General features: G+C 56.2%; 69 protein-coding genes (2 of these 69 cut by a window edge). 7 read left to right on the top strand and 62 right to left on the bottom strand.

From position 1 onward, the window contains the following. From proS to LARV_RS15335, 4 genes are all read left to right on the top strand, one after another. Window positions 1-1,160 carry the 3' portion of a proline--tRNA ligase gene (proS, locus tag LARV_RS15320; protein WP_075074452.1) on the top strand. 277 nt of this gene lie to the left of the window's left edge, so the window shows 1,160 of its 1,437 coding nt (coding positions 278-1,437); its start codon lies beyond the left edge, outside the window; the stop codon is at window positions 1,158-1,160. A 46-nt stretch (window positions 1,161-1,206) separates the two neighbouring features. Then, entirely contained in the window at window positions 1,207-2,028 is an 822-nt protein-coding gene (locus tag LARV_RS15325; RefSeq protein ID WP_075074453.1) for a DNA alkylation repair protein, read from the top strand. 140 nt (window positions 2,029-2,168) lie between these two features. Continuing rightward, window positions 2,169-2,441, top strand: a complete 273-nt coding sequence (gene rpsO / locus LARV_RS15330) for a 30S ribosomal protein S15 (protein ID WP_075074454.1) — start codon at window positions 2,169-2,171, stop codon at window positions 2,439-2,441. A 179-nt stretch (window positions 2,442-2,620) separates the two neighbouring features. Then, window positions 2,621-4,882, top strand: a complete 2,262-nt coding sequence (locus LARV_RS15335) for a polyribonucleotide nucleotidyltransferase (RefSeq protein WP_075074455.1) — start codon at window positions 2,621-2,623, stop codon at window positions 4,880-4,882. Between the two features lie 74 nt (window positions 4,883-4,956). On the opposite strand, the gene LARV_RS15340 is transcribed toward LARV_RS15335, so the two are convergent. The 19 genes from LARV_RS15340 to LARV_RS15430 all read right to left on the bottom strand — a co-directional run bounded on the left by LARV_RS15340 (window position 4,957) and on the right by LARV_RS15430 (window position 23,742). After that, window positions 4,957-6,552 carry a UDP-N-acetylmuramoyl-L-alanyl-D-glutamate--2,6-diaminopimelate ligase gene (locus LARV_RS15340; RefSeq protein WP_083522620.1) on the bottom strand — a complete coding sequence of 532 codons (1,596 nt, stop codon included), beginning with the start codon at window positions 6,550-6,552 and terminating at the stop codon, window positions 4,957-4,959. Window positions 6,553-6,627: 75 nt separating this feature from the next. Beyond that, window positions 6,628-7,365: a F0F1 ATP synthase subunit B gene (atpF, locus tag LARV_RS15345; RefSeq protein ID WP_075074456.1), complete on the bottom strand. Its 738-nt coding sequence runs from the start codon at window positions 7,363-7,365 to the stop codon at window positions 6,628-6,630. A gap of 32 nt (window positions 7,366-7,397) precedes the next feature. Beyond that, window positions 7,398-7,637 carry an ATP synthase F0 subunit C gene (gene atpE / locus LARV_RS15350; RefSeq protein ID WP_075074457.1) on the bottom strand — a complete coding sequence of 80 codons (240 nt, stop codon included), beginning with the start codon at window positions 7,635-7,637 and terminating at the stop codon, window positions 7,398-7,400. A gap of 54 nt (window positions 7,638-7,691) precedes the next feature. Further along, window positions 7,692-8,678, bottom strand: coding sequence for a F0F1 ATP synthase subunit A (locus tag LARV_RS15355; protein WP_152031819.1), 987 nt, complete (start codon window positions 8,676-8,678; stop codon window positions 7,692-7,694). Beyond that, window positions 8,662-8,970, bottom strand: coding sequence for an AtpZ/AtpI family protein (locus LARV_RS15360; RefSeq protein WP_075074459.1), 309 nt, complete (start codon window positions 8,968-8,970; stop codon window positions 8,662-8,664). The genes LARV_RS15355 and LARV_RS15360 overlap by 17 nt, the downstream gene beginning before the upstream one ends. A 36-nt stretch (window positions 8,971-9,006) precedes the next feature. Continuing rightward, window positions 9,007-10,458, bottom strand: coding sequence for an NADH-quinone oxidoreductase subunit N (locus LARV_RS15365; RefSeq protein WP_075074460.1), 1,452 nt, complete (start codon window positions 10,456-10,458; stop codon window positions 9,007-9,009). Window position 10,459: 1 nt separating this feature from the next. After that, on the bottom strand, window positions 10,460-11,929 hold the full coding sequence (locus LARV_RS15370) for a complex I subunit 4 family protein (protein WP_075074461.1): 1,470 nt from the start codon (window positions 11,927-11,929) through the stop codon (window positions 10,460-10,462). 10 nt (window positions 11,930-11,939) lie between these two features. Next, window positions 11,940-13,451 (bottom strand): complex I subunit 4 family protein, encoded by a 1,512-nt coding sequence (locus LARV_RS15375; RefSeq protein ID WP_075074462.1) that lies wholly within the window; start codon window positions 13,449-13,451, stop codon window positions 11,940-11,942. Window positions 13,452-13,478: 27 nt separating this feature from the next. Further along, window positions 13,479-15,662 (bottom strand): NADH-quinone oxidoreductase subunit L, encoded by a 2,184-nt coding sequence (gene nuoL, locus LARV_RS15380; RefSeq protein ID WP_075074463.1) that lies wholly within the window; start codon window positions 15,660-15,662, stop codon window positions 13,479-13,481. A 19-nt stretch (window positions 15,663-15,681) separates the two neighbouring features. After that, complete coding sequence (nuoK, locus tag LARV_RS15385; protein WP_075074464.1) at window positions 15,682-16,002, bottom strand: NADH-quinone oxidoreductase subunit NuoK; 321 nt, start codon at window positions 16,000-16,002, stop codon at window positions 15,682-15,684. Continuing rightward, a complete protein-coding gene (locus LARV_RS15390; RefSeq protein ID WP_075074465.1) occupies window positions 15,999-16,523 on the bottom strand; it encodes an NADH-quinone oxidoreductase subunit J family protein in 525 nt (174 codons plus the stop codon). Before LARV_RS15390 ends, nuoK begins: the two co-directional genes overlap by 4 nt. A gap of 2 nt (window positions 16,524-16,525) precedes the next feature. Next, window positions 16,526-17,755: an NADH-quinone oxidoreductase subunit NuoH gene (nuoH, locus tag LARV_RS15395; protein WP_075074466.1), complete on the bottom strand. Its 1,230-nt coding sequence runs from the start codon at window positions 17,753-17,755 to the stop codon at window positions 16,526-16,528. Between the two features lie 22 nt (window positions 17,756-17,777). Further along, window positions 17,778-18,134 carry an NADH-quinone oxidoreductase subunit A gene (locus LARV_RS15400; RefSeq protein WP_075074467.1) on the bottom strand — a complete coding sequence of 119 codons (357 nt, stop codon included), beginning with the start codon at window positions 18,132-18,134 and terminating at the stop codon, window positions 17,778-17,780. 156 nt (window positions 18,135-18,290) lie between these two features. Continuing rightward, entirely contained in the window at window positions 18,291-18,959 is a 669-nt protein-coding gene (locus tag LARV_RS15405) for a hypothetical protein (RefSeq protein ID WP_152031820.1), read from the bottom strand. A gap of 83 nt (window positions 18,960-19,042) precedes the next feature. Then, complete coding sequence (locus LARV_RS15410; protein WP_075074469.1) at window positions 19,043-19,837, bottom strand: ABC transporter permease subunit; 795 nt, start codon at window positions 19,835-19,837, stop codon at window positions 19,043-19,045. A gap of 11 nt (window positions 19,838-19,848) precedes the next feature. Then, window positions 19,849-20,658 (bottom strand): ABC transporter permease subunit, encoded by an 810-nt coding sequence (locus LARV_RS15415; RefSeq protein WP_075074470.1) that lies wholly within the window; start codon window positions 20,656-20,658, stop codon window positions 19,849-19,851. A 9-nt stretch (window positions 20,659-20,667) separates the two neighbouring features. Beyond that, window positions 20,668-21,540 carry an ABC transporter ATP-binding protein gene (locus LARV_RS15420; RefSeq protein WP_075074471.1) on the bottom strand — a complete coding sequence of 291 codons (873 nt, stop codon included), beginning with the start codon at window positions 21,538-21,540 and terminating at the stop codon, window positions 20,668-20,670. 232 nt (window positions 21,541-21,772) lie between these two features. Then, window positions 21,773-22,402 carry a hypothetical protein gene (locus LARV_RS15425; protein ID WP_075074472.1) on the bottom strand — a complete coding sequence of 210 codons (630 nt, stop codon included), beginning with the start codon at window positions 22,400-22,402 and terminating at the stop codon, window positions 21,773-21,775. Window positions 22,403-22,443: 41 nt separating this feature from the next. Further along, window positions 22,444-23,742: an SHOCT-like domain-containing protein gene (locus tag LARV_RS15430; RefSeq protein ID WP_075074473.1), complete on the bottom strand. Its 1,299-nt coding sequence runs from the start codon at window positions 23,740-23,742 to the stop codon at window positions 22,444-22,446. 255 nt (window positions 23,743-23,997) lie between these two features. On the opposite strand from LARV_RS15430, the gene LARV_RS15435 reads away from it, so the two are divergent. Together LARV_RS15435 and LARV_RS15440 are read left to right on the top strand one after the other, a co-directional pair. After that, window positions 23,998-25,374, top strand: coding sequence for a tryptophanase (locus LARV_RS15435; protein WP_407936372.1), 1,377 nt, complete (start codon window positions 23,998-24,000; stop codon window positions 25,372-25,374). Between the two features lie 11 nt (window positions 25,375-25,385). Next, complete coding sequence (locus LARV_RS15440; RefSeq protein WP_075074475.1) at window positions 25,386-25,823, top strand: hypothetical protein; 438 nt, start codon at window positions 25,386-25,388, stop codon at window positions 25,821-25,823. A gap of 78 nt (window positions 25,824-25,901) precedes the next feature. On the opposite strand, the gene mazG is transcribed toward LARV_RS15440, so the two are convergent. Continuing rightward, a complete protein-coding gene (gene mazG / locus LARV_RS15445; protein ID WP_075074476.1) occupies window positions 25,902-27,017 on the bottom strand; it encodes a nucleoside triphosphate pyrophosphohydrolase in 1,116 nt (371 codons plus the stop codon). A gap of 70 nt (window positions 27,018-27,087) precedes the next feature. Here mazG and LARV_RS15450 point away from each other — a divergent pair, with 70 nt between their 5' ends. Beyond that, window positions 27,088-27,492: a DUF302 domain-containing protein gene (locus LARV_RS15450; RefSeq protein ID WP_075074477.1), complete on the top strand. Its 405-nt coding sequence runs from the start codon at window positions 27,088-27,090 to the stop codon at window positions 27,490-27,492. Window positions 27,493-27,575: 83 nt separating this feature from the next. On the opposite strand, the gene rpsI is transcribed toward LARV_RS15450, so the two are convergent. The 42 genes from rpsI to LARV_RS15660 all read right to left on the bottom strand — a co-directional run. After that, window positions 27,576-27,971, bottom strand: coding sequence for a 30S ribosomal protein S9 (gene rpsI / locus LARV_RS15455; protein ID WP_075074478.1), 396 nt, complete (start codon window positions 27,969-27,971; stop codon window positions 27,576-27,578). 15 nt (window positions 27,972-27,986) lie between these two features. Next, window positions 27,987-28,418 (bottom strand): 50S ribosomal protein L13, encoded by a 432-nt coding sequence (gene rplM, locus LARV_RS15460; protein WP_075074479.1) that lies wholly within the window; start codon window positions 28,416-28,418, stop codon window positions 27,987-27,989. A 23-nt stretch (window positions 28,419-28,441) separates the two neighbouring features. After that, window positions 28,442-29,206: a tRNA pseudouridine(38-40) synthase TruA gene (truA, locus tag LARV_RS15465; protein ID WP_075074480.1), complete on the bottom strand. Its 765-nt coding sequence runs from the start codon at window positions 29,204-29,206 to the stop codon at window positions 28,442-28,444. 30 nt (window positions 29,207-29,236) lie between these two features. Further along, a complete protein-coding gene (rplQ, locus tag LARV_RS15470) occupies window positions 29,237-29,617 on the bottom strand; it encodes a 50S ribosomal protein L17 (protein ID WP_075074481.1) in 381 nt (126 codons plus the stop codon). A 6-nt stretch (window positions 29,618-29,623) separates the two neighbouring features. Beyond that, window positions 29,624-30,571 (bottom strand): DNA-directed RNA polymerase subunit alpha, encoded by a 948-nt coding sequence (locus LARV_RS15475; RefSeq protein ID WP_075074482.1) that lies wholly within the window; start codon window positions 30,569-30,571, stop codon window positions 29,624-29,626. A gap of 74 nt (window positions 30,572-30,645) precedes the next feature. Further along, a complete protein-coding gene (gene rpsD, locus LARV_RS15480) occupies window positions 30,646-31,284 on the bottom strand; it encodes a 30S ribosomal protein S4 (protein ID WP_075074483.1) in 639 nt (212 codons plus the stop codon). 21 nt (window positions 31,285-31,305) lie between these two features. Further along, window positions 31,306-31,710: a 30S ribosomal protein S11 gene (rpsK, locus tag LARV_RS15485; RefSeq protein ID WP_075074484.1), complete on the bottom strand. Its 405-nt coding sequence runs from the start codon at window positions 31,708-31,710 to the stop codon at window positions 31,306-31,308. Between the two features lie 122 nt (window positions 31,711-31,832). Then, window positions 31,833-32,222, bottom strand: coding sequence for a 30S ribosomal protein S13 (gene rpsM, locus LARV_RS15490; protein ID WP_075074485.1), 390 nt, complete (start codon window positions 32,220-32,222; stop codon window positions 31,833-31,835). A gap of 6 nt (window positions 32,223-32,228) precedes the next feature. Further along, window positions 32,229-32,342, bottom strand: coding sequence for a 50S ribosomal protein L36 (gene rpmJ, locus LARV_RS15495; RefSeq protein ID WP_075074486.1), 114 nt, complete (start codon window positions 32,340-32,342; stop codon window positions 32,229-32,231). Between the two features lie 44 nt (window positions 32,343-32,386). Then, on the bottom strand, window positions 32,387-33,199 hold the full coding sequence (gene map, locus LARV_RS15500) for a type I methionyl aminopeptidase (protein WP_075074487.1): 813 nt from the start codon (window positions 33,197-33,199) through the stop codon (window positions 32,387-32,389). Between the two features lie 6 nt (window positions 33,200-33,205). Then, the gene (locus LARV_RS15505; RefSeq protein WP_075074488.1) at window positions 33,206-33,856 is read right to left on the bottom strand and encodes an adenylate kinase; all 651 of its coding nucleotides are present in this window, start codon (window positions 33,854-33,856) and stop codon (window positions 33,206-33,208) included. A gap of 3 nt (window positions 33,857-33,859) precedes the next feature. After that, on the bottom strand, window positions 33,860-35,203 hold the full coding sequence (gene secY, locus LARV_RS15510; RefSeq protein WP_075074489.1) for a preprotein translocase subunit SecY: 1,344 nt from the start codon (window positions 35,201-35,203) through the stop codon (window positions 33,860-33,862). Between the two features lie 28 nt (window positions 35,204-35,231). Continuing rightward, window positions 35,232-35,684, bottom strand: coding sequence for a 50S ribosomal protein L15 (gene rplO / locus LARV_RS15515; RefSeq protein WP_075074490.1), 453 nt, complete (start codon window positions 35,682-35,684; stop codon window positions 35,232-35,234). Further along, the gene (gene rpmD / locus LARV_RS15520; RefSeq protein ID WP_075074491.1) at window positions 35,681-35,878 is read right to left on the bottom strand and encodes a 50S ribosomal protein L30; all 198 of its coding nucleotides are present in this window, start codon (window positions 35,876-35,878) and stop codon (window positions 35,681-35,683) included. Before rpmD ends, rplO begins: the two co-directional genes overlap by 4 nt. 1 nt (window position 35,879) lies before the next feature. After that, window positions 35,880-36,404 carry a 30S ribosomal protein S5 gene (gene rpsE / locus LARV_RS15525; RefSeq protein ID WP_152031821.1) on the bottom strand — a complete coding sequence of 175 codons (525 nt, stop codon included), beginning with the start codon at window positions 36,402-36,404 and terminating at the stop codon, window positions 35,880-35,882. A gap of 23 nt (window positions 36,405-36,427) precedes the next feature. Then, complete coding sequence (rplR, locus tag LARV_RS15530; RefSeq protein WP_075074493.1) at window positions 36,428-36,793, bottom strand: 50S ribosomal protein L18; 366 nt, start codon at window positions 36,791-36,793, stop codon at window positions 36,428-36,430. Window positions 36,794-36,801: 8 nt separating this feature from the next. Further along, window positions 36,802-37,362, bottom strand: coding sequence for a 50S ribosomal protein L6 (rplF, locus tag LARV_RS15535; protein ID WP_075074494.1), 561 nt, complete (start codon window positions 37,360-37,362; stop codon window positions 36,802-36,804). Between the two features lie 27 nt (window positions 37,363-37,389). Next, the gene (gene rpsH / locus LARV_RS15540; RefSeq protein WP_075074495.1) at window positions 37,390-37,800 is read right to left on the bottom strand and encodes a 30S ribosomal protein S8; all 411 of its coding nucleotides are present in this window, start codon (window positions 37,798-37,800) and stop codon (window positions 37,390-37,392) included. Between the two features lie 20 nt (window positions 37,801-37,820). Further along, window positions 37,821-38,003 (bottom strand): type Z 30S ribosomal protein S14, encoded by a 183-nt coding sequence (locus LARV_RS15545; RefSeq protein WP_075074496.1) that lies wholly within the window; start codon window positions 38,001-38,003, stop codon window positions 37,821-37,823. Between the two features lies 1 nt (window position 38,004). Further along, on the bottom strand, window positions 38,005-38,547 hold the full coding sequence (rplE, locus tag LARV_RS15550) for a 50S ribosomal protein L5 (protein WP_075074497.1): 543 nt from the start codon (window positions 38,545-38,547) through the stop codon (window positions 38,005-38,007). 20 nt (window positions 38,548-38,567) lie between these two features. Further along, a complete protein-coding gene (gene rplX, locus LARV_RS15555) occupies window positions 38,568-38,900 on the bottom strand; it encodes a 50S ribosomal protein L24 (protein ID WP_075074498.1) in 333 nt (110 codons plus the stop codon). Window positions 38,901-38,925: 25 nt separating this feature from the next. Then, window positions 38,926-39,297, bottom strand: coding sequence for a 50S ribosomal protein L14 (rplN, locus tag LARV_RS15560; protein WP_075074499.1), 372 nt, complete (start codon window positions 39,295-39,297; stop codon window positions 38,926-38,928). Between the two features lie 2 nt (window positions 39,298-39,299). Continuing rightward, on the bottom strand, window positions 39,300-39,578 hold the full coding sequence (rpsQ, locus tag LARV_RS15565; RefSeq protein ID WP_075074500.1) for a 30S ribosomal protein S17: 279 nt from the start codon (window positions 39,576-39,578) through the stop codon (window positions 39,300-39,302). Next, the gene (rpmC, locus tag LARV_RS15570) at window positions 39,575-39,787 is read right to left on the bottom strand and encodes a 50S ribosomal protein L29 (RefSeq protein ID WP_075074501.1); all 213 of its coding nucleotides are present in this window, start codon (window positions 39,785-39,787) and stop codon (window positions 39,575-39,577) included. Before rpmC ends, rpsQ begins: the two co-directional genes overlap by 4 nt. Continuing rightward, window positions 39,784-40,212, bottom strand: a complete 429-nt coding sequence (gene rplP, locus LARV_RS15575) for a 50S ribosomal protein L16 (protein ID WP_075074502.1) — start codon at window positions 40,210-40,212, stop codon at window positions 39,784-39,786. The genes rpmC and rplP overlap by 4 nt, the downstream gene beginning before the upstream one ends. Before the next feature lie 48 nt (window positions 40,213-40,260). Continuing rightward, window positions 40,261-40,938: a 30S ribosomal protein S3 gene (gene rpsC, locus LARV_RS15580; protein ID WP_075074503.1), complete on the bottom strand. Its 678-nt coding sequence runs from the start codon at window positions 40,936-40,938 to the stop codon at window positions 40,261-40,263. Window positions 40,939-40,989: 51 nt separating this feature from the next. Beyond that, on the bottom strand, window positions 40,990-41,331 hold the full coding sequence (rplV, locus tag LARV_RS15585) for a 50S ribosomal protein L22 (protein ID WP_075074504.1): 342 nt from the start codon (window positions 41,329-41,331) through the stop codon (window positions 40,990-40,992). Window positions 41,332-41,334: 3 nt separating this feature from the next. After that, complete coding sequence (rpsS, locus tag LARV_RS15590; protein WP_075074505.1) at window positions 41,335-41,616, bottom strand: 30S ribosomal protein S19; 282 nt, start codon at window positions 41,614-41,616, stop codon at window positions 41,335-41,337. A gap of 42 nt (window positions 41,617-41,658) precedes the next feature. Then, on the bottom strand, window positions 41,659-42,495 hold the full coding sequence (gene rplB, locus LARV_RS15595) for a 50S ribosomal protein L2 (RefSeq protein WP_075074506.1): 837 nt from the start codon (window positions 42,493-42,495) through the stop codon (window positions 41,659-41,661). Then, entirely contained in the window at window positions 42,495-42,797 is a 303-nt protein-coding gene (gene rplW / locus LARV_RS15600) for a 50S ribosomal protein L23 (RefSeq protein ID WP_075074507.1), read from the bottom strand. The genes rplB and rplW overlap by 1 nt, the downstream gene beginning before the upstream one ends. 13 nt (window positions 42,798-42,810) lie before the next feature. Continuing rightward, a complete protein-coding gene (rplD, locus tag LARV_RS15605) occupies window positions 42,811-43,437 on the bottom strand; it encodes a 50S ribosomal protein L4 (protein WP_075074508.1) in 627 nt (208 codons plus the stop codon). A gap of 31 nt (window positions 43,438-43,468) precedes the next feature. Beyond that, window positions 43,469-44,104: a 50S ribosomal protein L3 gene (gene rplC / locus LARV_RS15610; RefSeq protein WP_075074509.1), complete on the bottom strand. Its 636-nt coding sequence runs from the start codon at window positions 44,102-44,104 to the stop codon at window positions 43,469-43,471. Window positions 44,105-44,425: 321 nt separating this feature from the next. Further along, on the bottom strand, window positions 44,426-44,734 hold the full coding sequence (rpsJ, locus tag LARV_RS15615) for a 30S ribosomal protein S10 (RefSeq protein ID WP_075074510.1): 309 nt from the start codon (window positions 44,732-44,734) through the stop codon (window positions 44,426-44,428). 10 nt (window positions 44,735-44,744) lie between these two features. After that, window positions 44,745-45,947, bottom strand: a complete 1,203-nt coding sequence (tuf, locus tag LARV_RS15620) for an elongation factor Tu (protein ID WP_075072481.1) — start codon at window positions 45,945-45,947, stop codon at window positions 44,745-44,747. Window positions 45,948-45,992: 45 nt separating this feature from the next. Then, window positions 45,993-48,065, bottom strand: coding sequence for an elongation factor G (gene fusA, locus LARV_RS15625; RefSeq protein WP_075074511.1), 2,073 nt, complete (start codon window positions 48,063-48,065; stop codon window positions 45,993-45,995). Between the two features lie 30 nt (window positions 48,066-48,095). Continuing rightward, entirely contained in the window at window positions 48,096-48,563 is a 468-nt protein-coding gene (gene rpsG / locus LARV_RS15630) for a 30S ribosomal protein S7 (RefSeq protein WP_075074512.1), read from the bottom strand. 34 nt (window positions 48,564-48,597) lie between these two features. Beyond that, a complete protein-coding gene (gene rpsL, locus LARV_RS15635; protein ID WP_075074513.1) occupies window positions 48,598-49,017 on the bottom strand; it encodes a 30S ribosomal protein S12 in 420 nt (139 codons plus the stop codon). A 172-nt stretch (window positions 49,018-49,189) separates the two neighbouring features. Further along, window positions 49,190-53,107 (bottom strand): DNA-directed RNA polymerase subunit beta, encoded by a 3,918-nt coding sequence (gene rpoB / locus LARV_RS15640; RefSeq protein WP_075074514.1) that lies wholly within the window; start codon window positions 53,105-53,107, stop codon window positions 49,190-49,192. A gap of 124 nt (window positions 53,108-53,231) precedes the next feature. Beyond that, window positions 53,232-53,831 carry a metallophosphoesterase family protein gene (locus LARV_RS15645; protein ID WP_075074515.1) on the bottom strand — a complete coding sequence of 200 codons (600 nt, stop codon included), beginning with the start codon at window positions 53,829-53,831 and terminating at the stop codon, window positions 53,232-53,234. A 2-nt stretch (window positions 53,832-53,833) separates the two neighbouring features. Continuing rightward, the gene (locus LARV_RS15650; RefSeq protein WP_083522622.1) at window positions 53,834-54,490 is read right to left on the bottom strand and encodes an HAD family hydrolase; all 657 of its coding nucleotides are present in this window, start codon (window positions 54,488-54,490) and stop codon (window positions 53,834-53,836) included. A 146-nt stretch (window positions 54,491-54,636) separates the two neighbouring features. Beyond that, window positions 54,637-55,068 carry a hypothetical protein gene (locus tag LARV_RS15655; RefSeq protein WP_075074517.1) on the bottom strand — a complete coding sequence of 144 codons (432 nt, stop codon included), beginning with the start codon at window positions 55,066-55,068 and terminating at the stop codon, window positions 54,637-54,639. Window positions 55,069-55,115: 47 nt separating this feature from the next. Then, window positions 55,116-55,272, bottom strand: partial view of a GNAT family N-acetyltransferase gene (locus LARV_RS15660; protein ID WP_075074518.1) — the 3' end only. Its footprint extends 854 nt past the window's final position; 157 of the gene's 1,011 nt are visible here — the last part of the coding sequence; the start codon falls outside the window, past its right edge; its stop codon occupies window positions 55,116-55,118.

The following is a 55,272-nucleotide window of genomic DNA, read 5'->3' on the forward strand; positions in this document are numbered from 1 at the left end:
TCACCCACGGGGGCGGCCAAAAACTGGAAGAACCGCTGGTCGTCCGTCCCACTTCCGAAACCATCATCGGCTACATGTACTCTCAATGGATCAAATCCTACCGCGACCTGCCGATTTTGATCAACCAGTGGGCCAATGTGGTCCGCTGGGAAATGCGCACCCGCCTTTTCCTGCGCACCCTTGAGTTCTACTGGCAGGAAGGCCACACAGCCCACGCCACCGAAGCCGAAGCGCGCGAGGAAACCCGCCGCATGATGGATCAATATACCAATTTTGCCATCGAGGATGCCGCTGTTCCGGTGATTCCGGGTCGCAAGAGCGAGACCGAAAAGTTCGCCGGGGCCGTCCAATCCATCAGCATGGAAGCCATGATGGGCGACACCAAGGCGCTGCAGGCTGGCACGTCCCACTTCCTGGGCCAGAACTTCGCCAAGGCCTTCGATATCAAATTCCTGGACCAGAATAACGTCCTGCAGTACGCCTGGACGACTTCCTGGGGTTTCTCCACGCGCTTCATCGGCGCCATCATCATGACCCACGGCGACGATCACGGCCTGGTGCTGCCGCCCAAGCTGGCACCCATTCAGGTGGTCATCGTGCCCATTGCCCGCAACGACGCCGATCGCTCGACCGTCATGCCGGTTGTGGAACGGGTCGCCAGTGAATTAGGCGCCAACTTCCGCATCAAGGTCGATGACCGGTCCGAGGTGACGCCTGGTTTTAAATTCAACGATTGGGAACTGCGCGGCGTCCCCCTGCGCCTGGAAATCGGCCCCAAGGATATCGAAAAAGGTGTCGTCACCGCCGCTCGCCGTGATAAGCCCGGCCGGGAGGGAAAATCGACGCTCGCCCTGGACCAACTCACCGCTCAGGTGGCCGAACTGCTGACCGAAATTCACGCTTCGATGTACGACAAGGCGGAAGCCTTCCGGGATGCCCACATCTACGATCCAAAGAATTATGACGAACTGAAGGAAGTGGTTCAAAACGGTTGGGCTTTCTCCTGGTGGTGCGGAAGCAAGGAATGCGAGGCCAGGATCAAGGAAGAAACCAAGGCGACCACGCGCTGCATTCCCTTCAATCAACCGGATGGCGAAGGCCGCTGCATCTATTGCGGCCAGCCGGCCAGCGAGAAAGTCTATTTCGCCCGCGCTTATTGATCTGTGGAAGGCCCTGGCAAAAACCAGGGCCTCATCGATCTGCCCTATGCCAGCCGTTCAACTCATTCGCCTCAAAAAGCAAGCCGCAGAACTGGCGACACTGTTCAGCCAGCCGGCCGATTTTGTCGCCAAGCTGCGCAGCATCTTCGAGCAATACAGCGACCTGACTTTTCATGCCGGCCAGGCCGCGAAACCTGCTTCGTTGCTGCCTTCTTATCATTGTTCGGATTTGATCATCAAGGAAATCGAGCTGAGCCTGGCTCCCCTGTGTGCTTCTCAGCCGCAAGAAGCCCTGGCGATGATCGACCGGTTGTGGGTGGAAGAATATCTCGAACCGCGCCAGTTGGCCTGCCGCCTGATCGGCAGAACCGCGCTCGAGCCATTTCAACCCGTCCTCGAGCGCCTGGAAAGCTGGTCGTTGACCGCGGCGGATACATCGCTGACAAAATTGCTGCTCGATCTCGGCAGCCAGCGCCTGCGCCACGAAGCCCCCGATCGCTGGTTGGATATTCTGCGAAATTGGATGGAATCATCCAACCTGGCGTTGCGCAGCAATGCGCTGACGGCGCTTTTGCCGTTTATCCAGGATCGTGAATACGAAAACTTGCCGGTCGTTTTCAATTTGATCACACCGGCTTTACAGCAAAACGCGGCCAACCTGTCCTCGGAATTACAAAAGGCCCTTACCTCCCTGGCGCGGCGATCTTCCGTCGAGACGGGGTATTTCCTGAGGCAGATTCTGGCCACCAGCAGCGAACCTGCTCTGCAACGTTTGGTGCGGCGCTGCCTGCCGGCTTTTCCTGTGCAAACCCAGGCCCGCCTGAAAACGGCCATGCAAACCCGGCCGCCATCCAACCAGGATGCCTGATGACGCCCCGCGCCGCTGTCACCTACCGTACTTTGCCGAAATCTGTTATAATTCCGCATTACTGACTGGACCTTTCCTGCGGTATTGCTGCGGGAGAGGAGACCTGCTCAAAAACACTTTTCAAGGAGAAAGCAGACGTCATGCCCCTTAACAAGGAAATCAAAACCCAGGTAATCACCGATTACCACCGTCACGAGAGTGACACCGGCTCACCGGAAGTGCAAATCGCCATTATGACGAAGCGCATCACCCAGCTCACCGACCACCTGCGCACGAACAATCACGATGAATCTTCGCGCCGCGGTCTGTTGCGCCTGGTTGGACAGCGCCGCCGCTTACTGGCCTATCTGCGCCGCAAGGATTACGGACGCTACGTTGCCTTGACCGAGCGTCTAAATCTGCGCAAGCGCTAGGATTTGCAACACCAGACGGGTAGATGGTGGAAGTCAGCCATCTACTCGTTTTTTTAGCCGGTTCGCTTTCGACCATTCATTCGACCGCCTGCCGGTTGGGTATTGAAAATTGACGAGGATTCACGATGCATTCCTCCTCAGCTTTCAGTCCCTGACCAGGTGGGCAAAAAGGGAACCAAATGTTATCAGAACCAAAATCGTACACGACCTTAGTTGGAGGCCGTCCTGTAACGCTTGAAACCGGCAAACTGGCCGGGCAGGCAGGCGGCTCGGTCACCATCCGTCTGGGTGATTCCATCATCTTTGCCGCTGCCACCATGAGCGCGCAACCGCGCCTGGGTGGTGACTTCTTCCCCCTCACCGTGGAATACGAAGAGCGCATGTACGCCGGCGGCCGCATCCCGGGTTCGTTCTTCCGCCGTGAAGGCCGCCCCTCCGAGGACGCCATTCTCGTAGCGCGCCTTTGCGATCGCCCGTTGCGCCCGTTGTTCAATCAGGACATGCGCAACGAAGTCCAGGTGATCATGTTCCCGATCTCCGCAGATGCGGAGAATCCGCTGGATATCATGGCCATCAACGCCGCCTCGGCTGCCATTATCATCTCGGATATTCCCTGGGGCGGCCCGGTAGGCGCGGTTCGCGTGGCCCGTTTGGACGGCAACTTCGTTGCCAACCCGACCTATGACCAGATGGAGCGCTCAGACCTCGACCTGCGCATCGCCGGAACGCGGGATGCCATTTTGATGGTCGAGTGCGGCTCCAAAATCATCGACGAAGATACCATGGTCAAAGCGCTTTCTTTCGGCCACCAGGCGCTCCAGCCGATGATCGACTTGCAGTTGCAAATGGCAGCCGAAATCGGCAAGCCCAAGCGCGAAGTCGAAATCTTCTCTGTCGATCCCGAACTGGTCGAACAGGTCTGCAAGCGTGCCGAAGCCGAGTTGAACACGATCATGGATAACAACCACGGCAAGCACGAGCTCAGCGATGCGCTCGACGTGCTTGGCGAACAGGTTGTCAAGGAAATCGCCGGCGAAGGCGAAACGCTCGATGAATCCAAGGTCGAACCCGTCAAACAGGCCTATCACGAAGCCTACCGGCGTGTGGTTCGCTCGCGCATCATCGACCGCCATATCCGCCCTGATGGGCGTGATTTGACCGAAATTCGGCCCATCTCGTGCGATGTCGATATCAGCCCGGTTGCCCACGGTTCCGGCCTGTTCACCCGCGGCGAAACCCAGGTGCTCACGCTGGCCACTCTGGGCACCCCCAAGGAAGCTCAGGAAATCGATTCGCTCACCCCGATCGACACCAAACGCTACATCCACCATTATAACTTCCCGCCCTACTCCACGGGCGAGGTCAAGATGCTGCGCGGCCAATCCCGTCGCGAAATTGGCCACGGCGCGCTGGCCGAACGGGCGCTGGTTCCGGTCATCCCGGAAGAAGCGACCTTCCCCTACACCCTGCGCCTGGTCTCGGAAGTGCTCTCATCCAACGGTTCCTCCTCCATGGCCTCAGTGTGTGGTTCGACGCTCGCCCTGATGGACTGCGGCGTTCCGATCAAGGCGCCCGTGGCGGGTATCGCCATGGGTCTGGTCAAGGAAGGCGACAAATACGTCATCCTGACCGACATTCAGGGCGCCGAAGACCATGACGGCGATATGGATTTCAAAGTTGCCGGCACGTCCGAAGGCATCACCGCACTGCAGATGGATATCAAGGTGGGCGGTATATCCGCCAAAGTGATGAGCGAAGCGCTCGAGCAGGCTCGCAAAGCCCGTCTCGAGATCCTCACCAAGATTCAGGCCGTGATTCCTGCCCCGCGTCCCGACCTCAAGCCGCATGCCCCGCGCATCACCATCATCAAGGTGCCCGTGGATAAGATCGGCGCCATCATCGGCCCTGGCGGCAAGATGATCCGCGCCATTCAGGAAGAAACCGATACCAAAATCGACATTCAGGACGACGGATCGGTGTTCATCTCGGCGACAAACGGCGATAATTCGGCCCGCGCTCAGGAACGCATCGAAGCCCTCACCGAAACACCCCAGGTCGGCCGCATCTACACCGGCAAGGTGGTTCGCATCACCGATTTCGGCGCTTTCATCGAAATTTTGCCGAATATCGACGGCATGGTCCACATCAGCCAACTGGACAGCGAACGCGTCAACAAGGTCGAAGACGTGGTCCAACTTGGGGATGAAGTGACCGTGATGGTCACCGGCATCGACGATGCTGGCAAGATCCGCCTCTCGCGCCAGGCCGTACTGGAAGGTTGGACGGCTGAAGAAGCGCAGAGTCACGATCGTCCTCGTTCCGGCGGACGCCCTGGCGGCGATCGTGGTGGACGGGGCGGTGACCGCGGCGATAGCCGGGGTGGACGAGGCGGCGACAGCCGCGGTGGCGGTGATCGCGACCGCTTCGGCGGAAGACGCTAATCTATAGACAAAAAGAGGTTGGAGAAGAAAATATCTCCAACCTCTTTTTTGTTTCCAATGACGCCTTGAACTCGTTAACTTTTTCCCCGCGTGGGTAGAAAAGGCATTTCCGGCCCCGCAATGCGCAATCGTTCCGCCAGGGCGGCGCGCATGGCCGTCCGGTCATCCCACGCGTATTCCTGCGTGCCAAAACACATGGACTGTTCGTGTCCCTTGCCGCAGGCAATCACCAGGTCGCCCGGCTGCGCCAGATTCACGGCCATCCGAATGGCCTCGCCCCGATCGGGAATACGGTAAAAGGTCTTCCCTTCCGCCCCGCCGCGTGCGGTCGCCGCGGCGCCCATTTCGGCCAGTATGCCATCCAACGATTCCGTGCGCGGATCTTCCGCGGTCAGAATGCTGATATCGGCCATTTGGGCTGAAATTTCGGCCATCATGTGCCGTTTTTGGCGGTCGCGCAGGCCGGCTGAGCCGAACACGGCGATGACCCGTTTCGCGGTCAGGTCGCGGGCAGTTTCGAGCGCGCGCGTCAAGCCGTTGGGAGTATGGGCAAAATCCACGATGGCCGTGAAATTCTGGCCCAGGTCGATGATTTCCATCCGGCCGGGCACGCCGGGCAGCGCGGCAATGCCCCGGGCAGCGGTCTGCGGATCGATGCCCAGCCCCAGAACGGTGGCGCTCAATGCGGCCAGACAGTTGGAAATGTTGAAATTACCGACCAACCGGCAGGCCACAGGCACCTTGAACTCCCTGCCGACCGCGATGAATTCCAACCCGGCCGGTGAATGGCGAACGCCTTCCGCGTAGAGATCGGCGCCCTGCGACAGGCTGTAAGTGCTTCTGCGGGGGATAGGCAGGCCGTTCAAATAATCGAAGGAACGATCGTCCCGGTTCAAAACACCCAGGCGGATGTTCCCGGCCGGTTTTTCAACCGTCTCCGAAAGCATCTCGAATAAGCGCCCCTTCGCGGCCAGATAATTTTCATAGGTGCGGTGATAATCCAGGTGCTCGTGGGTCACATTCGTCACCACGGCAATATCATATTCGCAGCCGGTGACGCGGTGCTGGATCAAGCCATGCGATGTGGTCTCCAACACGACGTGCGTCAATCCGGCGTCGACCATCTGGCGTAGATAACGCTGCACATCCGGCGCTTCGGGCGTGGTCACATGAAAACCCGTGTCCACCACCTGATCGCCGATGACGGCATTGACCGTTGAAATCATGCCGGCCCGAATTCCGGCGGCGATCAGAATCTGGTAGATCAGGTTGGAGGTCGTGGTCTTCCCGTCCGTTCCGGTAACGCCGATCACGGTCAACTGGCGGGCCGGAAAACCCTGCAGGGCAGCCGAGAGATGCGCCAGCGCTGAGCGCGTATCATCAACCTGAAGATAGGGTGCTTCGCAGTGAACATCCGCGCGCATGCCCAGAATGGCAACCGCGCCGCGTTCAACGGCAGCGTCGATAAAGCGGTGCCCATCCGAATTCTCACCCACCAGCGCCACAAACAGGTTACCGGGCTCTACGGTTCGTGAATCGAATGCAATCCCGTTGATGCGCACAAGAGGGGAAATCTGGCCCGATACGACTTTGACGGGAATCTGCTTTAGAAGGTCTGACAGTGAAAAAGTCTCTTTTTGGATCAATCCAAACACCTCTTTCCTAATCATAACCCTGATTTTAATTAACAAAGGTTTGGGCGGGTGTGTTTACATCCGCCCAAACCCAATCTTTCAGGAAGAGTATTATTGCAGGTTCTGGCGAAGATCCTGCAGTTGGCCCGCGACCGAGCTATCGATCACGCGATCGCCCACGCGCAGTACCAGGCCGCCCAGAATGGAAGGATCGACCCGGAAGCTCACCGTGGCGCTGCCGCCCATCCTGGCAAGCACGTCGCGTTTGACGGTTTCCTGCTCGCTCTCAGTCAACGGCAAGGCGGAAGTCACTTCGGCAGCCGCACCGCTCACCTCGCCGTCCTTGAGCAAAACCAATTTGCCGCTCTTGACGCCCGAGAAGAACTCGTCCAGCAAAGAGCGTTGGCGATTTTCGTCCAACGATTCACCGATCAATTTTTGCGCAGCGGCAATGGAAAGGGCTGCCACCTGGCCACGCAATTCGCCCAGAATGCGGGTGCGTTCCTGTTCGAAATCGGCCAATGCGCCGGCGCGAGTCTTGGCTGCATCCGCTTCGGCGGCTGCGTGCACTTCGCGCGCCGCGGTTTCGGCCCGGTTGGTGGCCTCACGGACAATCTCGGCGGATTTGACCTGCGCATCCGAGAGGATCTGGGTGGCTTCGCGTTCGGCGTTTGCGCGAGCATCCGCGGCGATCCGGGCATCCTCAAGTCCCTGGGCAAGCGTCTTGCGGCGTTTTTCCAGCAGACCCATGACAGGTTTTACGACCCAGGCCAAAACAACGACAAAGATCATTCCAAAGTGCAGAATCTGCACCAGCAAATATCCTAGATTGAGACCCAGTTTATCCAAAGGGGGCTCCTTTCAGACCTTGGAGGATAAGGCTAAAAAACGAAGAGGATTAGGAGAGCGACGACCAGACAATAAATTGCCACTGCTTCCGCAAAGGCGATTCCCAAAATCATGTTCGTCATCAAGGTACCGGAAGCATCCGGGTTGCGGGACATACCCTGCACTGCGCCATTCACAACGATACCAATACCTGCGCCTGCGCCAATGGTACCGATCATAGCCAGACCAGCGCCAATCAATTTGCCAAGAATACGTGCGGCTTCAAGATCCATAATACTATTCTCCTCCTGAATTTCCTGTCGAGCTTTCCTTAAGTAGTTTCCTGTCTATGCGTGCTGTTCTTCACCATGACCATGTGTGGCCTGGGCCATGAAGGTCATCGTTAACATACCGAATACCAGGGCCTGAATCAGGCCGACAAACAACTCCAGACCCAGGAAAATGGACTGGGCAAAAATGGGCACGAGAGACCCAATCACGAACAGCATGACCGAACCGGCAAAGATATTGCCAAAAAGACGGAAGGAGAACGAGAGCACCTTCGAGAACTCGGAGATGATCTCCAGTAACCCAACCACCCAGTCGATCAGGCCAAAGATTGGTTTCGAGAAGAAGGTTTTGGTATTCCAGAATTTTGTGAAGTACGTCATTCCCTGCGCGCGAACGCCCATGACCTGGGTCATCACCACGGCGATCAAGGCCAGCGCCACGGTGAAATTCAGGTCGGTGGAAAGCGTACGCACAAAAGGAACCAGCGTGTATCCGGTCTGGCCTTCCCCGGCTACCGTCGTCGTCAGGTAAGGGATGCCGCCCAGCACGCTGGCAATTTGGTGGCCTTCGGAGGTTGTGGCGTGAATGAAGCCAATGCTGTCCACGCCCGGGATTAATTCCATCCAGTTCGCTATTAAAACCAGGAAAGTGATGCTCACGAAGAATGGAAAGATCTGCTTTGCCCATTTTCCGGCAGTACCTTCGGTCATGTTATACAGGTACTCGATCAACATTTCCACTGCACCGGCCAATTTCTTGCGCGGAATCAGTTCACCGGTTTCCTCGGCCTTTTTCACTGCTCCCCTGACGGTCAGCGCCAGCGCAATCAAAATAATGTCGCCAATCAGCATGGCGACCATCGTGTTGGTCAGCGCAAAATTACCAATGATTGGTAAGGTGATCTCAGGCGTCAGGGCTTCAGGAGCAAGGGCAATCTCCGGTCGCACAGGTGGGAAGGCTCTGGATGTAATAACGGATAGAACAATAAGTCCCAGAATAATCCATCGGTTTACACCCCAGCGCCATTTACGAGTCTTTTCCAATGCTGGTCTCCTCCGGTTTTTTGGTTTGGGTCGGAATATTCTTGATCTTCGAAATTGCAGAACGAACCACCAACAACATGACTACCACGGAAACGGGGATACTGACGATGAGCAGGCCAATCGTAAAAGCTGGCTTGCTGTTGAAATGGGCGTCCAGCCAGAGCCCGCCAAAGACCGCGCCCAATATAATAACCAGCGTCAAACAACCCACCTGACCGACAAGCCCCGCAATTGTCAGGTTGATAATCCACTGTTTTTTTGAGTTTTGTTCGTTGGGGGTACCGGGTTCCATGCCGCACTGATTATATCATAATGATTCAGACAACCGTCAATAGAATAGGCTTAAAGATTGCGATGCTTGCAACGCCCAGTTGAAGAAAGGCGAGAAAACCACCCCCAGCACCAGGATACCGATCAGGCCAATGACCAGCGCGGCATTCCAGGATGGCGAAACCCAGTACGGCGCCCCACCCTCACCCTGGTAGATGACCCGCAGCACCGTCAGGTAGTAGTACAGGGCCACGATCGAGTTGATGATACCGACGATCGCCAGCCACACCTGCCCGGTTTCGATCGCCGAGCCAAACACCAACAACTTGCCAAAGAAACCGGCAAAGGGTGGGATGCCGCCCAGCGAGAGCAGAGCCGCCAGCATCACCAACGCCAGCAACGGATTTCGGCGGCTGAGGCCGGAAAAAGCGCTGATTTCAGAGGATTCGACGGCGTCTTCGACCACCGAAACGACCCCGAAGGCGACCAGGTTGGTAAACAGATAGCCCAGCAGGTAATAGATCGACCCCGTGATGCCGAATTTACTTCCACTGGCCACGCCAATCAGAATGTAACCGGCCTGAGCAATGGAAGAATACGCCAGGAGGCGCTTGATATTCTTCTGCGCCAGCGCCAGGAAGTTCCCCACGAACATACTGGCAGTTGCCATAATGGCCACCAGTAAAGTCCACGCGTTCGTCTGGCCCGGGAACACCGCCAGGAGGACGCGCATCAAAACTGCAAAACCGGCCGCCTTGGAAGCTGTGGAAAGAAAACCCGCCACCGGCGTGGGAGCACCCTGATAAACATCCGGCGCCCAAAAATGAAAGGGAACCGCCGAGATCTTGAAAGCAAAACCCACAATCACCAGCAGGATGGACATGCCGATGAGCACCGGGGAAATCTGCCCGCTGGAAAAAATCTGACCCATTTCAAAGATCTGGGTCGTGCCGCTGAAGCCGTACAGCAGGCTGAAACCATACAGGGTGATTGCGGAAGTCATCGCCCCAAACAGCAGGTATTTGATGCCGGCCTCGACCGATTTTTCATCCCGCAGGATAAAACCGGCCAGTACGTACAGCGGAATGGAAGTCGTCTCGATGGCCAGGAAGAGCAGGATGAGATCCGCCGCGGTGGCCATCAAACTCATTCCCAACGTGCTGACCAACATGAGCGTATAAAACTCGCCTTTTCGGCACAATCCTTCATTATCTACCGCGAACAGAGATGTAAGCGTGGCTCCAAACAGGAAGATCATTCGGAAGACAAAACCGGTATCATCCAGGCGAAGCATGCCGCCAAAAATGAGCAACGGCTCCGGGCCGGGCCGGGCAAATGCGACGCTGAGTCCGGCCACGACGGCCAGCCCGCCCGCGGTGATCCAGCCCAGGAACCGGCAGCGCCGGTCCCTCCAGATCAAATCCAGCACCAGCGTCAAAGCGGCCAGTAAAATCAGGCCCATTTCCGGCAGGATGGCCAGAAACATCGAAGGATCGAATTGTGCACTCATCCTATGCACCTCCCAGGAGCGCCAGGATGTGATCGACGCCCGAAGAAATCATTGGCGCCATCAAACTTGGGAAAATGCCCAAAGCAATCATAATGACCGCCAGCAAGACTGTGGATAGTTTATCTTTGAGGGTGATATCCCCCACATTGGCCAGGGCCTCGGGAAGCTCGCCGAAGAAGACCCGCCGGACGACCAGCAGGATGTAGGCCGCGGTAATGAGCACGCCCAGGATGGCGATCACCGCCACGATCGGCTGCACCTGCCAGACCCCCATGAAAATCGGAAACTCGGCTACAAAGCCCGAAAAGCCCGGCATGCCCATTGAAACCAGACCGCCGATGATGAAACCGACGGCCGCAATGGGCATCTTGCGGACCAACCCGCCCAATTGGGAAATCTCGCGCGTGTGCGCCCGGTCGTAGACCATGCCGACGACAGAAAAGAAGAGAGCCGTCATCACACCGTGCGAGAACATCTGCATCCCGGCGCCAATCAAACCCTGGCGGTTCAACGTCGCGAAGCCGATCAGGACCAATCCCATGTGCGAAACCGACGAAAAGCCGATGACATACTTGAAGTCGGTCTGGATCAAGGCAATCAATGCGCCGTAAACGACATTGATCGTGGCCAGGATCATAATCGCCGTAGACCAGAAACGCGCGCCTTCCGGCAGGAGCATGAATGCTACACGCAACGCGGCGAATGCGCCCACCTTCATTTCAACGCCCGCCAACAGCATCGAGATGGCGGTCGGTGCGGCTACATGGCCGTCCGGCGCCCAACTGTGAAACGGAAAGATACCGCTCAAAATACCAAATCCGAGGAACACGAACGGGAACCACAGTCTTTGGAAAGCTACCGTGAAACCCGCGTTTTCCAGCGCGATCATATCGAAGGTGCGCATCCCGGAGCCAAAGTAGATGGCCAGCGCGCCGACCAGGGCGATCATCGAACCGACGAACAGGTAGAGGGTCAGTTTCATGCCGCCGTAGTTGCGCGTCTTGGGGTAGCCCCATAACACGATCATCAAATACTTGGGAAAAACGGCCAACTCGAAGAAGAAGAACAACATAAACAAATCGAGCGAGCAGAACACGCCCAGCACGCTGGCGCCCAGGAGCATCATGAAGGCGAAGAATTCACGCGGCCGGTCTTCCACACCCCACGAAACGAGTACGCCCGTGAAGAGCACCAGCCCGGCCAGCAGCACCATGGGCACACCAATGCCATCCACGCCGACATGATAAGAAATGCCCAGCGCAGGCACCCACGCGGCCTGCTCGATCAGTTGGTAGCCGCCCGCGGCCACATCGTAGCGGATGTACACGAACACGGCCAATAACAAAACCAGGCTGGCGGTACCCAGCGATATCCCTTTGATCAGGTTTTTACGCCCGGCAGGTAAGAATAACAGCAGGATGCCGGTGAGGACTGGAAGGAAGATCAAGACGCTCAGAATTGGAAACTGCATCAGGCACCTCTTATAACCACATTTGAACGGCCCGGTTGATTACGTTCAGGATCCAGGCCGGCCAGACGCCAATTCCCAGTATCAAGACCGAAAGCGGTGTGATGACCAGGATTTCACGGGTCGAGATCTCACTCAATTTCGCCCAACGTTCATTCAAAGGGCCGTGAAGGACCAGCTTGAGCGCCTTCAAAATATAGGCGCCGGTGAAAAACAGACCAACCAGGCCAAGCGCGGTTGCCAGGCCAAGGATGGGCCAGCTCCCTCGAACGACGAGGAACTCGGAGACGAATCCACCCAACCCGGGCAGTCCCAATGAAGCCATCGAGATAAACAGGAGCAGGGAACCGTACACCGGCATGCGCGCCCACAATCCGCCGAACTCGTTCAGGTCGCGGGTATGCGCCCGGTCGTAAATCACGCCCACCAGGAAGAACATGCCCGCAGCGCTGAGTCCGTGATTGAACATTTGCAGCACCGCGCCATTGACGGCAATCACCGAATCCGGCGTGTTGCCGGCCCGGGCCGCAGCCGCAATGCCCAACACCACAAATCCCATGTGGTTGATCGAGGAATAGGCCACCAGGCGTTTGAAATCCGTTTGGCCCCAGGCCGCCAGCGCGCCGGAGATGATGGCCGCTACCGCCAGGAACGCCAGCGCGCCTGAGTAAGTCTTCGCCTCCACCGGATAGAGCGGCAGGACCAGGCGCAGGAAGCCGTACGCGCCCAGTTTCAACAGCACGCCCGCCAGGATCATCGAACCCGCCGTGGGCGCCTCGGTATGCGCATCCGGCAGCCAGGTATGGACCGGCCAGACGGGTACCTTGACCGCGAAGGCAACCACGAACGCCCAGAAGGCGATCGTCTTGACGGTTGCGACGCTCAAGCCCAACGGCAGCGCGATCTCGGTGATCTTCGGCCATTGATCGAACAATACCGGCAAATCGAAGGTGCCCATCGTTACGCCGATCAACTGAGTTGCCAGCAGCAATCCCAATGACCCGCCGATGGTATAGAGCATGAACTTCAATGACGCGTAATTGCGATTGCTGCCGCCCCACTGGGCGATCAGGAAATACATCGGGACCAGGCCGACTTCCCAGAAGACGAAGAACAGCAGCAGATCCAGCGCCATGAAAACGCCCAGCATGCCCGTTTCCAACAACAGGAAAAGGATCATGTAGGGTTTGACGCGATCTTTAATGTTGAATGAAGCTAAAATCGCTAACGGCATCAACAACGTCGTCAGCAGGACCATGGTCAGCGATATGCCGTCCACGCCCACGTGGTAGGAAGCATTCAGCACGCCGTACCAGGCCGCCTGTTCGGTAAATTGAAAGCCGTTCTGCCCGGGAACGAATCTAAACCATACGATGAGCGCCAATCCAAACGAAATCAGGCTGGCGCCCAGCGCCCACCAGCGCAGCAGGACAGGCCGGTCCTTGGGCAGAAATAACATCAGGAATGCCGCCGCTGTGGGAACGAACAAAATCAGTGTCAACAGATGATTGAGAATGAAATCCATCCTTACCTCAGCTCCCTCCTGGCAGCTTCAAGCCTGGAAGACCAGGTAAAAGAAAACCAACCCGACCAGCACCAGCACGGAAATCGCGACGATCATATACTGCTGGATGCGTCCGGATTGGATCGGGCGCAGGTTTTCACCCAGTTCGCGCGTCCCCCGGGCGATTCCGTCGCCTCCGCCGTTGACCACCGGCAAATCGAAGCCGCGCCGCAGTCCCCCGCCCAGGATGACCCCCAGGCGGGCGATGGCGTGCAAAATACCGTCCAACAGACCTTTATCGACCCATTTGTAGACGAAGATCTCTGCGAACCATCTGGCGGGGTTGATCAAAACCGCCTGGTAGAACTCGTCGATGCCGTATTTATTTCTACACATTACAAATGCAGGTCCCAACGGTTCGGCCATCGGATCGGCCGCGTCTGCGCGCTCGATGTTGCGATAGACCAACCAGCCCAACAGCAGCCCCCCCAACGCCACGACCAGGGATGTGGCCAGCGGCACCAGACTGTTGCCCGCCGGCGCGGCTTCGCCGGCATTCACCATCGTCCCTACGAATTTCTCGAACCAGTTCGGCAGCACCCCTCCCAGCCCTGGGAAGGATTCGGGGATACCCACCCAACCCGCTGATACCGCGAACACCGCCAGCACCATCAACGGGCCGGTCATGGTCAGCGCAGTCTCTTGAGCGTGTTCAGCGGCCGCCGTACGCGGTTTGCCCAGGAAGGTCAGACTGATCTGGCGCATCGTATAGAAGGCGGTCAGCAATGCCGAGAGCGCCAGTACGCCAAAGATCAGGAGGTGTCCGCCGTTGAACGCGCCGGATAAGATCTCATCCTTCGACCAGAAACCGGCCGTCATCAGTGGGAAGCCCGATAATGCGAAACCGCCAATCAGGAAGGTCCAGAAGGTGCGCGGCATCCTCTTGCGCAGCCCGCCCATGTTGAACATGTTCTGCGGGTCTATGTGCTCACCCGTGTGAAATACGCCGTGTTCCATGCCGTGGATGACCGAACCCGACCCCAGGAAGAGCAGCGCCTTGAAGAAGGCATGCGTCACCAGGTGGAAGGTCGCAGCTGCGTAGGCCCCCACCCCCAGGGCGGCGATCATGTATCCGAGTTGAGAAATGGTCGAATAAGCCAGAACCCGCTTGATATCGTTCTGTGTCATGGCAATGGTTGCGGCAAACAGCGCCGTGAAGGAACCTACGGCTGCCAGTACCAGCATGGGCAGGGTCAACGCGCCGCCGGGCTCCCAGCCGGCAGAGATCAGCGGGAAGCAGCGGATGGCCAGGTAGACGCCGGCCGAAACCATGGTGGCGGCGTGAATCATCGCCGAGACCGGTGTCGGGCCTTCCATCGCATCCGGAAGCCAAACGTGCAGCGGGAACTGCGCGGATTTACCCACCACGCCCAGGAAGATCAACAAACCGATGAAACCGGCCCAGGAAAGGCCGAAAACCGGCGACATGGTGGTTGTCAGGATGTGCATCACGGCCGCGTTGCCGAAGATGTCCTGATAGCTCAATGTTCCGGTGAGCGAATACAACGCGCCCAGGCCAAGCATCATGAACATATCCCCGACGCGGGTGGTCATAAAGGCCTTGATGGCTGCTCGGCGCGCCGAATCTTTGGCGTACCAGAAGCCGATCAACAGGTAGGAACACAACCCCATGATTTCCCAGCCGATGAACAGCGTCAGCAGGTTGTCGCTGACGACCAGCAGATACATGCCAAAGGCAAACAGGCTGATCATTGCGAAGAAGCGCGCGTACATGGGTTCGATGGAACTGACCTTATGGCTGCCGTGGGCGTCGGTGACAGTGGCCCCGTGGGGCGGCAAACCCGGCACATCCCGGTCGCCTTTCGGCTGGCCGAAGTTATGATAACCGACGCTGTAAATAAAGATCATCAGGATCGTCCAGGCGACGAAGAACAAAGTCACTGCCGCCAGTGGATCGACCTGCACGCCAATTTTCAACCAGGTATCGCCGGTTGGAATCCAGTTCACCGCCAGGCGAATTGGATTTTGACTCAGTCCCTCGATGCCGATCACCCGGAAGAAAACCACCATACTCGCAAGCCAGGATAAACCTGCCCCGCCCAGCGCCAGCCCCGTGCTCAAGCCGTTGCGCCGGTTGGCGCCCAGCACAATTAGTGCAAAAGCGAACAAAGGCGGCAGTGGGATTAACCACAACATGAGTCCTGTACTCATTTCGATATCCCTGCCTCCCTTAACCTTTGAGCTCGGTCAGATCGCTGGCAATGATGTTCTGGCGGCGGCGATATGCGGAAATGATCAACGCCAGGCCGACGGCGGTTTCAGCCGCCGCCACCGCAAAAACGATCGCTGTAAAAACCAGCCCGCCCATCTGCGGTTCGTGCCGGATTTGAGAATAATAATGCCAGAATGTCAGTAAATTGATATTGGCGCTGTTCAACATTAATTCCACGCCCATCAATATGGCAACGGAGTTCTTTCGCGAAAGTACGCCGTACAGGCCGATGCAAAAAAGCGCGGCTGAAAAGATCAGGTACCAGGACATCGGGATCATGATCGGTTCCTCCGGACGTCGACGGTCAGGAAGATGGCAGCCACCAGCGCCGCCATCAATAATACCGAAGCCACCTCGAACGGGATGAGATATTTCATAGGATCGACCAGCGAGAGGCCGAACAATTGAATATCTTCACCATAAACGGTTGGAATCTCCAACAATTCGGTCTGCGCCCCACCCCAGGTCAGCAGCACGGCGGTAATGCCAAAGAACAATGCCAGCGAACCCACCAGGGCCAACCCCCAGCCACGGTTGGATTGTGAACCGGTGTCATCCATCGATTTTCGGGTCATCATCACGGCGAAGATGAACAACGTCGCGATGGCGCCAATATAAACCAGCACCTGCACTACCGCAAAGAAACCGCTTTGCAGGGTGGCGAACAGAATTGCGACGCCCAACAGGGCGAGAACCAACCATAGGGCTGCATGCATGATGCGGCGTGTAAAAACGACCATGCAGGCAGAACCCAGTGTAACTATCGCAGTGATCAGGAAAATGATTTGTAAAGCTGTCATCCTCACGCTCCAGAGCCAGGTTGCGAGAAGAAGTTTTCAGGCCGGGCGACCGGGCGTTCTTTCCCGCGTACATCCGGCCGCGGCCGCCGCGCCAGATGGCTGCGAACGACCGAGTCCGCCGCGAACAATAGGACGATGTTCAAAACAAACAGGATTCCACTGCGCAGCCAGGAATAGAGGCCAACCATGGCAAAGATTTTTTCCAGCAGCGCAGTGATGACCAGTAAGATCAATGTAACCGGTGTCAGCACCTTCCAGGTGAAATCCATCATCTGATCAATTCTGAAGCGCGGGAGAGAGGCCCGCTCGATGATGATGAGGAAATTCACCAGGCTGGTCTTCAACGTCAGGTAGATGAAACCCAACAGCGGAGACGTTTCGGCGCCCGGGCCGCGCCAGCCACCCAGAAAAATGATCGAGACCAGCATGGAGATAGTAAACGAATGTAAAAAGTCGGCCACGTAGAACATGCCGAACTTCAGGCCGGAATATTCGGTGTTGAAGCCGGCCACCAGTTCCGACTCCGCTTCGGTCAGATCGAACGGTGCGCGCCCCACTTCTGCGATCGATGTGATGAAGAAGATAAAAGCCGCCAGCGGAGCATACATGACATACCAGATGCTCTGGTTTTGTACGATGCGGGTCATGCTGAGCGATCCGGTGAGCATGACCGGAATAACCAGCGAAAGCACCAGGGGCACCTCATAAGAAATCAACTGCGCTGCCGCGCGAAAAGCACCCAGCAGTGCAAATTTATTGTTCGAACCCCAGCCTGCCAGGATGATGCCCATTTCACCCAGCGAGCCGACGGCGATGACATACAACAGGCCGACGTTCAGGTCCACCCCATAAACCGTCACAGCCAGCGGGATCACCGCCCACACCATCAAAACTGCGGCCACGGTCAGGATCGGCGCCAAATTGAAAGGAACCTTATCCGCACCGGTTGGGGTGATGTACTCCTTGGTGAAAATCTTCAGCATATCCGCAATCGATTGGAAAATTCCCCACGGCCCCAATCGATTCGGCCCGAAGCGATCTTGAACGCGGCCGATCAATTTGCGCTCCAACCAGATCAGGAACAACACAAACAGCAGCGCACCGGTCGTCAGGATGACGGCGCCGAGAGCGTAACCGATCGCCTGCGCAATCCCGGCTGGAATTCCAATGCCCGCCAGAAGGTGGATAAACCATTTTTCAAGGAAGAAATCCGGATCAGTCCAAAATGTCATTTTCCCTCCGCACCCGAAAGATCTAGTGCCACTCTAAAGCGCCCTTGCGCCAGGCATAAATCAGGCCGCCCAGGAGGATCAGAATAAAAACAATGGCTTCCAGCACGCCGAAAAGGGTCATCCGGTTGAAAGCAACCGCCCAAGGGTATAGAAATACGGTCTCAACGTCGAAAACCAGAAAGACCAGCGCGAACACGTAATATTGGGCTTTGAATTGAATCCACGATTCACCAACCGTCTCAATACCGCACTCATAGGTGGAATTTTTGATGGCGTTTGGTTTTTTGGGTGCCAGCAGACCGGCAATAAAAATTGCCGCCGCCGGCAAAAACAAAGACATCACCATGAAAATGCCGATATAGAGCCAATGACTTAACATAGCCGCTCCCGGAAGATTGATTATAAATTTGGGAAATTTTTCATTAATACGAGTAATTTAGTCTTTCTGATTTTATCAAGCGTGCCTCAAAAAGTAAAGCAAATTGGATTTTGAGTTATAAATTTGCCTTATTTATCCAATTAAACTTGTACATTTTTATGCATTCGAATGCTTCTTCGCCAGGCCGGAAATGCCTGCCCACACCAAAAAGTAAGCCCCCACTGCCAGGCTGACCCATGCAGCGATCTGAAAACCAGTGCCGGGAATTCCGAGAGGGGTGAAGTTCACAAAGGAGAGGGAATGCGCCAGGACCAGCACGCGCACCGGCGTGCTGCCCTGCGAATTGTGAAACAGCAGGTATAACCACAAAGTTCCCGGTTCGGTGGCGGTCTCCGAGCCGGTCAGGAACCAGACGAATTTGGCCGGATGGTCTACCGCCAGGTTCAGGTAGATGCTGCCCTGCGGACGAAAGTCCAGGTCCGGGTAAAGGATACTTCCTTCGACGCTGACGTCCATGCCGGCGAGCGGGGAGGAATTCGCGAGCAATTCCTTCTGCTGGAGGGTTAATCGCAAGGGCTCAGGTTCGCCCACCCGCAGGTTGGCCGGCAGGTCCAGTGCAACGGAATATCTTGCCGGCAAGGCGATCGTTCCATCGCTGTTCGCGAGGAGTTGATTTTGAGATGGACCCGTCGTGTCGATGAAACCGCGGTCTGCGATATCAAATTGTGAAAGTGAACGCCTGGCCGGCCAGCTATTGATCAGAAAGAACGCGACCGAGAGCAGGCAGAAAAACAGCCCGATCCATAACCGTAAACGCTTGATCATCCAGAATTCCTCGATTGAAAAGTCCGGGTAGTTCATGCCAGAACCCGGACTCTCCAAACCTGAGATCTATTCTCCAATCGTTTCTAGATATAGAGATCCCGTTTGTTATAAATCCAGTAAGCGGCCGCCACGCAAACGACGATAATGCCCGCCGAGAGGAGCAGATACAACCCATCCAGCTTGCCATTGCGGAAGAGCAAACCCGCATCGAAATACCGGAAAGGTGTGAAGTATTTGAGAAAATCCAGTTTTTCGTTCATCGTGGAAAAAATGGACATGAAATACGTCACCAGGATGATGCCCACCGCGGTCGACCCTGAGAATTTATACTGCTTCATGGCGCAACCCAGTAAAAGGCCTAAAGCCAAAAAGATCAACTCGATGACCAGCATGGCCTGCATTTCAAGCACCAGAAAATCGTAGAATGCCGGATCGGGGGTATACGAACGCACGCCCACCAACGATATCGCCCAGGTGATCAACACAAAGGCCACGCAGTTGATCAGGGCTGCAGCTGCTTTGGCCGTGATGACCCGGCTGCGGGATACGGGTAGAACGAGCGAGAATTCGACCGTCTTATCGCGCTCTTCCTTGGAAATGACTTCACTGCCCCACATGGCGGCTGCCATTGCGCCCATCAATCCAAAATAGATAAACATCAGTCCGTAGAAACCGCTCAATGTGGTCAGGTTGAAAGCGCGCATATTCAGAGCGTCCAATAAGGCCGGGGGCATGGAATCGAGCATGGCCAGCATATCCGGATTCCCGGCAAAAGCTGAAAATTTCGCCAGTGCAATCATGATCAACAGAACAATCACACCGCTCCAGATCAGCAACGATTTGAGGTTGGCTTTGAGTTCATGAAGAAAGATGTTCATCCTGCATCTCCTTACGACACGGCCGGAATATCCCGACGAATGTACAACCAGTAACTGGCCACAAGCGAAACCAGGGTGATCGCGACATTCAGCAACACCAATGGCGTGTCGAAGGCGCCGTTCTTGACGATGGAAGCCGCATCCAGGTGTTTGAAGGGGGTGATCAATTCCAGTGTGACCTCTCCAAATACGCCGCTAAATGCACTTAACACATAGGTGCCAAACCCCAATCCGAGAGAATACGGCGTCACGCTGCGCACGCGTTTGACCAGCAGTGAAATGACCAGCCCAACACTCAAGAAAAAGAGCTGGAAGAGGATGATGCTGGACAGAAGCAAGATCAGGGTAGACATTTCAAATTCGCGATCTTCGCGGAACATGGCAATCGCGATGAAGCTGCTTACCCATACGACCAGGTTGGTGATGGTCAGGCTGGTCAATGCGGCCAGCAGTTTGCTGGTCAGCACCTGCCAGCGGCTGACCGGTTTGCTGAGCAGGAAATCGGCCGTCAGTTCGCTCTCTTCGATCGAGACCAGCCCGAAACCGTAATTACCGGCCTGAATCGCCAGGCAGAGTTGGACGAACAGGAAGATGAAACTGTAAAAACCCAGAACCGTGGCCAGATCCATATTATCCATGCCGAAAGCGGCGCGCATTTCAGGCGGGAATTTGGCCAGCATCTGGTTCATCAATTCAGCCTGGTCGGCGAATACCGGAAAGAGGGAGAAGAAGAATATGACCATTGCCGCCACAGCCAGCGACCAGATGAGCACCGATTTCAAGCGAGTGCGAAACTCGTGTCTGTAGATGTTTGCGTTCATGGTCTGCGCCTATTCGTAGTAATGCATGAAGATTTCTTCCAGGGTCGGCTCCTCGATGGAAACATCGGTGACCTGGAGACTGCTGATCTTCTGTACCACGGCGTTGATATCGCCCTTGAAGAAGAAATGGAGCGTGCCGTTTTCTTTCTGCAAATGGGTCACACCCGGTAGATCGATGGATTCCGGGGTCAATCCGTCGGCTGTCACGCTTATTTTCTTGTAATTATTCTGCTGCAGGGTGCGGATGTTCGAGATTTCCACGATGCGGCCTTCGCGGATGATGCCCACCCGCGAACACAGGCGCTGGACTTCGCCGAGGATGTGGGAGGAAAAGAAGACAGTCACCCCGCGCGCGTTCTCCTCACGGATCAAATTGAAGAATTTGCGCTGCATGAGTGGATCGAGGCCGGAGGTCGGCTCATCCAGGAAAAGCAGTTTGGGGCTGTGGAGCAGGCCCTGAACGATGCCAACCTTCTTTTTATTTCCATAGGAGAGATCGCTGATGCGACGGTTCAACTCCAGTTCCATCGTTTCGGATAATTCGCGCATGCGTTGGGTGCAATCGCAATCGTAGAAGCTGGCGGAATACTTGAGCAGGTCGATGACCTTCATGTCCTGGTAATAAAAGACTTCAGAAGGCAGGTAACCGATGTCGCGGCGGATTTCAGGCCCGTGAGCGACGACATCCTTGCCAAAGACTCTGGCACTGCCGCTGGTCGGGTAGATGAGCGAAAGGAGCAGGCGAATGGTGGTCGATTTTCCAGCCCCGTTCGGTCCAATGAAACCGAAGATTTCACCCTCTTCTTCTGCGAAAGAGACATCGACGATGCCCCTCGATTTGCCATAGAACTTCGTCAGATGATTGACTTCGATAACGCTCATGGGAGTGCTCCTTCACGCCATAAAATGATGAAACCTCGCGAAAACGGGGTTGATCAATACGATGGACTACCGAAGCGAATTCGATCGAATTAAAATCGTATCTCGTATTATACAGTCATTGCAATGCGTCGATAAATATCAATCCGTTTACTTTCCTGCGAAACAGGCTTAACAGAACAGGCGGCCGTTGAAAGGATCAACAGCCGCCTGGAATTGTGGGAGTCAAAATCTGCTAGCCGATAAAGACCTCGACCTCTTCATCCTCATCTTCGGTGACATGGATATGGATGGGTTCGTCCGTCTTGAGCGCATCGTTGATCATCAGGATGGATTCCTGTTGTTCTCTCACATCCGCCGGCATGTAACGGCCAAACGTTTGAAAAACCCAGGGCAGAATACCCAGCGGCAGAGGAATGCTGATGGAAACCCGCTGGATGCGGTCGCCCTTCTTTTCCCGCACCCGCACGTGAACCCACTTCATATTCCAGAAGGCGTAAATGCCCAGCACGCCGATCAAAAACGGGATCCAGGACAACCAGAAACCCCAGCCAAAACCGGCGGAACGGTAAGCCTGGTAGATCCAGATGCCGGCAAAAGCCGTCAGGATCAGGAACAGTGTCAGGGGGATCCAGTTCCAACGCCGCCAGGCCTTCATTCTTTCCAGCTCGCGCGGATCCATCGGCGAGGGCTCCGGAGCCACGATTACTTCGGGGGTATCCTCCGGTTCAGAGTCGTGCGGCATCCGCACTTGCGGTCGAGCCGATGCCTGAGCATCCAGTTCTGCCAGCAAACGATTTCCCTCGTCCACGCTTAATTCACCGCTTGCCACCCGGTTGAGAATTTCGATCTTATCTGCGCTCATCCAATATCTCCTTCCAGTTCGTCTTTACGGCCGTTTCTATTTTACTGATTTTTACCCTCGAGCGTATCCAGGAGATGGATGGCCTCGTCAGCGGTGATTCTATGATCCTGCAGCATCTGCAAAATCATCTTTCGCTCCTCATCGCTCACCCGTCCCACCGTTCCTTGCGGGGGCGTGGATGGCGGCGTCGCAACCGGCGCGACCGGCGGAACAGGCGACGCGCCGGGAAAACCATCGAATCCCACCCGAATCCCGCGGCGGCGGTTTTGTTCTTCGACCCGGCGCATGGCTGCTTGAATGCGTTCCTCGACTTCGCGAGAAGCGATCTCCGCGCTGCGGGAGGCCCTCTCGACCACATCCTGAACCGTCTGGCTAATCGCGTCCACATCGACTTTCACTCCGCCAAATTCAAACGTACTCGAACCTTTGCGGGTTTCAGCGCTGCTGTCCGTGACCATTACATCACCGCCGGCCGTGATCTGAATGGGTGTCGTTCCTTCGCCCAGCGTAAAATCGAAGGTAAACATTTCAACCCGCTCATTCCATCCGCCCACGCGCATCAAAATATCACGCCCACCGCTGCTGATGTGCATCTTGGCGCTGGCCTGAATGGGTAAGTGCAGGTTGACATCCCCACCCGCGCTCAAATGGATCGGTTCGCCGGTCAGGGAATTCAGGCTGACGACCTGATCGCCGCCGGCCATGGCTTTGACCCCGCCCTGCTTGATGCGCAGGTTTAGATCGCCGCCGACCGTGATGGCCGAAATTTGAGCGGCCAGGTCCGCGCCGTTAAGGTCGCCGCCCACATTGGCGACCGAGAATTCGCCTTCGATCTTGCGCACATTACAATCTCCACCGACGGTGATCAACTGCAATGAGCCCAGGGATTCGGCGTCCAGGTCACCGCCCACATTGGTGATCTTGACCGCACCGGGAACGTGCTTGACAGCAGCATCCCCGCCCACGGCGGTCACATCCAGAGCAGCCGTTTTGTTGGCGTCCAGATCGCCGCCGATGGCATCGATGCGAGTTTCTCCGGTGCTGTCCAAGTCCAGATCACCCCCGATGCCGAGAATGGTCAGCAGGCCGGTCAAATCCTGGATGTCGGCGTCGCCTTCCACTTTGCGAATCCGGATCTGCATAACCTGAGGCACCGAAATCTTCAGGTTTGAAAAAGATTCGATGATCAATTTCTCGTCTACAGTCTTGACCGTTAAATCGCTTTCGCGGGGAACGGAAACCTCGACGCCGGGCTGATCCCAACCGCGCAATTCCAGATCGCGGTCGACTTTAAGTTCGATTTCTTTTTCGTTCGTAAGGGTTAGGGTTTGTGTGAACATAGGAATTCTCCTGAGCAAGCTAATATTTTCTACTAAAATTAGTATAGCGCAATATTTAACTTTGTCAATAGTTTTTTCAATATTATTTATATATTGTTTTATTTTATTTATTTCTAGCAATTATTACAGGCGCAACAAACGTCAGCCTCGATTTCGCCAAACTGGTGATAATCCACAATTCCACCCCGCCCGGCATGGTGATACACTATTTTTTGCAAGCTCATTCGGTTTCTGAAAATTTCCAAGGAGGATCGCATCGTGCGTTACCCACCCGAACCTTTTCGTATCAAGGTCGTCGAACCGATCAAATTGATCTCCCCCGAAGCGCGCCAGCAGGCCATGCAAGCTGCCGGGCATAATGTGTTTGCGCTGCGCGCCGAAGATGTCTTCATCGATCTGCTGACCGATTCCGGCACGGGCGCAATGAGCCAGGATCAGTGGGCGGCCATCATGCGTGGGGACGAATCCTACGCCGGTGCGCGCTCCTACTACAACCTCGCGGACGCAATGACCGAGATTTTTGGTTTCGAGCATTTCGTGCCCACCCACCAGGGACGCGCTGCGGAGAACATCCTCACCAGCCAGTTGGTCAAACCGGGCATGTTCGTGCCCTCCAATATGCACTTCGACACCACGGAAGGCAACATCATGGCCCGGGGCGGCCGGCCGACCAACCTGGTCATCGATGAAGCCTTCGACCCCACCAACCTCCACCCCTTCAAGGGGAATATGGATATTCAAAAGCTGCGCAACTTCATCCAGAAGGTCGGGCCGCAGAAAATTCCCTTCGGAGCCATCACCATCACCAACAATGCCGGCGGCGGGCAGCCCGTTTCGGTGGCCAACATCCGGGCTGTTTCCGAGACCTATCACGAATTTGGCATTCCCTTCTTCATCGACGCGTGCCGCTATGCCGAAAATGCCTATTTCATCAAGCTGCGCGAGCCAGGCTATGCGAACAAGAGCACGCTCGAAATCGCCCGCGAGATCTTCGCCCTGGCGGACGGCGCCTGGATGAGTGCCAAGAAAGACGGCATGGTCAACATCGGCGGCTTCCTGGCCATGCGCGACGGAGAGCTGTTCCAGAAGGTCTGCAACGAACTGATTCTGCGCGAAGGCTTCGTCACCTACGGCGGGTTGGCCGGCCGCGATTTGGACGCGCTGGCAGTCGGCCTGCGCGAAGGCCTGGACGAAAGTTACCTCGCGTATCGCATCGGACAGACCGGCTACCTGGGTGCGCGCTTGAAAGAGAATAACGTCCCCTGCATCGAACCTTCCGGCGGCCACGCCATCTTCCTGGATGCCGGCCGGCTTTTGCCGCACATCCCGCATGCCGAATTCCCCGGCCAATCCCTGGTCGCCAGCCTGTATCTGGCCGGCGGCATTCGCGGCGTGGAAATCGGTTCGGTCATGTTTGCGCATCCGGATCCGGATACCGGCAAAATCGTCTACCCGCAGCTCGAGATGGTGCGGCTGGCCATTCCGCGCCGGGTGTATACCCAGGCCCATATGGACTATGTCGCGGATGTGCTGGGCGAACTGGCGTTGAAGGCCAAAGAGCTTCGCGGTTACCGCTTCACCTACGCGCCCGAACTGCTGCGCCACTTTACCGCGCGATTCGAAACGCTATAAGGAGTCTTTCCATGAAATCCAGAATGCTGCACATTCTTTTGGCCGCTTCTTTGCTCCTGCTGGCCTTGACCGCCTGCCTGCCCGGCAAAGCCGTCAAGGGCGACGATCAAAAAGCAGTTCTGGCCTACGTCGAACCCATCGCCGATCGTATCTTCAACGGCATCGAGGGCAATGATTACGCTCTCTTCTCACAAGATTTCAATGAGACAATGATCAAGGGCATCGACGAAGCCTCCTTCCAACAGTTACGCGAATTGCTATCCACAAAAGTTGGCAGTTATCAAAGCCGCGAGGTGAGTAGCGTACGGGATGTCGACGGCACCCTGCTGGTGATCTACACCGCTGTCTACACGAATGCCAAACAGGTCGTCATCAATCTCAGCGTGACCGGCACTGAACCTCATCAGGTCACCGGGTTGTATTTCAATGCGCCCGAGCTGAAAAAGTAAGCTGTTTTTCGAAACGAACCAAAAAGGCTGATCCGAAGTATTATGGATCAGCCTTTTTTGATTCGTCTGGAGTTGGATTTATGGAATTGCGCCGCGCTCGATGCGTTTGGCCTCATCCCACAGGGTATCCATTTCGGCCAGAGTCATGCCATTCATGTCGCGCCCCATTTCACGGGCGCGCTTTTCGATGTGGGCAAAGCGGCTGCGGAAGCGCTGGTTGGCCTCGCGCAGGGCCGTCTCCGAATCCACCTTATGCCAGCGTACGTAATTCACCACGGCAAAGAGCAGATCGCCCAGTTCTTTGGCGCGGTGAGCATCATCTTCTGCCGTGCGCACTTCTTCCAGTTCTTCCATGACTTTTTCCAGCACAGGAGCCACCTCGGGCCAGTCGAAACCCACCCGCGCAGCGCGGTCCTGAAATTCCTGGGCCTGCGCCAGGGCGGGGAATTCGCTAGCAACGCCATCCAAAATGCCCTTGTGATCGGCTTCGCCGTTGGCTTCACGTTCGGCGGCTTTGAGTTTTTCCCAGTTCTGCAACACGTTCTTGACCCCATCCACCTGCACGTCCCCAAATACATGCGGGTGGCGGCGTACGATTTTACGGTTGATGCCCTGCAGGATATCCGTCATGCGGAATTCGCCGGCCTCATTGGCAATTTGAGCGTGCAGCACAATTTGCAATAACAGATCGCCAAACTCCTCGGTCATACCGGTCACATTGCCGGCGTCCAGGGCTGCCAGCGTTTCATAGCATTCCTCCAGCAGGCTCTTGCGCAGGGAATCGTGCGTCTGCTCGCGGTCCCACGGGCAACCGTCCGGCGCGCGCAGGCGGGCGATGACTTCCTGGAACGCCTCCATCGAGGTATCCACGCCCAGAATGGGAACATACACAGCCCTTATGCCTCCGGCCTGGCCCAACTCCGAAAGCCGCAAATTCTTACGCTCCAGGGTTCCTGGTGTGGATTCGGCCAGAGTTTGCAACTCGAAGGTTTCGGGATACGTCGAGAGCAGAACCGTTTGCAGGGTCGGCAGAATTTCATCTGTGAGATCCGTCAAAATAGCCGGCATCGAGGGCGGAAATGGCGGGAGGAGCAGTTTCTCCAGCGCCTTTCCGGCCAAAACGACCACACCCTCCCCAGGATTGCTCTGAAAGGCTTCCAGATACCGGTCGATCGAATTTCCTTGTTTCGTCATTCGCTGCACCCTTTTTGCTTTCTCTGCATCCAAACATTAATCGCTTACATTTATCCGAAAGGGAACCAAAATGTCAAATCAACTGGGATTCGAAGTCGCGATCCCCAAACCGCTCGATGAAGCCATCGAGACGATAACGGCATTATTGAAGACCGAAGGCTTTGGAATTTTAACGCGAATCGATGTCCGCGCAACCTTGAAAGAGAAAATTGGCGCCGATTTCAGGCCTTATGTCATCCTGGGCGCCTGCAACCCGACTCTGGCGCATAGCGCCCTGGAAATCGACGCCTGGTTGGGATTGCTGCTGCCCTGCAACGTGACAGTCGAATCGATCGATGATCGATCCAGTCTGGTGCGCATTGCCAACCCCGAATTGATGGCCACCTTTAGCCAATCGCCGGAAAAGCTGTCCGAAATCGTCAAGACTGCCACCCGGAAACTAAACAACGTCGTCAGTGCGCTTGCACTGGCTTAAGAAACGCTTTTATGGTTCGCAACAGCACTTGCCGCTGTCGCGAACCATAAAAGTTTCGTTCGAATTTCCCGTTAGGGAAACTATTAACGTTTGGTGTAGGTAGGAGCCTTGCGGGCGCGCTTGAGGCCTGGCTTCTTGCGTTCCTTGATGCGAGCATCGCGGGTTAGCAGGCTGTACTTACGCAGCATGGACACGTAATCGTGGTTCATTTTCACCAACGCGCGCGCCAAACCCAGTTGGACCGAGTCCACCTGGCCGGTCACACCGCCACCCTTGACGACAACAGTGATGTCGTAGGTGGTCAGTTCCTGGCCGGTAGCTTGCAGAGGTTGGAGAACTTTCTCCATATCACCCATACGGGTGAAATATTCTGCGGCAAGCTTTTCATTGACAACGACTTTTCCGGTGCCATTCATCACACGCACGCGAGCCGTGCTTTCCTTGCGGCGCCCAATACCTTCAAAATACTGAACTGACATCTTCGCCCTGCTCCTTTATGCAACCGACTGCGGGTTCTGGCTTTGATGCGGGTGGTCGCTCCCGACATAGACCTTCAACCGCTTGATCAGCTTGTGGCCGATCTTGTTGTGCGGCAGCATTCCCCAAACCGCGTCCTGGATCACACGATCCGGGTGCCGTTGGAGCTGCTCACGCAGGCTGACGGATTTCAAGCCACCGGGGTAACCAGAATGATGGTGGTACCACTTTTCTTCCATCTGCTGGCTGTTGACTTTCACCTGCCCGGCGTTGACCACAACCACAAAATCACCCATATCGACGCCTGGGGTGTAGGTTGGTTTATGTTTGCCCAGCAGGTAACTGGCGATTTGCGTCGCCAACCGGCCCAGGCCTTCATCCCGCGCGTCCACGAGGATCCATTTACTTTCGGGTTTACCCTTGATCACGAACGTCTTGTCCACGGTCATCTTCTCCACTAGCAGACAAGGTATTAAACCTTTTTTTCCAGTTCCTGCCCATTTTCCGGGTATCGGACTTCGGCCAATTCCAGGCCATTCGGTGCTGCGATCCCGGCAATCTGAACGGTTTGGTGATCGATTCCATCCGCCAATTGCTCCAGGCTCCAGCGCCCCTGAGCCACAGCCACCTGGACGTAGACCAACCGGCGCACCATGTGGTATAGGAAGGCATTCGCGATGATCGTGAATTGCCAACCGTCCCCTTCTGGCTGCCAGAAGGCTCGATGGACCACTCGGATGGTGCTGCCCTTCGGCCGGGTGGGCATTCCAAAGGCTGCAAAATCATGCGAACCTATGAACAATGCCGCTGCGGCGTGAAGACGTTCACCATCCACCGGGGGCCACACCCGCCATTCAAACCGGTCGCGGAGCGGGTTTCGCTCTGGATTGCAGTAAAGCCGGTAATGATAGCAGCGCCAAAGAGCTCCAAAACGGGGATGAAACTCTTCATCTGCCACCTTTACCGCCTTCACTGCCACATCTCCCGGCAGTTCGGCGTTGAGGGCCCTGCCCAACGTTTCGGGTGGGTGATGCCAGTCGAAGTCGACTGCAATCACCTGACCAGAAGCGTGGACCCCGGTATCGGTTCGACCACTGGAGAGGATACTGCGGCCCTGCCAGCCTAGACGCTGTAAAGCCGCTTCTACCTCACCCTGAACCGTGCGGGCCTCTCCCTGGCGTTGATATCCCAGGAAGTCCGTCCCATCGTAGGCAAGAATAATCTGGTAACGTGCCATTCCATTCCGGTTCTGCAAGCCCGGTCTGGACTATTCTTCGACCAGCTCCAAGAGAACCATATCAGCGTTATCGCCCAAACGGGGACCCAACTTCAGGATCCGGGTATACCCGCCGGGACGCGTGCTGAAGCGCGGAGCGATGTCGTCAAAGAGCTTTTTCACCACCACCGGGTCACTGCCCAGACGGGCAGAAACCAGACGGCGGGCGTTGACCTTTTCGATTTCAGTGCCCTTCGCGCTGTTGCGGGCCAGCGTGATCAGACGCTCGGCGTCGCTGCGGATTGACATCGCTTTGGCGCGAGTCGTCGTAATCCGTTCATGCGTGAAGAGCTGGCGGATCATAGTCCGGCGCAATCCTTCGCGTCGGTCCTTACCACCACCAAGTTTGTATCCAGCTACCTGATGTCGCATGTAATCTTACTCCGTAATTTTGTCATCGCGCAGGAAGCCTTTTTCACGCATCTTCTGGCGAAGTTCATCTAAGCTTTTCTCACCAAAGTTGCGGATGGACATAACGGCTTCGTCGCCCTTTTCCAGCAAGTCCAGCACATCGCCCACCGTGGTAATCCCGGTCCGTTTGAGCGAGTTGAACACCCGCACCGACAGATCCAGATTCTCAATGGGGGTTTCGGCGGCTTCACTGGTCAACCGGCTACCCGTTGCTTCCTTTTCGGTTCCGATCACCAGTGTTTCTTCACTGATGCCGGAAATGTAGCGAAGATGATCGATCAGGATCTTCGAGCTCGCACCCAAAGCCTTTTCAGGGGCTACCGTACCGTCGGTCCAGATTTCCAGGGCCAGGCGGTCGTAATTGGTGCTCTGACCAACACGGGCGGAACCCACGTTGTAATTCACACGCTTTACCGGCGTATAAATCGCATCCACAGGAAGTTCGCCAATGGGCAGGCGTCCACTGCGATCGCCAGAAGGCGAATAGCCGCGGCCGCGCTCAACTGTCAGGTCGATTTCCAACCGCGTGCGGCTGTCGTCGACGGTGAACAGATAGAGATCCGGATTGACGATCTCCACCTCAGCCGGTGCCTGGATGTCTGCGGCTGTGACAACGCCTTCACCGCGAACGTCCAGATGCAAGTGTGCTGAATCGGTGTCGTGCAGCATCAGGCGCAGTTGTTTGATCTGCAGCGTGACCTGAATGACATCTTCACGCACACCCGGAATGTCGCTGAACTCGTGCAGTACATCCGAGATCCGGATGGACGTTACCGCTGCCCCTTCAAGGGAAGACAACAGGACACGTCGCAGCGCATTACCCAGGGTGACCCCATAACCCCGTTCGAGCGGGCTGATGACAAACTTGCCGTAGTTGCGAGCCTCAGCTTCGCGTTCGACTTTCGGCGTTACCATGTTACTTAAGGCGCACACGTTTCACCCCTTTCCGATGCACTGGTTTGTATTTCGCACACCGGATCGTTTCAGCACTACCGCGAGTAATACTCAACGATGAGCTGTTCGTTCAGGTTACCGTCGATTTCGGCGCGTTCAGGGCTGCGCAACACACGGCCTGAGATCGTCTTCAGATCGCGGTCGAGCCACGAAGCACACACACGCTTTTCAGCAACATCGGCCAGTTCCTTGAAGTAAGTGGTCTTGCGGGCGCTTTCGTGCAGTGTGATGACATCGCCCTGTCGAAGAATCATCGAGGGGATATCAGCGCGGCGACCGTTGACCAGGAAATGACCGTGATTCACCAATTGGCGAGCCTGGCTGCGATTTTCAGCCAAACCCATGCGGTAGATCACGTTATCAAGACGCATTTCGAGCGTCACCAGCAAAGCCAGGCCGGTCAGACCGGGAGTCTTTCGCGCAATCGCGAAAGTGCGGCGGAACTGGCGTTCCAGAACGCCGTAGACCCGGCGAACCTTCTGCTTGGCGCGCAGTTGGCGGGAATAGTCGGATTCACGCTCACCACCGCGCTGACCGCTCTTCCCGTGTTGACCAGGGGCAAACCCGCGGCGTTCGAAAGCGCACTTGGCGCTGAAGCAACGGGAGCCCTTTAAAAATAGTTTTTCGTTTTCACGCCGGCACAATCTGCATACCGGACCGGTATATCTCGCCATATCTTCCCTTCCTTGATGGTATTAGACGCGGCGTTTCTTAGGAGGCCGGCAGCCGTTATGCGGAACCGGTGTGATATCAGAAATCGAACGCACCCGCATGCCCATGGATTGGACAGCCCGGATGGCGGATTCACGGCCAGGACCAGGACCCTTGACGATCAGGTCGACTTCCTGAATTCCCATATTCTGAGCCGTCTTGATGGCCTGTTCGGCCGCCAGACGAGCTGCAAACGGGGTGCTCTTGCGAGAGCCCTTGAACCCAGCCGAGCCGGAACTGGCCCAGCAGACCGCGTTGCCTTGAATGTCAGTGACAGTCACGATCGTGTTATTGAAAGAGGCAAAGACGTGCACCTGCCCGGAGGACAGTGTGCGCTTTACCTTGCGGACAGTCGTAGTGCGTCGCGCTGAACGTACGTTCTGTGCCATATTCCCTCGCTAAAAAATCTATTTCAGTCCTGCTGAGCGGAAGTTTGGTTTGCAGCCTATCCTGGTCGGGCAGCCGCGGGGCGGAAGGGTCCCCTATTTCCCGGCCAAGAGTCAGCAGCAAATTACTTCTTCGTTGCTCCGCGGCGGCGGCCACGACCGGCCACTGTCTTTTTCGGACCCTTGCAGGTGCGAGCATTGGTGCGCGTGCGCTGGCCATTCACCGGCAAATTATGACGGTGGCGCAGTCCACGATAGCACCCAATCTCGATCAACCGCTTGATGTTCATCTGAACTTCACGACGGAGATCGCCTTCAACCTTATAGTTCTTGGAGATAAACTCACGCACAGCGTTAACGTCGGTCTCGGGCATGTCTTTCACGCGGAGATCCGGGTTCACTTTGGTCGCTGCCAAAATCACCTTGGCGCGAGTCGGGCCAATCCCGAAAATATAGGTTAGAGCAGTCTCGATCCGCTTGTTGCGCGGCAGATCAACGCCTTCAATTCTTGCCATTGGTCATTACCCCTGTCGCTGCTTATGCTTTGGGTTTTCGCAGATCACGTACAACAGACCGTGCCGGCGTACAATTTTGCATTTAGCGCAGCGCCTGCGAATGGATGGTGAAACCTTCATGATTAACTCCTCATCAACAAGTGCAAATCCAGCCAAAGATGCAATTATAACTGCACATTGGCATTTCGTCCAGCACTTTGCCCTTCATCCAGGGTTGTCAGGATATAGGGGCCGTTCTCTGTCACGGCGACTGAGTGTTCGAAATGCCCCGTGAGAGAACCATCGGCTGATTTTACCGTCCACAGATCCGGCATAACCCGGGTCATGGGTGTACCCACCAGCACCATCGGTTCCAACGCGATGGTCATTCCTGATCGCAGTATCAAGCCGCGACCCGGTTGGCCATAATTGGGCACCTGGGGGCCTTCGTGCATTTCACGGCCCACCCCGTGACCGGTGTACTCGCGCGTGACGTAATAGCCGCGGCTTTCCACGTATTGTTGGATGGCGGCGGAAACATCGCCCAGGTGATTGCCCACAACCATTTTGGCAATCCCGGCGTATAAAGCGCCTTCCGTCACTTCCATCAGTTTCCTGGCAGTTTCGGATACTTGCCCCACCCCAAAGGTAATCGCCGAATCCGCAACGAAACCTTCGTATACCGTTCCGCAATCCACGGAGACGATATCGCCCTCTTTCAGCTTGCGCTTACCGGGAATGCCATGAACCAGTTCTTCATTGACACTCACGTTCGTGCTCGCCGGATACGGCGTTGGACCGGGATATCCCTTGAAGGGTGAGTAACATCCGTACTTGCGCAGGACTTCTTCTGCAGCAGCATTCAGATCCGCTGTAGTCGCACCGGGTCGGGCCACCGATTTCGCTGCAGCCAGGGCTTCCGCATTGATGCGTCCCGCCTGGCGCATGATTTCGATTTCCTGAGCCGATTTGATCGTGATCTGACGCTCCCACGACATATTGCATTATCCTTTCTGGATGGCAGCCAGCAAGTCAGCGGTGACTTTATCGATGGCTTGAGTACCGTCCACTTCGCTCAGCAAGCCGCGCTCGCGGTAGTACTCAATCAACGGGCTGGTTTGCTCCAGATAGACGCGGATGCGGCGTTCAACCGTCGCCGGTTGATCGTCCTCGCGTTGAAACAACTCCAGGCCATCCACATCGCACTTGCCAGGGACCTGCGGCGGGTTGAACACCACGTGGTACACATGTCCCTGCCGGCAGGTCCAGCGCCCACTCAGGCGCTTGACCAGTACCTCGCTGGGGACATTGATGTACGGTACGCGGTGCACCGTTCCACCCAGTTCTTTCAGCATCCCCTCCAGGGCGTCTGCCTGAGCGGGCGTGCGTGGAAAACCATCCAGCACGGCCCCGTTCACGCAATCCGGCCGCAGCAGGCGTTCGCGGATCATTGCAATGGTGACGTCGTCCGGCACCAGTTCACCGCGGTTGATGTACCCCTGCGCCATTTTGCCCAGTTCAGTTTCATTTTTCATGTTTTCACGAAAAATGTCGCCTGAGGAGATGTGCGCCAGCTTGAGGCTTTCAGAAATTACCTCAGCCTGCGTGCCTTTGCCAGCTCCGGGAGGTCCCAACAAGACGATATATGTGGTCATTCCTTACCCCTTGATCAGGCTCTCATCGTAACCGTGCAACTTGAGCTCGGTATCGATGATGGTGAAAGTATCGCGCACCACGCCGACCACAATCAGCAGACCGGCAGAGGAGACCAGGAACAACCCCGCCTGGCGGGCACTCACCGGCAGCAGTGCGCCCAAAACATAAGGCAGCACAGCCACGATACCCAGGAAGAAAGCTCCCGGGAAGGTGATGCGACGTTGAACGCGGGTGAGGTACTTCTGAGTCTGGCTGCCAACGGTGACGCCCGGGATCTGAGCGCCCTGTTTCTTCAGGTTATCGCCGTAGTTTTGTTGCGAGAACAGAACATCGGTATAGAAGAAAGTGAATGCAACCACCATCAGGAAGTACAACAGGTAGTACCAGCTATTGCTGCCGCTGAACAGCTTGTAAATCCCATTCATGAGATTGGCCACCCACACCGTCTTCACCTGCAGGAAGAAGCCAGCCACAATGGCAGGGAAAGACAGAATGGATGAAGCAAAGATCAGCGGGATCATGCCTGCCATGTTCACCATCAGCGGAAGGCTGCTGGTAACCGGCATGGACATGCGGTTTCCAACCCGGCGGCCAGGGAACATGACGCGCACGTTCCGGCGGCCTTGTTGGACGTAGACGATTGCAAAAATGACCAACGCCAGGACAACCAGGATGATGAAGATCAACCACCAGTATTGTTGGTCAGAGACAAGGCTTCGGATATGAGTCGGGATCTTTGCAACGATACCGGAGAAGATGATCAATGACAGGCCCTGGTTCGGAATACCGAACTCGGAGATCATTTCACCAATCCAGATACCGATCATCGTTCCCGCCACCATGCTGATCAAGGTCGTCAACGTGGGCAACAGATTGACACCGGTCAAGCCAAAGGTAAAGCTGAGCACCGATGTCCCCTGCGACATTTGGTTGAAGATATTGATCTGGCCAACAGCGGAGAGCAGCGCCATCGGGACGGTCAGGATGACCGTCCAGCGTTCCATCCACTTCTGGCCTTCACGCGGATTATCCTTCAACTTACGTTCGAGAGCCGGAATGATCGGCACGAGCAATTGGAGAATAATCTGCGCTGTGATGTAAGGATAGACGCCCATTGCCAGGATGGAGAAGCTGGAAATGGTGCCGCCGGAGAGGAGGTCCAGCATCCCTAACAGGTTGCCGGCTCCTCCCGCACTGGTCATGATCGAGGCAATCGCTGCGCGATTAACACCCGGGACCGGAATGTTGGCTGCAAAGCGATATGCCACCAGCAGCAACACCGTGATCAGCAGCTTCTTGCGAATATCCTCTGACTTCCACAGGTAACGCCAGGCCGACCGTTTCATATTTGGGTCTCCTCGTCAGAACCGCAAGTCATGCGATGATTTCAACCTTGCCGCCAGCGGCTTCGATCTTGGCGCGGGCGCTCTTGGTGATGCGCTGGACGCGCACCGTCAACGCAACAGCGATTTCGCCGCGCCCGAGCAAAGCTACGGGCCAGGCGGGGTTGTGCAGAAGGTTCTTCTCCGCCAGAACGGCCGGGGTCACTTCACTGTCAGCGGCAAAAGCGTCCAGTTGGTCCAGGTTGATTTCATTAAATTTAACCCGGTTCGGTGGGGTGAAGCCCTCACCACGGATAAACGGCAGGTGGCGATAGAAAGGCAGGTTACCACCCTGACGATACAGGTGGCCGCCTTCGCCCGTGCGCGATGCCTGGCCCTTGGTACCCCGACCGGCGGTTTTACCCTGACCGGCGGAGATACCCTGACCTTTGCGCTTGCGCTCTTTGCGGGCGCCTTCATTGGGCATAAGGTCGTGTAGTTTCATTTCGCTTCCTGTTCCTCGATACGAACCAGATGGTTCACCTTGAGCAGCATGCCCCGCAAGCTTGGGGTATCTGCATGAACCACGGTTTGGTTCATGCGATGAAGGCCCAGCGCGCGGATGGTTTCTTTGTGGCGCGTGGTGTTGCCGATTGGGCTCTTCACCAAGGTGATGCGCAACATTTTGGTCTCGCTCATGTTACGCTTCCTTCCGTGCCCAGAAGGGCAGCAGTTCCTTGACCGGCTTGCCGCGGCGAGCAGCTTCCTGTTCGGGTGTCTTCAACGCCATCAAGGCGTCGAGGGTTGCCTTCACCACATTCAGGGTGTTGGCTGAGCCCAGCGACTTGGTCAAGATATCATGGATGCCAGCAGCTTCGCAGACGGCGCGCACGCCCGATCCGGCGATGACGCCGGTACCGGCGGAAGCCGGTTTGAGCAGCACTTCTGCGCCAGCTACGCGGGCAACGATTTCGTGCGGAATGGTGGTTCCGCTGAGGGCCACCGAACGCATGTTCTTGTGGGCGCGTTCGGTTGCTTTGCGCATCGCATCCGGAACGGCGTTAGCCTTTCCAATTCCGATGCCGATCTTGCCGTTATTGTCACCGGCGACGATGGTCACGCGGAACTGGAAACGGCGGCCGCCCTTTACAACTTTGGCGACGCGGGCGATTTCGATAACACGCTCGTCGTACTGCTGTTCCAGTGGAGTATATTCATTTTCCATAATCCGGCCTCTCTCTTATTCGCCTAAAATTCCAGGCCAGCTTCACGGGCGGCATCTGCCAGGGCTTTGACACGACCGATGTAGCGGAAGCCACCACGATCGAACACCACGGCTTTGATGCCCTTTTCCTGAGCGCGTTGGGCGACTGCTTTGCCCACCAACTTGGCCTGATCGGTTTTGGTCAGACCAGCGGTTTCGGCGCGCAGGGCTTGGTCGATGGTGGAGGCCGAAACCAGCGTGGTACCGGCCGCATCATCGATCACCTGGGCATAGATGTCCGACAGGCTGCGGAACACACTCAGGCGAGGCCGTTCCGGCGTGCCGAGAATGGTTTTGCGGACACGGCTGTGCCGGCGAAGTCTTGATTCTTTACGACTCAACTTTGCCATAGCTCACCTTACTTCTTGCCACCCTTGGCACCCTTACCGGCCTTGCCAGCCTTGCGGCGCACGCGTTCGTCGATGTAACGAATGCCTTTGCCTTTGTAAGGTTCAGGGGGACGAATTTCTCGAATGTTTGATGCAACCTGGCCGACCTGCTCGCGGTCACGGCCAATCACCTTCATCTGATGCGTCTTGGCATCGGCTTCGAAGGTGATGCCATCGGGTGGTTCAACCACAACCGGATGCGAGTAACCGACATAAAGGACCAGATTCTTACCATCCATCTCGGCGCGGTAACCCACGCCATTTACTTCCAGCACCTTGGTAAAACCGGTGCTGACGCCAACCACCATGTTGCTCACCAGCGCGCGAGTGGTGCCGTGAATGGCACGCACCGACGGCGCATCCGAGCTACGGGTGACAATGATCTGCCCATTTTCCAATGCCAGCGACACCGTGGAAAGGAACTGGCGGGTCAATTCGCCCTTGGGGCCCTTGACGCTTAATTCCTGTCCGTTGATGTTCACTGTAACACCGGCCGGGACATTCACTGGCATGCGACCAATTCGGGACACAGTCCTACCTCCTCTTTACCCTGTTGGTTACCAGACCTTGCAAAGAACTTCGCCGCCAACACCTAACTGGCGAGCGCGCTTGCCGGTCATGACACCCTTCGGGGTAGACAAGATCGCAATCCCCATGCCCGAAAGCACCCAGGGGATGTCCTGCTTGCGGGAATAAACGCGCCGGCCGGGACGGCTGATGCGTTCCAAACCAGTGATAACCGACTGCTTCTGGCGGCGTTCGCCGACATATTTCAGCTTGATGCGCAAGCTGGGCAGTTGATTTTCACCATCGATCATTTCAAAGCTTTCAATGAACCCTTCTTCCTTCAAGATCCGGGCAATTTCGGCCTTGATCTTGGAGCTGGGCATCGCCACCAAAGACTGGCTGGTGATGACACCATTCCGGATGCGGGTTAACATATCAGCAATAGGATCATTCACACTCATGTCCTAACCTCCGGATGGCGCTACCAGGAAGACTTGGTTACGCCGGGGATTTGTCCCTTGAGGGCCAATTCCCTGAAGCAAATACGACACAGACCAAAACGGCGCATATATCCACGCGGGCGGCCGCAGATCCGACAGCGATTGCGGACCTGGGTTGGGTACTCGCGACGCTGTTCACGATAAGACATGCACTTTTTTGCCATACTATCCCTTTCTGAATGGCATGCCGAGCATCTGCAGCAGCATGGTGGCCTGATCATCGGACTGCGCAGTGGTGACGATGGTGATTTCCAGACCGCGAACCTTATCGACCTTGTCGAATTCGATTTCGGGGAAGATCACCTGCTCGCGCAGACCCAGGGTGTAGTTACCACGGCCATCGAACGCCTCGGCTGACACACCGCGGAAGTCGCGCACGCGCGGCAACACGATGTTCATCAGGCGATCGAGAAACGACCACATGCGGTCGCCCCGCAGGGTGACCATTGCGCCGATGGCGCGCCCTTCGCGCAACTTAAAGTTGGCGATGGACTTGCGCGCCTTGGTGACCACGGGTTTTTGACCCGTGATGGCGCTCATGTCGGCAACCGCTGCTTCCAGTGCCTTGGGGTTGTCCATGGCTTCGCCCAGGCCAATGTTGACCACAACCTTCTGGATACGCGGAATTTGCATTACGTTATCCAGGTTGAGGCCCTTCATCAAAGCCGGAGCAACTTCGTTCTGATAGAGTTCTTTCAACTTGTTCATCTTCAAGTTCTCCAGCGGCCCTACGCGTCAATCAACGCGTCGCACTTTTTGCAAATCCGCTGCCGGCCTTCACCCGTCAGGCTGATGCCAACACGGGTCAATTTGCCGCACTTGGGGCACACCAGCATCACATTGGAAATGTGAACGGGGGCTTCAAAGCGGACCTTGCCGGGCGAAACGGTGCGACCCTGAGACTGGACCTGGCGCTGGTGCTTGGTGCGCATATTGACACCCTGCACAACTACACGACCGTCATCGGGTGAAACTTTGATGACTTCGCCGCGTTTGCCACGGTCTTCTTCGCGACCGCAAATGACTTCAACGGTATCACCTTTATGTATCTTCAATTTCATGGCTTCGCTCCTGCTCCCTCTGCCCCTAGATGACTTCTGGAGCCAGAGAAATAATTTTCATGAAACCTTTTTCACGCAGCTCACGAGCCACCGGTCCAAAGATACGGGTACCCTTGGGATTCTGACCATCAGCATCCAGGATGACAGCCGCATTGTCGTCGAAGCGAATGATCGAGCCATCGGTGCGGCGCCATTCTTTGGCGCAGCGAACGATGACGGCCTTCACAACTTCGCTCTTTTTCACCGAACCCTGCGGCGCGGCGGACTTGACGCTTGCAACGACGACATCGCCGACATGGGCGTAACGGCGGGTGGAGCCACCCATGATGTGGATGACCAGAAGCTCGCGGGCGCCAGTGTTATCAGCGACCTTGATCCGAGTTTCCGACTGAATCATCGTTACGCTCCTTCCTCGATCGTATCGACGATCAGCTTGCCCTCGTGTTTGAGGATGGCTTCAACCACCCAGCGCTTGTCGCGGGAAAGCGGGCGGCTTTCGACGATCTGAACTTCGTCGCCGATCTGGCAACCGAGTTCGTCGTGCGCTTTTACATGACCATGGGTGTGAACCACCTTACCGTACAGCGGGTGGCGGTACGTGCGGGAGATCTCGACTACCACGGTCTTCATCATTTTGTTGCTGGTAACGATACCAGTCAAACGACGCCGATCATTCATTTTGCACCTTCTCGCGAAGCCGCCAGTTCGCGCTCGCGCAGGATGGTTTCCAGCGTGGCGATCAGACGGCGAGTCTGCTTGAGACGGCTGGTATCCGTCAACTGGCCGGTCACCACCTGAAAGCGCAAGTTCATATACTCATGCCGAGTATCGCTCAACTGCGCCTTCAATTCTTCGTTCGATTTCAGCCGAATTTCTGCGAGTTTCATTCTCGTTCTCCCGCCCGATCAGCACGGGCAATCACTTTCGTCCGAATGGAGAACTTGTAAGCGGCCTGGTGAAGGCATTCAACCGCCTCATCGTGGTCCAAACCGCCGACTTCGAACATGATCCGGCCGGGGCGAACAACAGCCACCCAATACTCCACAGCGCCTTTGCCTTTACCCATACGAGTTTCGGGTGGGCGATGGGTGTAGGGTTTGTCCGGGAAAATCCGGATCCACAACTTTCCATGGCGACGCATCGCGCGCACGATTGTGCGGCGGGCGGCCTCGATTTGGCGAGCAGATACCCAGCCCGGCTCTAGAGCCTGTAAGGCGTATTCACCATACACCATGGCTGCGCCGCGCAGGACCTTGCCCGTCATTCGGCCACGCTGTTGCTTGCGCCACTTTACACGTTTTGGCATCAACATAGCAGCTACCTCTTCAATATTTCCTGAGCTATTGCCCAGCGCAGTATCTTACTCGCTGACGTACACGCCTTCGGTCGATTCGACCTTTTCTTCGACAGCGGTCACAACGTTGCCTTTATAAACCCATACTTTGACGCCAATGCGACCATATTGGGTTAGGGCTTCGCCGCGGGCGAAATCGATATCAGCGCGCAAAGTTTGCAGCGGAACGCGGCCTTCGCGCAGCCAGACGCTGCGGGCCATTTCAGCGCCGCTCAAGCGACCGGCGACTTCGATCTTGATGCCCAGGGCGCCCTGGCGCATGGCCTGCTGTAACGCGCGTTTCATGGCGCGGCGGTAGGCAATGCGACGTTCGATCTGTCCGGCGATGTTCATCGCCACCAGATAGGCATCGCAATCCGGCGATTTGATCTCTTTGATCTCGAGATCGATCTTCTTACCCAGCATGGCTTCCAGATCCACACGGATTTTCTTGACACTGTCGCCCTTGCGGCCGATCAGAATGCCAGGTTTGGCGGTGTGGACGATCACCTTGACCTTCCCGGGGAAGCGTTCAACTTCCACGCGAGAAACGCCCGCTTTTTCAGCAGCCCTGTGGATCAGTTTGCGGATCTCAATATCCTGAATGAGCTGATCAGAGTACTGGCTGCCCTCAGCGTACCACCGCCCTTCCCAGGGCTGGTGCACGCCGAGACGAAATCCAATCGGATGAACTTTACGACCCATAATTTCTCCTGGTGTCTCGTTTCAAAACCCAAGCTTTCCTCAGGTCGATTGCTATGCCCGTTCGCGAAGAACAACGGTGATATGCGAAGCGCGCCGCAGAATCGGGCGGAAGCGGCCCCGTGCGCCAAACCGGCGCCATTTGCGGGTGGGGGCCTCGTCTGCCATGATCTGGTACACGACAAGATCATCGCGGCTGACCCCGAAATTTTCCTCAGCGTTTGCAACAGCCGATGCCACCAGCTTGTAAATGGTGGGCGCAGCCGCGCGCGGCAGGAATTTCAGCGTGGTCAGAGCTTGTACAGCCGGCTTCCCGCGAACCAGGTCAATCACCAGGCGAACCTTCTGGGCGGATTGGCCACAGTTTTTTAATTCAGCACGGATATCGGTTGCCATGGCTTACTTTCCCTTCGTCGACTTTTCAGAAGCGGCATGACCGCGGAAATGGCGCGTGGGAGCAAATTCGCCAAGCCGATGACCCACCATATTCTCAGTAATGTAGATCGGCACGTGCCGCCGGCCGTCATGCACGGCGATTGTGTGACCCAACATCTGAGGGAAGATGGTGCTTGCGCGGCTCCAGGTGCGGAGCACTTTCTTTTCGCCGCGGGCATTCATCGCTTCGATTTTTTTCAAGAGCTTGATGGCTACAAACGGCCCTTTTTTTAACGATCGTGACATTAGAACGTCCCTCTTTCTCGGTTACCTACCGGTGACCATCGATTACCGGCTGCCGGCATTACGGCGGCGAACGATAAACTTGTCAGTCTGCTTGTTGTTGCGGGTTTTATATCCGCGCGTAGGCTTGCCCCACGGACTCTTCGGGCTCGGCATACCAGCAGGTTGACGACCTTCACCACCACCGTGGGGATGATCCCGCGGACTCATCGCAGTACCACGTACGGTCGGGCGAATGCCCATGAGGCGTTTGCGGCCCGCTTTACCAAGTTTGATGTTGCTGTGTTCCAGGTTGCCCACCTGTCCGATGGTGGCGTAGCATACCTGGCGAACCAGGCGAACTTCGCCGGAAGGCAGGCGCAATTGAGCGTAATCGCCTTCTTTTGCCAGCAACTGGGCTGCAGCGCCAGCCGAGCGCACCAATTGACCGCCGCGACCTTGCTGCAGTTCGATGTTGTGGATCATGGTGCCAACTGGGATGTTGGTAATCGGCAGGCTGTTGCCGGGGCGAATTTCGGCCTGCGGACCGGTCAGGATGGTATCACCCACCTTGAGGCCGAGCGGGGCCAGAATGTAGCGTTTTTCGCCATCGACGTAGACCACCAGCGCCAGGCGCGCGGTGCGGTTTGGATCATATTCGATCGCCGCAATCTTGCCCGGGATGTTGATCTTGTTGCGCTTGAAATCGACCGTGCGGATGTACTGGCGAACGCCGCTGCCCTGATGGCGAACGGTTATCCGACCGTACATATTGCGGCCACCCATGGAGCGGCGAATGGTGATCAGGCTGCGCTCGGGGCGGCTCTTGGTGATTTCTTCGAAGCTGTACCCGGTCTTATTGCGCTGGCCGGGAGTAATTGGTTTGTAGACTTTGATACCCATTATTCCACCCCTTCAAAGATCGGAATTCGGTCTTCGGGCGCCAGGGTAACAATCGCCTTCTTGAAACCAGCGTTGCGAACCGCAAGCCGGCGGCTGCGTGCGCGACGGGTGCGCTTGGCGGTAACGTTGATCACATTCACGCGCAGTACCGTCACTTCGAACAGCGTTTCTACCGCATCCTTGATCAGGGTTCGATTGGCATCTTCTGCCACTTCAAACACATACTGATGCAGGCGATTGGCCTGGAAATTGGACTTTTCAGTCACCAGCGGGCGGCGGAGTACTTCGTAAATCGTGCTCATGGCTCTCTCCTACCTATCCCAGGTTGGTCTGGATTACGTCCAACACAGACAGCGGCAGAACAATCTTGTCGAACTGCAGCAGGTCATGGACGTTGAGATATCCGGCCATCAAAATCTTGGCATCCGGAATATTTTGGGTGGAACGGATCACATCCGTATAGGCTTCCTTCGCCGGGATCAGGATCAAAGCGCTGGCATCACCCACCAGGGTATTGAGCGCTTTGGCCATCAACCGGGTTTTGGGCTCAGAAACCTTCAATTCATCCACCACAACAATGGCTGAATCCGACGCCTTCGCCGAAAGAGCCGAGCAGAGCGCAGCGCGGCGCATCTTGCGGGGCATGGCCAGGGCGTAAGAATGGGGGTGCGGAGTGTGAATATCACCGCCGCCTACCCAATGCGGGGCCCGCGTGGAACCCTGACGAGCACGGCCGGTTCCCTTTTGTTTGAAAGGTTTGCGGCCACCGCCAGAGACTTCACTGCGGGTTTTCGTATCGTGAGTGCCCAGACGGGCATTCGTCAATTGACGAACGTGTGCCTGGTGCATCAGATCGACATCGATCAGGGCTTCGAAAATCGCAGGCGGAAGTTCCACCGTGCTGACCTTCTGACCCTCCATGTTCAAGACATCAACTTCCATAGTATTCGCTCCCTCAGTCCCAGTTCCCCGGTTACTGTTTGCGCGCTTCATTGATCAGCACCAGGCCGCCGCGTGCGCCAGGGACTGCACCGCGGACCCCGATCAAATTTCGCTCGGTATCCACGAGTACAACTTTGAGGCTCTGCGAAGTGACTCGGTCATCGCCCATATGACCAGGTCTGTGAGAACCCTTATATACACGACCGGGGGTAGTGGTCGAGCCGTTGGAACCCGGCCCACGCAAGCGGTCAGATTGACCGTGGGTCTTGGGTCCGCCGTGGAAGTGATAGCGCTTGACACCACCCGCGAAGCCTTTACCTTTACTGGTGCCTATAACATCAACGCGCTCCCCAAGCCCGAAAACCGACACCGTTACCTTGTCGCCTTCTTTGACGTCAGGGGTTTTGGTGTGGAATTCGCGCAGGAAGCGCATCGGAGGCAGGTCAAGGTTATTGCGTTTGAGATGGCCCAATTCGCCGCCGGTCAGGCGTTTTGGCTTCACCTCATCGAAACCCAACTGCACAGCCAGATAACCATCGTTTTCGGGCGTGCGAATCTGGGTAACGTAGCATGGCCCAGCTTCGATGAGCGTAACAGGAATTGCCACGCCGGATTCATCGAAAATCTGGGTCATGCCGATTTTCTTGCCGATCAGCCCTTTGAACATATCTCGGTTTTCTCCTTCAAAGATTTGGTCCTGGGACTGTCAACCTGGGCTTGGTTGCATCATCCCTTTTCGGCGGCACAGTCAACCGGTTTGCTGCGACACTGCGTTTTGTTGGTCTGCTTGCAAAACCGTTCTTGCGCTGCCTGAGTTATCGGGTGTAAACCCGCAACCTTTCTAGTATAATCGACAAACTTACTTTCGCCAAGGGTAACCTGGCGTTTTCGAAAAGTCTCTCATCCGCGTGCAAGGCGGTCGATTGGCTATTTCAACCAATCAACCGCCTTACTTGCGGATGCGGATCAAATGAACCGCTGAGAGTGGCTAGATCTTGATCTCGATATCGACGCCTGCGGGCAGGTTGAGCCGCATGAGCATGTCAATGGTCTTGGAATCGGGATCCAACACATCAATCATCCGATTGTGGGTGCGAATCTCGAAGTGCTCATGTGAGTCTTTATCGATAAAAGTCGAACGGCGAACCGTGAATTTCTCGATTTTGGTAGGCAATGGTACTGGGCCAACCACACGAGCGCCGCTGCGTTCCGCTGTCTCAACAATCCGCTTGGCAGATTGATCGAGTACGCGGTGATCATACGCCTTCAAACGAATCCGAATCCGCTGCTTAGCCATTTCTATCCACCTAATCCAAAATCTTGGTGATGACACCAGCGCCGACGGTCAGGCCGCCTTCGCGAATAGCGAACTTTGAGCCCTGCTCCAACGCCACCGGCACGATCAGTTCCACCGTCATGTTCACGTTGTCGCCCGGCATGACCATTTCCACGCCTTCCGGCAGTTCGATGTCGCCCGTCACGTCCATCGTGCGGATGTAGAACTGCGGCCGATATCCCTTGAAGAACGGCTTGTGGCGTCCGCCTTCGTCCTTCTTCAATACGTACACCTGCGCCAGGAACTTGCGGTGCGGCGTGATGCTGCCCGGTTTGGCCACCACCTGCCCGCGTTCCACGTCCGTGCGCTCGATGCCGCGCAGCAGCAGACCAATGTTGTCACCGGCCATGCCTTCGTCCAGCAGCTTGTGGAACATTTCCACACCCGTCACCACCGACGCGCGGCTCTTTTCCTGCAAGCCCACGATTTCAACCGGCTCGCCCACCTTGACCTTGCCGCGTTCCACACGACCCGTCACCACCGTGCCACGACCCTTGATCGAGAACACGTCTTCGATCGGCATCATGAACGGCTTGTCCAGCTCGCGCGGAGGCTCCGGAATGTACTCGTCCACCACCCGCATCAACTCTTTGATGCAGGCGTATTCCGGCGCGTCCGGATCCGTCGAGGTGCTCTCCAACGCCTTCAATGCGCTGCCGCGCACGATCGGCGTCTCGTCGCCCGGGAACCCGTAACCGTCCAGCATTTCACGCAGTTCCATCTCCACCAGTTCCAGCAGTTCCGGATCGTCCATCTGGTCGGTCTTGTTCAGGAACACCACGATCGACGGCACTTCCACCTGCCGCGCCAGCAACACGTGCTCGCGCGTTTGCGGCATCGGGCCGTCCGGGGCGGCTACCACCAGAATGGCGCCATCCACCTGCGCCGCACCCGTGATCATGTTCTTGATGTAATCGCGGTGACCCGGCATGTCCACGTGGGCATAGTGCCGCTTGTCGGTCTGGTATTCGACGTGCGCAATGTTGATCGTGATACCGCGCGCTTTCTCTTCCGGCGCGTTGTCAATCGAATCATAAGCGCGGTAATCTGCCATGCCGCGTAACGAACACCACTTCGTGATCGCCGCCGTCAGTGTGGTCTTGCCATGGTCAATATGGCCCATGGTGCCAATGTTCAAATGCGGCTTGCTGCGGTCAAATTTCTGCTTCGCCATTGGAACAATCTCCCTTGAAAAATTTCCCTTCGTAAAAACTAATCGTTAGCGATTCAGGATCTTTTCTGCCACCGAAGCCGGCACCGGAGCGTAATGATCGAACTCCATGGTGAATACCCCGCGGCCCTGCGTCGCTGAACGCAGATCGGTTGCATAGCCAAACATCTCGGCCATTGGAACCTGGGCATGTGCAGCTTGAGCATTTGCCGGACGCATCTCGGTGCCCTCGATCAACGCCCTGCGGGCGCTCAATTGACCGAGCACATCGCCCAGATATTCATTTGGCATTGAGACTTCCACCTTCATGATGGGTTCGAGCAATACCGGAGCGCCCTTCTGGAAACCTTCCTTGAAGGCAAAGATGGCTGCCATTTTGAAAGCCATTTCAGAAGAGTCGACTTCGTGATAAGAACCATCCGTCAAGGTGACTTTGATGTCGGTTACCGGATACCCTGCCAACACACCCGTCTCGGTGGCTTCTTTGACGCCTTTTTCCACAGCCGGGATGTATTCCCTCGGGATTGCTCCGCCGACGATCTTGTTCTCGAAAATAACGCCTGAACCGGGTTCACCCGGGACCATATCGAAAACGACATGCCCGTATTGGCCGTGACCGCCGGTTTGCTTGGCGTATTTATAGTTGACTTTTATAGCGGGTCGGGTGATTGTCTCACGATAGGAAACCCGCGGACGGCCGATATTGGCCTGCACGCGGAATTCACGCAGCATGCGATCCACGATGATATCCAGGTGGAGTTCGCCCATACCGGAGATAATCGTCTGACCGGTGGTTTCATCCGTTCGAACCCGGAAGGTGGGATCCTCTTCCGACAGGCGGTGAAGCGCCTCGTCCATCTTTTCCTGATCGGCAGTCGTCTTGGGTTCGATCGCCACAGAGATGACCGGTTCAGGGAAGGTGATGTTTTCCAACACCACGGGCGATTTTTCGAGGCAGAGCGTATCGCCGGTGAAGCTTTCCTTCAGGCCCAGCACTGCGCCAATATCGCCAGCCAGCACCTCGGTCACATCCTCGCGGCGGTCAGCGTACATTCGCAGCAAGCGGCCGATGCGTTCGCGGCGGCCCTTGACCGAGTTGTACACCATTTCGCCCTGCACGACCTTCCCGGAATAAACCCGGAAGTATGCCAGACGACCGACGTAAGGATCCGTGACAATCTTGAAGACCAACGCAGCCAGAGGTGCATCGTCGTCGGTCGGGCATTCGACTTCGCTGTCATCGGAAGGTCGGATTCCACGCGCTGGTGGAATATCAACCGGCGAAGGCAGATAATCGATTACCGCATCCAAGACGGGCTGGACGCCTTTGTTGCGCAGGGATGAACCGCAAAATACCGGCGAGGCTTTGTAGGCAATCACTGCTTTACGCAAAGCTGCTTTGAGCTCGTCAACCGTGATTGTTTCGCCTTCCAGGTATTTGACGATCAAATCGTCATCGTTCTCGGCGATCTTTTCGACCAGTTCACCCCGCCGGGTTTCGGCTTCTTCGCGAAGTTCATCCGGGATCTCGGCAAAACGCGGCTCGCGGCCCTGTTCGTCTTCCCAGTAGATGGCCTGCATGGTCAGCAGGTCCACCGCTCCGCGGAAACCCGCTTCGCTGCCGATCGGAATTTGCATGGGGAGAGGGTTTGCGCCAAGACGATGGCGGATCGATTCGATCGTCCGATCGTAGGAAGCGCCCACCCGATCCATCTTGTTGACGAAGCAGATGCGTGGAACACCATACCGATCCGCCTGTCGCCAGACGGTTTCGCTCTGCGGTTCCACACCCTGAACGGCGTCGAAGACGACCACCCCACCATCCAAAACGCGCAATGAGCGTTGGACTTCGGCGGTGAAGTCGATGTGCCCAGGGGTATCGATCACGTTGATCTGGTAGCCCTTCCATTCAGCGGAAACGGCCGCAGACACAATTGTGATGCCCCGTTCACGTTCCTGAGCCATCCAATCCGTTACGGTGGTACCGTCGTCAACTGAGCCAATCCGGTACGTTTTACCGGTATAGAAAAGAATACGCTCAGTCGTCGTGGTCTTGCCAGCGTCGATATGAGCTATGATGCCGATATTTCGGTACCGCTCTAGCGGAAAATTACGAGCCATCATACACCTATAATGCTTTCACCAACCTGATTACAGGCGGTAATGCGAGAAGGCCCGGTTGGCTTCTGCCATTTTGTGGGTCTCTTCGCGTTTGCGAACCGCAGTTCCCTGGTTGTTGGAAGCATCGAGAATCTCGGCGGAAAGCTTTTCCGAGAAGGATTTTCCGGTACGAGCCCGTGCGGCATCGATGATCCAGCGCATGGCCAAGGCCATCCGTCGGTCAGTCGGGACTTCCATAGGAACCTGATAGGTAGCGCCACCGACGCGGCGGGGGCGGACTTCCATCACAGGCCCGACATTTTTGAGCGCCAGCTCAAGAACATCGATAGGATCACGGCCGGATTTCTCTTTCACGATATCCATGGCCCCGTACATCATACGCATAGCCGTGCTCTTCTTGCCGCGGCGCATAATATGATGCACAAAGGTTTGGAGATAAATATTGTTGTAACGAAAATCGAGTGGGGTGACCCGCTTTTCTGGAGTAGTACGACGCATTAAACTTCTCCAAGTGAAGGACTAAAGAACAGAATTATTTCTTGGCTTTCTTGGAACCATACTTCGAGCGCGCCTGTCCACGCTTGGCAACGCCGGTGGTATCCAAGGTACCGCGAACGATATGGTACCGCACGCCTGGCAGGTCTTTGACACGACCGCCGCGAACCAAAACAACCGAGTGCTCCTGAAGCTGGTGGCCTTCACCGGGGATGTAGGCCGTAACTTCGATGCCGTTGGTCAGGCGCACACGAGCGATCTTGCGCAGCGCTGAATTCGGTTTCTTAGGAGTCATGGTGCGGACCACAGTGCAAACACCACGTTTCTGCGGCGCGCCGGCTTCCTGCATGGTACGGCGCTGTTTCACTGTGTTCATCGTGAATTGCAGCGCAGGGGCCTTGCTCTTGGCCTTCTTGGTCTCTCGACCCTTGCGGATCAACTGATTGATTGTGGGCACTTTCTTTCGCCTCCGAATAGTGAACTTGCTTCAGTTTTGCCTTAGTTTCCCAAGCAGTGAGGCCATCGCCAGCAATGATGGCCTCACCTTGTGTCCATGAGAATTACGAATGGTAAGGGCAACGAAAGGCGATTATATCATCAGGGTAAAGGAGCGTCAAGAATTTCCGTCCTTACCCAATGTCGCCAAAATCTTCACCCAGGCCCAGCAAACCGGTCTCCAACTTTGGCGGGTGAATTCGTTCTTCATCTTTGCCGAAGCGGATGACCTCATCATTTTCAATGACGGCTTCCACTGCCAAACCCAGACTTTGCAGTTCCTTCACCAGCACGCGGAACGCGGCCGGCAGGCTGGGCTCTTCAATGGGATCGCCCTTGACAATGGCTTCATAGGTCGCCACGCGGCCCTGCACATCGTCGGACTTGACGGTGAGCATTTCCTGCAGGGTATAAGCCGCGCCGTAGGCTTCCAAAGCCCACACTTCCATTTCACCAAAGCGCTGGCCGCCGAATTGAGCCTTGCCGCCCAGCGGCTGCTGGGTCACCAGGCTGTACGGGCCGGTCGAGCGCGCGTGAACTTTGTCTTCGACCAGGTGGTGCAACTTGAGCATGGTCATCACGCCCACAGTCACCGGTTGGTCGTAGGTCGAGCCGGTCTTTCCATCGCGCAGGCGTTGCTTGCCCAACAACGGCATCGGAATGCCCGTGCGGTTCGTGCAGCCTTCGGCAACCGTCCGTAGATCGGCGTCGCTGACCGCTTTAATGTCTTCATCCATATCTGTGAGCCACAGGCGCAGGCAGGCTGTGACCGCGTTCTGGTCGACTGCCTGAAGTTGCGGAGAGCCAATCATCGCTGATTCGAAGCGCAGCAGATCATTTGGCACATATCCGTTGACCTTCAACCATTTCTCAAGCACGATGCGGCGTGCGTAGGTCTGATCGGTGGATAGACGGGAAAGATCGCAATCTTGATCTGCCAGCCACTGTTCCAGATACAACAGACGAACTTCATCATCATCCTTGATGGTCTCGGGATCGTAATCCTGGTCCTTTAGCCATTCCCAGGCCTGATCGACCGCATACTTCCAGGCGCGGTCCATCATCCAGGCGCGGGCCAGTTCGGATTCGATTTCGGTTTCGTTGGTGCCGTCGAAGACGGGCGTGATGGCGCGGAAACCCATGCGCAGCGCCGCCCAACCCAGGTGAACTTCGAGCACCTGGCCGATGTTCATACGCCCTGGAACACCCAGCGGATTGAGAATGATATCGATGGGCGTGCCGTCATCCATGAAAGGCATATCTTCGACCGAGATGACGCGCGAGACAACGCCCTTGTTGCCGTGCCGGCCAGCCATCTTGTCGCCGGCGGTGAGCTTGCGCAACTGCGCCACCGAGACCCGCACCATCATATCCACGCCGGCGGAAAGATCCGAATTATCTTCGCGGGTGAATACCTTGACATCCACAACCTTACCGCGTTCGCCGTGCGGCATGCGCAGCGAGGTATCCTTCACGTCGCGGCTCTTCTCACCGAAGATGGCGCGCAGCAGACGTTCTTCAGGGGTCAGCTCTTTTTCACCTTTAGGGGTGATCTTGCCGACCAGAATGTCGTTTGGGCCGACTTCGGCACCGATGCGGATGATGCCATGTTCGTCCAGGTCCTTGATGGCGTCTTCACCCACGTTGGGGATATCCCGGGTGATTTCTTCCGGACCCAGGCGGGTGTCACGGGCTTCGATTTCATACTTCTCGATGTGCACGGAAGTGAAACGATCGTCTTCCACCAGGCGCTCGGAGATCAAAATTGCGTCTTCGAAGTTGCCGCCTTCCCAGGAAACGAACGCGACCGTCACGTTCTGGCCGAGGGCCAGATTGCCGCGCACCGTGGAGGACGAATCCGCCAGGATGTCGCCCTTATGAATGCGCTGGCCCTTGGTCACTGCGGGCCGCTGGTCGATGCACGTGCTCTGATTCGAGCGTTGGTACTTGCGCAGGTTGTACGTGCGCAGCCCTTTTTCAGTCCGCACGGTGATCTGGCGGCCGGTTACCGACAACACTTCGCCGTCTTCCTCGGCCACAATCACCTGCCCCGAATCGATGGCGGCATAGGCTTCCATACCCGTCGAAACGGTCGGAATGTCCGGCTCGATCAACGGAACGGCCTGCGCCTGCATGTTCGAGCCCATCAAAGCGCGGTTGGCATCGTCATGCTCGAGGAAGGGGATCAATGCGGCACTGATACCCACAACCTGGTGGGGTGCCACATCCATATAGTTGATGCTGTCGACCGTCGACACAATGAAATCGGAATGGTGGCGGCAGGAAATGCGCTCGGCGTCCATTTCGTAATATTCATTGAGCGGGGTATTGGCCTGAGCGATGACGAACTTGTCTTCAGCATCGGCGGAGAGATATTCGACTTCGTCAGAAACGAAGGGAGTCACAAAAATGGAAGCCCGGTCGAGCTGCTGGATGGCCGGCAGCATCTTGCTGGTGATGCGCTCATCTTTGCGTACGATCACTTCACCGGTCTCGGTATTGGTCAGGTCCTCGCGAACCTTGCGATTTTCCAGGCGTGGATCATTGCTGGACAGGGTGCGCAGGACGCGGCGGTAAGGCGTCTCGATGAAGCCATACTCGTTGACGCGCGCGTAAGAGGCCAGACGGCCGATCAAACCAATGTTCGGGCCTTCCGGAGTCTCGATAGGGCAAATGCGGCCGTAGTGCGAATGGTGGACATCGCGCACATCGAAACCGGCGCGCTCGCGGCGCAGGCCGCCCGGACCCAAAGCCGAAAGGGTACGCTTGTGGCGTAATTCGGCCAGCGGGTTGGTTTGGTCCATGAACTGCGAGAGCTGGCTGGAACCGAAGAACTCACGCAGGGCTGCCACCACTGGGCGGATGTTGATCAGGCTGACCGGAGAAACCTGGTCCTGATCGCGAATGGACATGCGCTCTTTGATGACGCGTTCCATGCGGCGCAGGCCGATCCGCAGCTTGTTCTGGATGAGTTCACCCACCGTCTTCACCCGGCGGTTGCCGAGGTGGTCGATGTCATCCTTATCCTCTTTTTCATTATTAATGAGGATCATGCGGCGCAGCAGATAGACCACATCCCAGGCCGTGACGGTCCGGTGGGATACCGGAATTTTGTCGGTCAAATCCAGTTTCTGGTTCAGCTTGTAACGACCCACGCGTTCCAGGTCGTAATGGCGCTGATCGAAGAGTTGTTCCTCCAGGAACTGGCGGGCATTCTCCAGCGTAGCGGGATCGCCCGGGCGCATGCGTTTGAAGAATTCCAGCAGTGCGGCTTCGGCGATGGTGATGCCACCGCTCAGGTCCCAGACAGGTTCCTGGCGCAAGGTCGAGGCGATCAACTGGCGATCGGGATTATTGTCCACGTCCTGGAAGAGCGCAATCAGCTCCTCATCGGAACCTTCCTTGATCGGCGAATCGGCCAGGCCATCATCGATGGCGGCCAGCGCGCGCAGGAAAATCGTGATCGGAACGGTGCGCTTGCGGTTGAACTTGAGGATGAGATAATCGTTCTTGCGGGTCTCGAATTCCATCCACGCGCCGCGATCAGGGATCAATTTGGCCATGGCCAGGCGATGCCCGGTCGCGCGATCCACAGGCGCTTCGAAATACACACCCGGAGAACGAATGAGCTGCGAAACAACAACCCGCTCCGTACCATTAATGATGAACGTTCCCTTATCGGTCATCTCCGGGAAATCACCCAAAAAGATGTCCGATTTAACCGGTTCTGCAATTTCAGGACCGGCCAACAAGACAGAAACATAGAGTGGGCTAGCATAGGTCTGATCCCGTTCGATGCACTCGTCGACCGAATGCTTCGGATCTGAGAACCAGTATTTCAAGCCCCACTGCTTCGCTTCCGGCGAATTACCCGGAAAAAACAGTTTCATGCCTTTGTTGTACGATTCGATCGGTGATACTTCGTCGAATAGGTCCGCCAATCCTTCTGATTTCAACCGCTTGAACGAATCGAGTTGAACCTCAATCAGGTCAGGCAGATCAAAAACGACCGGGATACGAGCGTAATTCTTCGTCGGCAAAACAGATGGCATATCTTTCTCCTGGTTTTTTTGCCCGGCAGGGAAAAAGAATCTTAATAAAAACGAAGATAAGCGCTATAAGCGCAAATGGTGATTATAACAAATAGAATTGGATCGGTCAAGAAATAAGTGACATTTATCCAAAAGTCGTCCAATTCTGACCATCCCATTTCAGTTTACCCAGGGTATGAATCTCCCCCTCCACCTGTCCGGTGTCCGAAAACCTCAGAACGCCGAAGGATGGATACCCTTTCCGGTCGGGTCCAAGGCTGGCTGAACCCGGATTGAACCAGAGAACATTCTCCTCCCAGATGCACTCCGCATGGTGGGTATGCCCAAAGACAATCACCCGTGGGGTTCCGGCGGATTTCCGGACGATGCGCGCGTAGCGCTCGAAGCGGTAACCCTGGCGCAAATAATGCCATTTATCGATCAGGTAATCGAATAGATTTCCATGGCCGTGCTGCAGGGTCACTTGAATTCCATTGATCACCATCTTCCGCACCAGCGGGAGTTCCTTTACCAGCAACCAATCCCGATTGCCGCGCACGGCCTCCACCGGCGCCACCTGGCGCAGAGTATCCAGCACGGCTGGGGAACACACGTCGCCACCGTGCAAAATGAGATTCGGATGCAGATCCGACAACATGGGGATGAGATTGGGATGCAACATTCCCACCCGGTCTGGAACGTGCGTATCCGCCACAACGGCGACCGTCACATTCGAATCGCCCATGCTCAAGCGATATCCAATCCAAGCAAATCCGAAACCTCTTTTCGAATTTGTCGCGCGTTCTTAAATTGAATGGAATGCATGCCCAACTTGCGAGCCGCCTGAACATTCTCGCTGAAGTCGTCCACAAACACGGCTTCTTCCGGGTCGGCTCCAAGCAGATCGAGCACATATTGGAAGATTTCTGTTCCCGGTTTGCGCTTACCCACTTCAGCCGAAAAGACCTGCATTTCGAAAGCATCCAGATGACCGAAGCGCCGGGCGACGGTCTTGCGCATGTCGCTCCACGAATTACTCAACAGCACCGTGCGAAAATTGCCCCGGAGCGACCCCACGAATGCCAGGATATCCTCATCCAGGCGGTCGCCCGCCCAGAAAGCATCCTTGAAGGCGTTCAGATCCTCATCGGCTATGCGCAACGTGTCTTGGACGTTCCGCCAGACGGCTTCCGGTCCGACAGTCCCGGTCTCAGCCTGCCGGCTGATTTCACTGCCAAACACAAGCTGTTCCAGATCTTCGCGGGAAATCCCGTACCGCCGGGCCAGATCCAGGCGCGGTTGAGCGTCGATGGTGCGCAACAAAACGCCGCCCAGATCGAAGATGACCGCCCGGATGGTGTAGTTCAATTCGGCCAAAGCTCTTTCCTCACACCTTTCAGGCATCTAGTATATCATGCCCATCCGGAAATCCAATCCGTTTTCAGCTCATCCGGCGGCCCGGATCCCAACCTGCATCCATTTTGAGACATCAATCATGGCGGCCACGGGCCGCCATGATTTTCTTCATCTTTTCGCCTGCATCGGGCTGCTCACATCGGCAGCGGTTCAGCCAGCAAGGGTAAAAGTTCGCTGGCCATCTGGCGCGGGTTGTGAAAAGCCACGGTCTGAAAGCCCATTCGATTTGCATCCGTCAGCCGCAGCGGATCGACGCCGACGATTACCGATTGACGGGGTTGAACCGCCAGACGGTGCAGCGCCAGATGATAATCGTCCGTTCGCCCATCTTTCAAGGGAAGGAGCAATTTCTCAAAGCTGCCCAAATGGACCGCCATGGCTTCCGATTGGTGGCTCAACACCACCATGCGATATTCCTGTCCCAGAGCAAGGATAAACAGAACCAGGGATTCGAGATCCGCCAATGACATTTCATTCTCGCTCTGATTGATTTGAATAACCATCCCGTCCAGGTCCCAAATGACAGCCCGAACAGGAGGATGATTTTCAAGCACATTCGTAAACATTCTTTCCTCCAGTTTCGATGTCACCGGGCCGGCGGTTGCGCTACGCGCTACGCCTCGATCGACCGGGTCGTCAAATCCTTCCCGGCCCGGATCTCTTTTTCATAAACGTTGTAGGCTCGCAGGATCTTCATCCCGGCCCGTTCGTAGAGGCGAGTTGCGCCGGTCAGGCTGGAAGCATCCACCCCCAACCCAACTTTGCGTTTC

Source organism: Longilinea arvoryzae (genome assembly GCF_001050235.1).
Classification (GTDB): Bacteria; Chloroflexota; Anaerolineae; order Anaerolineales; family Anaerolineaceae; genus Longilinea; species Longilinea arvoryzae.

Coding starts and splice junctions, on each gene's coding strand:
- LARV_RS15325 (WP_075074453.1), top strand. CDS start 1,207: ATGCCAGCCGTTCAACTCATTCGCCTCAAAAAGCAAGCCGCAGAACTG.
- rpsO (WP_075074454.1), top strand. CDS start 2,169: ATGCCCCTTAACAAGGAAATCAAAACCCAGGTAATCACCGATTACCAC.
- LARV_RS15335 (WP_075074455.1), top strand. CDS start 2,621: ATGTTATCAGAACCAAAATCGTACACGACCTTAGTTGGAGGCCGTCCT.
- LARV_RS15340 (WP_083522620.1), bottom strand. CDS start 6,552: ATGATTAGGAAAGAGGTGTTTGGATTGATCCAAAAAGAGACTTTTTCA.
- atpE (WP_075074457.1), bottom strand. CDS start 7,637: ATGGATCTTGAAGCCGCACGTATTCTTGGCAAATTGATTGGCGCTGGT.
- LARV_RS15360 (WP_075074459.1), bottom strand. CDS start 8,970: ATGGAACCCGGTACCCCCAACGAACAAAACTCAAAAAAACAGTGGATT.
- LARV_RS15365 (WP_075074460.1), bottom strand. CDS start 10,458: ATGAGTGCACAATTCGATCCTTCGATGTTTCTGGCCATCCTGCCGGAA.
- LARV_RS15370 (WP_075074461.1), bottom strand. CDS start 11,929: ATGCAGTTTCCAATTCTGAGCGTCTTGATCTTCCTTCCAGTCCTCACC.
- LARV_RS15375 (WP_075074462.1), bottom strand. CDS start 13,451: ATGGATTTCATTCTCAATCATCTGTTGACACTGATTTTGTTCGTTCCC.
- nuoL (WP_075074463.1), bottom strand. CDS start 15,662: ATGAGTACAGGACTCATGTTGTGGTTAATCCCACTGCCGCCTTTGTTC.
- nuoK (WP_075074464.1), bottom strand. CDS start 16,002: ATGATCCCGATGTCCTGGTACCTGATCTTTTCAGCCGCGCTTTTTTGC.
- LARV_RS15390 (WP_075074465.1), bottom strand. CDS start 16,523: ATGACAGCTTTACAAATCATTTTCCTGATCACTGCGATAGTTACACTG.
- nuoH (WP_075074466.1), bottom strand. CDS start 17,755: ATGACATTTTGGACTGATCCGGATTTCTTCCTTGAAAAATGGTTTATC.
- LARV_RS15400 (WP_075074467.1), bottom strand. CDS start 18,134: ATGTTAAGTCATTGGCTCTATATCGGCATTTTCATGGTGATGTCTTTG.
- LARV_RS15405 (WP_152031820.1), bottom strand. CDS start 18,959: ATGATCAAGCGTTTACGGTTATGGATCGGGCTGTTTTTCTGCCTGCTC.
- LARV_RS15410 (WP_075074469.1), bottom strand. CDS start 19,837: ATGAACATCTTTCTTCATGAACTCAAAGCCAACCTCAAATCGTTGCTG.
- LARV_RS15415 (WP_075074470.1), bottom strand. CDS start 20,658: ATGAACGCAAACATCTACAGACACGAGTTTCGCACTCGCTTGAAATCG.
- LARV_RS15420 (WP_075074471.1), bottom strand. CDS start 21,540: ATGAGCGTTATCGAAGTCAATCATCTGACGAAGTTCTATGGCAAATCG.
- LARV_RS15425 (WP_075074472.1), bottom strand. CDS start 22,402: ATGAGCGCAGATAAGATCGAAATTCTCAACCGGGTGGCAAGCGGTGAA.
- LARV_RS15430 (WP_075074473.1), bottom strand. CDS start 23,742: ATGTTCACACAAACCCTAACCCTTACGAACGAAAAAGAAATCGAACTT.
- LARV_RS15440 (WP_075074475.1), top strand. CDS start 25,386: ATGAAATCCAGAATGCTGCACATTCTTTTGGCCGCTTCTTTGCTCCTG.
- mazG (WP_075074476.1), bottom strand. CDS start 27,017: ATGACGAAACAAGGAAATTCGATCGACCGGTATCTGGAAGCCTTTCAG.
- LARV_RS15450 (WP_075074477.1), top strand. CDS start 27,088: ATGTCAAATCAACTGGGATTCGAAGTCGCGATCCCCAAACCGCTCGAT.
- rpsI (WP_075074478.1), bottom strand. CDS start 27,971: ATGTCAGTTCAGTATTTTGAAGGTATTGGGCGCCGCAAGGAAAGCACG.
- rplM (WP_075074479.1), bottom strand. CDS start 28,418: ATGACCGTGGACAAGACGTTCGTGATCAAGGGTAAACCCGAAAGTAAA.
- truA (WP_075074480.1), bottom strand. CDS start 29,206: ATGGCACGTTACCAGATTATTCTTGCCTACGATGGGACGGACTTCCTG.
- rplQ (WP_075074481.1), bottom strand. CDS start 29,617: ATGCGACATCAGGTAGCTGGATACAAACTTGGTGGTGGTAAGGACCGA.
- LARV_RS15475 (WP_075074482.1), bottom strand. CDS start 30,571: ATGGTAACGCCGAAAGTCGAACGCGAAGCTGAGGCTCGCAACTACGGC.
- rpsD (WP_075074483.1), bottom strand. CDS start 31,284: ATGGCGAGATATACCGGTCCGGTATGCAGATTGTGCCGGCGTGAAAAC.
- rpsK (WP_075074484.1), bottom strand. CDS start 31,710: ATGGCACAGAACGTACGTTCAGCGCGACGCACTACGACTGTCCGCAAG.
- rpsM (WP_075074485.1), bottom strand. CDS start 32,222: ATGGCAAGAATTGAAGGCGTTGATCTGCCGCGCAACAAGCGGATCGAG.
- rpmJ (WP_075074486.1), bottom strand. CDS start 32,342: ATGAAGGTTTCACCATCCATTCGCAGGCGCTGCGCTAAATGCAAAATT.
- map (WP_075074487.1), bottom strand. CDS start 33,199: ATGTCGTGGGAGCGTCAGATCACGATCAAATCGGCTCAGGAAATCGAA.
- LARV_RS15505 (WP_075074488.1), bottom strand. CDS start 33,856: ATGACCACATATATCGTCTTGTTGGGACCTCCCGGAGCTGGCAAAGGC.
- secY (WP_075074489.1), bottom strand. CDS start 35,203: ATGAAACGGTCGGCCTGGCGTTACCTGTGGAAGTCAGAGGATATTCGC.
- rplO (WP_075074490.1), bottom strand. CDS start 35,684: ATGAAACTACACGACCTTATGCCCAATGAAGGCGCCCGCAAAGAGCGC.
- rpmD (WP_075074491.1), bottom strand. CDS start 35,878: ATGAGCGAGACCAAAATGTTGCGCATCACCTTGGTGAAGAGCCCAATC.
- rpsE (WP_152031821.1), bottom strand. CDS start 36,404: ATGGAAAATGAATATACTCCACTGGAACAGCAGTACGACGAGCGTGTT.
- rplR (WP_075074493.1), bottom strand. CDS start 36,793: ATGGCAAAGTTGAGTCGTAAAGAATCAAGACTTCGCCGGCACAGCCGT.
- rpsH (WP_075074495.1), bottom strand. CDS start 37,800: ATGAGTGTGAATGATCCTATTGCTGATATGTTAACCCGCATCCGGAAT.
- LARV_RS15545 (WP_075074496.1), bottom strand. CDS start 38,003: ATGGCAAAAAAGTGCATGTCTTATCGTGAACAGCGTCGCGAGTACCCA.
- rplE (WP_075074497.1), bottom strand. CDS start 38,547: ATGAACAAGTTGAAAGAACTCTATCAGAACGAAGTTGCTCCGGCTTTG.
- rplX (WP_075074498.1), bottom strand. CDS start 38,900: ATGAAATTGAAGATACATAAAGGTGATACCGTTGAAGTCATTTGCGGT.
- rplN (WP_075074499.1), bottom strand. CDS start 39,297: ATGATTCAGTCGGAAACTCGGATCAAGGTCGCTGATAACACTGGCGCC.
- rpsQ (WP_075074500.1), bottom strand. CDS start 39,578: ATGAATGATCGGCGTCGTTTGACTGGTATCGTTACCAGCAACAAAATG.
- rpmC (WP_075074501.1), bottom strand. CDS start 39,787: ATGAAACTCGCAGAAATTCGGCTGAAATCGAACGAAGAATTGAAGGCG.
- rplP (WP_075074502.1), bottom strand. CDS start 40,212: ATGTTGATGCCAAAACGTGTAAAGTGGCGCAAGCAACAGCGTGGCCGA.
- rpsC (WP_075074503.1), bottom strand. CDS start 40,938: ATGGGTCGTAAAGTTCATCCGATTGGATTTCGTCTCGGCGTGCACCAG.
- rplV (WP_075074504.1), bottom strand. CDS start 41,331: ATGGCAACCGATATCCGTGCTGAATTAAAAAACTGTGGCCAATCCGCC.
- rpsS (WP_075074505.1), bottom strand. CDS start 41,616: ATGTCACGATCGTTAAAAAAAGGGCCGTTTGTAGCCATCAAGCTCTTG.
- rplB (WP_075074506.1), bottom strand. CDS start 42,495: ATGGGTATCAAAGTCTACAAACCAATTACTCCCGGCCAGCGCAATAAG.
- rplW (WP_075074507.1), bottom strand. CDS start 42,797: ATGAGCACGATTTACGAAGTACTCCGCCGCCCGCTGGTGACTGAAAAG.
- rplD (WP_075074508.1), bottom strand. CDS start 43,437: ATGGAAGTTGATGTCTTGAACATGGAGGGTCAGAAGGTCAGCACGGTG.
- rplC (WP_075074509.1), bottom strand. CDS start 44,104: ATGTTCAAAGGGCTGATCGGCAAGAAAATCGGCATGACCCAGATTTTC.
- rpsJ (WP_075074510.1), bottom strand. CDS start 44,734: ATGGCTAAGCAGCGGATTCGGATTCGTTTGAAGGCGTATGATCACCGC.
- tuf (WP_075072481.1), bottom strand. CDS start 45,947: ATGGCGAAGCAGAAATTTGACCGCAGCAAGCCGCATTTGAACATTGGC.
- fusA (WP_075074511.1), bottom strand. CDS start 48,065: ATGGCTCGTAATTTTCCGCTAGAGCGGTACCGAAATATCGGCATCATA.
- rpsG (WP_075074512.1), bottom strand. CDS start 48,563: ATGCGTCGTACTACTCCAGAAAAGCGGGTCACCCCACTCGATTTTCGT.
- rpoB (WP_075074514.1), bottom strand. CDS start 53,107: ATGCCATCTGTTTTGCCGACGAAGAATTACGCTCGTATCCCGGTCGTT.
- LARV_RS15645 (WP_075074515.1), bottom strand. CDS start 53,831: ATGGGCGATTCGAATGTGACGGTCGCCGTTGTGGCGGATACGCACGTT.
- LARV_RS15650 (WP_083522622.1), bottom strand. CDS start 54,490: ATGCCTGAAAGGTGTGAGGAAAGAGCTTTGGCCGAATTGAACTACACC.
- LARV_RS15655 (WP_075074517.1), bottom strand. CDS start 55,068: ATGTTTACGAATGTGCTTGAAAATCATCCTCCTGTTCGGGCTGTCATT.